The 56,343-nt window shown below is 73.5% G+C and carries 49 protein-coding genes and 1 pseudogene (1 of these 50 only partly in view); 27 read left to right on the top strand and 23 right to left on the bottom strand.

Annotation, left to right across the window (positions count from 1 at the left end; all coding sequences use genetic code 11):
- Both ACIQGV_RS23375 and ACIQGV_RS23370 read left to right on the top strand, forming a co-directional pair.
- Window positions 1–752, top strand: partial view of a methionyl-tRNA formyltransferase gene (locus ACIQGV_RS23375; RefSeq protein ID WP_402497042.1) — the 3' portion only. 289 nt of this gene lie to the left of the window's left edge; 752 of the gene's 1,041 nt are visible here — the last part of the coding sequence; its start codon lies off the left edge, out of view; it ends in the stop codon at window positions 750–752.
- A gap of 94 nt (window positions 753–846) precedes the next feature.
- A complete protein-coding gene (locus ACIQGV_RS23370; protein ID WP_402497040.1) occupies window positions 847–1,593 on the top strand; it encodes a TetR/AcrR family transcriptional regulator in 747 nt (248 codons plus the stop codon).
- Between the two features lie 231 nt (window positions 1,594–1,824).
- Here the strand turns inward: ACIQGV_RS23370 and ACIQGV_RS23365 are convergent, their stop codons facing one another.
- A complete protein-coding gene (locus ACIQGV_RS23365; protein WP_402497038.1) occupies window positions 1,825–4,035 on the bottom strand; it encodes an RICIN domain-containing protein in 2,211 nt (736 codons plus the stop codon).
- A 444-nt stretch (window positions 4,036–4,479) separates the two neighbouring features.
- Here ACIQGV_RS23365 and ACIQGV_RS23360 point away from each other — a divergent pair, with 444 nt between their 5' ends.
- Genes ACIQGV_RS23360 through ACIQGV_RS23340 form a run of 5 tightly spaced genes read left to right on the top strand, consistent with a single transcriptional unit; the run spans window position 4,480 to window position 10,966 of the window.
- Entirely contained in the window at window positions 4,480–6,204 is a 1,725-nt protein-coding gene (locus ACIQGV_RS23360) for a GMC oxidoreductase (protein WP_402497036.1), read from the top strand.
- 2 nt (window positions 6,205–6,206) lie between these two features.
- Window positions 6,207–6,932 (top strand): hypothetical protein, encoded by a 726-nt coding sequence (locus tag ACIQGV_RS23355; RefSeq protein ID WP_402497034.1) that lies wholly within the window; start codon window positions 6,207–6,209, stop codon window positions 6,930–6,932.
- Between the two features lie 4 nt (window positions 6,933–6,936).
- Window positions 6,937–8,895 carry a GMC family oxidoreductase gene (locus ACIQGV_RS23350; RefSeq protein ID WP_402497032.1) on the top strand — a complete coding sequence of 653 codons (1,959 nt, stop codon included), beginning with the start codon at window positions 6,937–6,939 and terminating at the stop codon, window positions 8,893–8,895.
- Complete coding sequence (locus ACIQGV_RS23345; protein ID WP_402497030.1) at window positions 8,892–10,061, top strand: ferritin-like protein; 1,170 nt, start codon at window positions 8,892–8,894, stop codon at window positions 10,059–10,061. Before ACIQGV_RS23350 ends, ACIQGV_RS23345 begins: the two co-directional genes overlap by 4 nt.
- Window positions 10,058–10,966 (top strand): hypothetical protein, encoded by a 909-nt coding sequence (locus ACIQGV_RS23340; RefSeq protein ID WP_402497028.1) that lies wholly within the window; start codon window positions 10,058–10,060, stop codon window positions 10,964–10,966. The genes ACIQGV_RS23345 and ACIQGV_RS23340 overlap by 4 nt, the downstream gene beginning before the upstream one ends.
- 91 nt (window positions 10,967–11,057) lie before the next feature.
- Here the strand turns inward: ACIQGV_RS23340 and ACIQGV_RS23335 are convergent, their stop codons facing one another.
- Complete coding sequence (locus ACIQGV_RS23335) at window positions 11,058–12,599, bottom strand: pectate lyase (RefSeq protein WP_402497026.1); 1,542 nt, start codon at window positions 12,597–12,599, stop codon at window positions 11,058–11,060.
- Between the two features lie 931 nt (window positions 12,600–13,530).
- Window positions 13,531–13,917, bottom strand: a complete 387-nt coding sequence (locus tag ACIQGV_RS23330) for a hypothetical protein (protein ID WP_402497024.1) — start codon at window positions 13,915–13,917, stop codon at window positions 13,531–13,533.
- Window positions 13,918–14,086: 169 nt separating this feature from the next.
- Here ACIQGV_RS23330 and ACIQGV_RS23325 point away from each other — a divergent pair, with 169 nt between their 5' ends.
- Both ACIQGV_RS23325 and ACIQGV_RS23320 read left to right on the top strand, forming a co-directional pair.
- Entirely contained in the window at window positions 14,087–14,698 is a 612-nt protein-coding gene (locus tag ACIQGV_RS23325) for a hypothetical protein (RefSeq protein WP_402497022.1), read from the top strand.
- A complete protein-coding gene (locus ACIQGV_RS23320) occupies window positions 14,695–15,306 on the top strand; it encodes a toxin (RefSeq protein ID WP_402497020.1) in 612 nt (203 codons plus the stop codon). Before ACIQGV_RS23325 ends, ACIQGV_RS23320 begins: the two co-directional genes overlap by 4 nt.
- A 12-nt stretch (window positions 15,307–15,318) precedes the next feature.
- Here the strand turns inward: ACIQGV_RS23320 and ACIQGV_RS23315 are convergent, their stop codons facing one another.
- The 6 genes and pseudogenes from ACIQGV_RS23315 to ACIQGV_RS23290 form a co-directional block, all read right to left on the bottom strand.
- Complete coding sequence (locus ACIQGV_RS23315) at window positions 15,319–15,543, bottom strand: hypothetical protein (protein ID WP_402497018.1); 225 nt, start codon at window positions 15,541–15,543, stop codon at window positions 15,319–15,321.
- 112 nt (window positions 15,544–15,655) lie between these two features.
- Window positions 15,656–15,790, bottom strand: a pseudogene (locus ACIQGV_RS23310) (DUF6086 family protein); the annotation flags it as partial.
- 37 nt (window positions 15,791–15,827) lie between these two features.
- Window positions 15,828–17,228, bottom strand: a complete 1,401-nt coding sequence (locus ACIQGV_RS23305; protein ID WP_402497016.1) for an FAD-dependent oxidoreductase — start codon at window positions 17,226–17,228, stop codon at window positions 15,828–15,830.
- Window positions 17,221–18,396 carry an MAB_1171c family putative transporter gene (locus tag ACIQGV_RS23300; RefSeq protein ID WP_402497014.1) on the bottom strand — a complete coding sequence of 392 codons (1,176 nt, stop codon included), beginning with the start codon at window positions 18,394–18,396 and terminating at the stop codon, window positions 17,221–17,223. Before ACIQGV_RS23300 ends, ACIQGV_RS23305 begins: the two co-directional genes overlap by 8 nt.
- A 781-nt stretch (window positions 18,397–19,177) precedes the next feature.
- Window positions 19,178–20,215 carry an NAD(P)-dependent alcohol dehydrogenase gene (locus ACIQGV_RS23295; protein WP_402497012.1) on the bottom strand — a complete coding sequence of 346 codons (1,038 nt, stop codon included), beginning with the start codon at window positions 20,213–20,215 and terminating at the stop codon, window positions 19,178–19,180.
- A gap of 253 nt (window positions 20,216–20,468) precedes the next feature.
- Window positions 20,469–20,849: an HGxxPAAW family protein gene (locus ACIQGV_RS23290; RefSeq protein ID WP_402497010.1), complete on the bottom strand. Its 381-nt coding sequence runs from the start codon at window positions 20,847–20,849 to the stop codon at window positions 20,469–20,471.
- Between the two features lie 99 nt (window positions 20,850–20,948).
- On the opposite strand from ACIQGV_RS23290, the gene ACIQGV_RS23285 reads away from it, so the two are divergent.
- The 7 genes from ACIQGV_RS23285 (at window position 20,949) to ACIQGV_RS23255 (ending at window position 29,014) form a co-directional block, all read left to right on the top strand.
- Window positions 20,949–21,446, top strand: a complete 498-nt coding sequence (locus ACIQGV_RS23285; RefSeq protein WP_402497008.1) for a MarR family transcriptional regulator — start codon at window positions 20,949–20,951, stop codon at window positions 21,444–21,446.
- A gap of 129 nt (window positions 21,447–21,575) precedes the next feature.
- Complete coding sequence (locus tag ACIQGV_RS23280; RefSeq protein WP_402497006.1) at window positions 21,576–22,490, top strand: hypothetical protein; 915 nt, start codon at window positions 21,576–21,578, stop codon at window positions 22,488–22,490.
- 126 nt (window positions 22,491–22,616) lie between these two features.
- Window positions 22,617–23,639, top strand: a complete 1,023-nt coding sequence (locus ACIQGV_RS23275; RefSeq protein ID WP_402497004.1) for a TauD/TfdA family dioxygenase — start codon at window positions 22,617–22,619, stop codon at window positions 23,637–23,639.
- Between the two features lie 44 nt (window positions 23,640–23,683).
- Window positions 23,684–25,258, top strand: coding sequence for a phenylalanine aminomutase (D-beta-phenylalanine forming) (locus ACIQGV_RS23270; RefSeq protein ID WP_402497002.1), 1,575 nt, complete (start codon window positions 23,684–23,686; stop codon window positions 25,256–25,258).
- Window positions 25,255–26,631, top strand: coding sequence for an FAD-binding oxidoreductase (locus tag ACIQGV_RS23265; protein WP_402497000.1), 1,377 nt, complete (start codon window positions 25,255–25,257; stop codon window positions 26,629–26,631). Before ACIQGV_RS23270 ends, ACIQGV_RS23265 begins: the two co-directional genes overlap by 4 nt.
- Complete coding sequence (locus ACIQGV_RS23260) at window positions 26,628–27,851, top strand: acetyl-CoA carboxylase biotin carboxylase subunit family protein (protein WP_402496998.1); 1,224 nt, start codon at window positions 26,628–26,630, stop codon at window positions 27,849–27,851. The genes ACIQGV_RS23265 and ACIQGV_RS23260 overlap by 4 nt, the downstream gene beginning before the upstream one ends.
- A complete protein-coding gene (locus tag ACIQGV_RS23255; RefSeq protein WP_402496997.1) occupies window positions 27,845–29,014 on the top strand; it encodes an MFS transporter in 1,170 nt (389 codons plus the stop codon). Before ACIQGV_RS23260 ends, ACIQGV_RS23255 begins: the two co-directional genes overlap by 7 nt.
- Before the next feature lie 80 nt (window positions 29,015–29,094).
- Here the strand turns inward: ACIQGV_RS23255 and ACIQGV_RS23250 are convergent, their stop codons facing one another.
- The 4 genes from ACIQGV_RS23250 to ACIQGV_RS23235 all read right to left on the bottom strand — a co-directional run bounded on the left by ACIQGV_RS23250 (window position 29,095) and on the right by ACIQGV_RS23235 (window position 33,926).
- Complete coding sequence (locus ACIQGV_RS23250) at window positions 29,095–30,210, bottom strand: hypothetical protein (RefSeq protein ID WP_402496996.1); 1,116 nt, start codon at window positions 30,208–30,210, stop codon at window positions 29,095–29,097.
- Between the two features lie 225 nt (window positions 30,211–30,435).
- On the bottom strand, window positions 30,436–31,977 hold the full coding sequence (locus tag ACIQGV_RS23245; RefSeq protein ID WP_402496995.1) for a hypothetical protein: 1,542 nt from the start codon (window positions 31,975–31,977) through the stop codon (window positions 30,436–30,438).
- Window positions 31,977–33,170 carry an FAD-dependent monooxygenase gene (locus ACIQGV_RS23240; RefSeq protein WP_402496993.1) on the bottom strand — a complete coding sequence of 398 codons (1,194 nt, stop codon included), beginning with the start codon at window positions 33,168–33,170 and terminating at the stop codon, window positions 31,977–31,979. Before ACIQGV_RS23240 ends, ACIQGV_RS23245 begins: the two co-directional genes overlap by 1 nt.
- 363 nt (window positions 33,171–33,533) lie before the next feature.
- Window positions 33,534–33,926, bottom strand: coding sequence for a nuclear transport factor 2 family protein (locus ACIQGV_RS23235; protein ID WP_402496991.1), 393 nt, complete (start codon window positions 33,924–33,926; stop codon window positions 33,534–33,536).
- A 241-nt stretch (window positions 33,927–34,167) separates the two neighbouring features.
- Between ACIQGV_RS23235 and ACIQGV_RS23230 the strand changes: the two genes are divergently transcribed.
- A complete protein-coding gene (locus ACIQGV_RS23230; RefSeq protein WP_402496989.1) occupies window positions 34,168–34,668 on the top strand; it encodes a peptidylprolyl isomerase in 501 nt (166 codons plus the stop codon).
- A gap of 214 nt (window positions 34,669–34,882) precedes the next feature.
- On the opposite strand, the gene ACIQGV_RS23225 is transcribed toward ACIQGV_RS23230, so the two are convergent.
- Window positions 34,883–35,923 (bottom strand): YihY/virulence factor BrkB family protein, encoded by a 1,041-nt coding sequence (locus tag ACIQGV_RS23225; protein WP_402496987.1) that lies wholly within the window; start codon window positions 35,921–35,923, stop codon window positions 34,883–34,885.
- 135 nt (window positions 35,924–36,058) lie between these two features.
- Window positions 36,059–37,243, bottom strand: a complete 1,185-nt coding sequence (locus ACIQGV_RS23220; protein ID WP_402496986.1) for a cytochrome P450 — start codon at window positions 37,241–37,243, stop codon at window positions 36,059–36,061.
- A 180-nt stretch (window positions 37,244–37,423) separates the two neighbouring features.
- Between ACIQGV_RS23220 and ACIQGV_RS23215 the strand changes: the two genes are divergently transcribed.
- The 3 genes from ACIQGV_RS23215 to ACIQGV_RS23205 all read left to right on the top strand — a co-directional run bounded on the left by ACIQGV_RS23215 (window position 37,424) and on the right by ACIQGV_RS23205 (window position 40,441).
- On the top strand, window positions 37,424–38,311 hold the full coding sequence (locus ACIQGV_RS23215; RefSeq protein ID WP_402496984.1) for a TIGR03619 family F420-dependent LLM class oxidoreductase: 888 nt from the start codon (window positions 37,424–37,426) through the stop codon (window positions 38,309–38,311).
- Between the two features lie 333 nt (window positions 38,312–38,644).
- Complete coding sequence (locus tag ACIQGV_RS23210) at window positions 38,645–39,577, top strand: AraC family transcriptional regulator (protein WP_402496982.1); 933 nt, start codon at window positions 38,645–38,647, stop codon at window positions 39,575–39,577.
- Between the two features lie 39 nt (window positions 39,578–39,616).
- Window positions 39,617–40,441: a carbohydrate-binding protein gene (locus tag ACIQGV_RS23205; RefSeq protein ID WP_402496981.1), complete on the top strand. Its 825-nt coding sequence runs from the start codon at window positions 39,617–39,619 to the stop codon at window positions 40,439–40,441.
- A 264-nt stretch (window positions 40,442–40,705) separates the two neighbouring features.
- On the opposite strand, the gene ACIQGV_RS23200 is transcribed toward ACIQGV_RS23205, so the two are convergent.
- The 5 genes from ACIQGV_RS23200 to ACIQGV_RS23180 form a co-directional block, all read right to left on the bottom strand.
- Complete coding sequence (locus tag ACIQGV_RS23200; RefSeq protein ID WP_402496980.1) at window positions 40,706–41,110, bottom strand: gas vesicle protein K; 405 nt, start codon at window positions 41,108–41,110, stop codon at window positions 40,706–40,708.
- The gene (locus tag ACIQGV_RS23195) at window positions 41,082–41,438 is read right to left on the bottom strand and encodes a gas vesicle protein (RefSeq protein ID WP_402496979.1); all 357 of its coding nucleotides are present in this window, start codon (window positions 41,436–41,438) and stop codon (window positions 41,082–41,084) included. Before ACIQGV_RS23195 ends, ACIQGV_RS23200 begins: the two co-directional genes overlap by 29 nt.
- Window positions 41,435–41,593: a hypothetical protein gene (locus tag ACIQGV_RS23190; protein ID WP_402496978.1), complete on the bottom strand. Its 159-nt coding sequence runs from the start codon at window positions 41,591–41,593 to the stop codon at window positions 41,435–41,437. Before ACIQGV_RS23190 ends, ACIQGV_RS23195 begins: the two co-directional genes overlap by 4 nt.
- Window positions 41,590–42,126, bottom strand: a complete 537-nt coding sequence (locus ACIQGV_RS23185; RefSeq protein WP_402496977.1) for a gas vesicle protein — start codon at window positions 42,124–42,126, stop codon at window positions 41,590–41,592. Before ACIQGV_RS23185 ends, ACIQGV_RS23190 begins: the two co-directional genes overlap by 4 nt.
- 578 nt (window positions 42,127–42,704) lie before the next feature.
- A complete protein-coding gene (locus ACIQGV_RS23180; RefSeq protein WP_402496976.1) occupies window positions 42,705–43,085 on the bottom strand; it encodes an ANTAR domain-containing protein in 381 nt (126 codons plus the stop codon).
- A 243-nt stretch (window positions 43,086–43,328) separates the two neighbouring features.
- Between ACIQGV_RS23180 and ACIQGV_RS23175 the strand changes: the two genes are divergently transcribed.
- Window positions 43,329–44,288 (top strand): helix-turn-helix transcriptional regulator, encoded by a 960-nt coding sequence (locus ACIQGV_RS23175; RefSeq protein WP_402496974.1) that lies wholly within the window; start codon window positions 43,329–43,331, stop codon window positions 44,286–44,288.
- Between the two features lie 51 nt (window positions 44,289–44,339).
- Here ACIQGV_RS23175 and ACIQGV_RS23170 read toward each other — a convergent pair whose 3' ends face one another.
- On the bottom strand, window positions 44,340–44,744 hold the full coding sequence (locus ACIQGV_RS23170; protein ID WP_402496973.1) for a hypothetical protein: 405 nt from the start codon (window positions 44,742–44,744) through the stop codon (window positions 44,340–44,342).
- Between the two features lie 466 nt (window positions 44,745–45,210).
- Between ACIQGV_RS23170 and ACIQGV_RS23165 the strand changes: the two genes are divergently transcribed.
- The 3 genes from ACIQGV_RS23165 to ACIQGV_RS23155 all read left to right on the top strand — a co-directional run bounded on the left by ACIQGV_RS23165 (window position 45,211) and on the right by ACIQGV_RS23155 (window position 47,960).
- Window positions 45,211–45,981 (top strand): SDR family oxidoreductase, encoded by a 771-nt coding sequence (locus ACIQGV_RS23165; RefSeq protein WP_402496972.1) that lies wholly within the window; start codon window positions 45,211–45,213, stop codon window positions 45,979–45,981.
- Window positions 45,982–46,157: 176 nt separating this feature from the next.
- The gene (locus tag ACIQGV_RS23160; protein ID WP_402496971.1) at window positions 46,158–47,219 is read left to right on the top strand and encodes a zinc-dependent alcohol dehydrogenase family protein; all 1,062 of its coding nucleotides are present in this window, start codon (window positions 46,158–46,160) and stop codon (window positions 47,217–47,219) included.
- Between the two features lie 48 nt (window positions 47,220–47,267).
- Entirely contained in the window at window positions 47,268–47,960 is a 693-nt protein-coding gene (locus ACIQGV_RS23155) for a helix-turn-helix domain-containing protein (RefSeq protein WP_402496970.1), read from the top strand.
- Here the strand turns inward: ACIQGV_RS23155 and ACIQGV_RS23150 are convergent.
- Window positions 47,941–48,468 (bottom strand): pyridoxamine 5'-phosphate oxidase family protein, encoded by a 528-nt coding sequence (locus ACIQGV_RS23150; RefSeq protein WP_402496969.1) that lies wholly within the window; start codon window positions 48,466–48,468, stop codon window positions 47,941–47,943. The genes ACIQGV_RS23155 and ACIQGV_RS23150 overlap by 20 nt on opposite strands.
- 236 nt (window positions 48,469–48,704) lie before the next feature.
- Between ACIQGV_RS23150 and ACIQGV_RS23145 the strand changes: the two genes are divergently transcribed.
- Window positions 48,705–49,394 carry a response regulator gene (locus ACIQGV_RS23145; RefSeq protein ID WP_402496968.1) on the top strand — a complete coding sequence of 230 codons (690 nt, stop codon included), beginning with the start codon at window positions 48,705–48,707 and terminating at the stop codon, window positions 49,392–49,394.
- A 175-nt stretch (window positions 49,395–49,569) separates the two neighbouring features.
- Here the strand turns inward: ACIQGV_RS23145 and ACIQGV_RS23140 are convergent, their stop codons facing one another.
- The gene (locus ACIQGV_RS23140; RefSeq protein WP_402496967.1) at window positions 49,570–50,784 is read right to left on the bottom strand and encodes a globin domain-containing protein; all 1,215 of its coding nucleotides are present in this window, start codon (window positions 50,782–50,784) and stop codon (window positions 49,570–49,572) included.
- A 518-nt stretch (window positions 50,785–51,302) separates the two neighbouring features.
- Here ACIQGV_RS23140 and ACIQGV_RS23135 point away from each other — a divergent pair.
- Complete coding sequence (locus tag ACIQGV_RS23135) at window positions 51,303–53,021, top strand: GAF domain-containing protein (protein ID WP_402496966.1); 1,719 nt, start codon at window positions 51,303–51,305, stop codon at window positions 53,019–53,021.
- An 809-nt stretch (window positions 53,022–53,830) separates the two neighbouring features.
- Window positions 53,831–56,212 (top strand): phosphoketolase, encoded by a 2,382-nt coding sequence (locus ACIQGV_RS23130; protein ID WP_402496965.1) that lies wholly within the window; start codon window positions 53,831–53,833, stop codon window positions 56,210–56,212.
- The last annotated feature ends 131 nt before the right edge of the window (window positions 56,213–56,343 follow it).

The raw sequence follows: 56,343 nt of genomic DNA, 5'->3' as shown, positions 1-56,343 counted from the left end.
TCGTCGGCTGGTCCCTGCCGCTCGGCCGTGAACTGCTGTCCGTGCCCCGCCACGGCTGTGTCGGCTTCCACGCCTCTCTGCTGCCGCACCACCGCGGCCGCGCTCCCGTCAACTGGACGATCCTGCGGGGCGAGACGGTCACCGGCAGCACGATGCTGCTGCTCGAACCCGGCGCGGACACCGGCGACATCGTCGACCAGCGACGGCTGTACATAGGCCCCGAGGACACCTGTGCCACCGTGTGCGACAGGGTCGCCCGGGCGAGCGCCGACATGCTCCTCACCCACCTGCCCGCCCTGCTGGCCGGCACCGCGCCGCGCAGACCGCAGGACCCGGCCGCAGGGGACGTGCTGCCCCGGCGCACGGCCGGCATGGGCGTCATCGACTGGGACCGCCGGCCGCGTGCCGTGCACGACTGGGTGCGTGCTCTGACGCGCCCGTGCCCCGGAGCCTTCGGCATCCTGGACGGCGAGCGCGTGATGGTCTGGCGCACCCGCCCGCCCCGCCGCGACGAACCCGCGGGCCCGCCCGGCACGGTGCTCGCCATGGAGGAGGGCGGCGTACGTGTCGCCACCCGGGCCGGCAGCGTGCTGGTCACCCGGATGGGCGGCCGGGCCGAGCCGCCGCAGCCCGCAGTGGCCTGGTGCCGCAGATTCGGAGTGCTGCCCGGCACCCGGTTCGCGGCCGTTCCGCCCGAGGTGGCGCGCTGGGTCCTCGGTGAGGGTCCCCGTCCCGAAAGGCTCGCGCTCTGAGATGTACGCTGTATGCATACGCTCTGTTCCAAAGGGTGCATAAAGGGTACACGGGGTCAGCAGGAGAGACGGTCGACCTTCCCGGAGGCGAGGCATGGCGAGAGAGCGGGTCGCGACGGACGACGGGAGCGAGCCGGGAGCTCCGGCACGCCGCGCCAGCGACCGCGGCCACTACGGCAGGCTCAGCCGCGAGCGGGTGCTGGCCGCCGCCCTGGAGCTGGTCGACCGCGAGGGCCTGTCCGCGCTCAGCATGCGCCGCCTCGGCGCCGAGCTGGGCGTGGAGGCCATGGCCCTCTACCGCTACGCCGAGGGCAAGGACGCCCTGCTCGACGGCCTCGTCGAGGCGCTGTACCTGGAGCTGGAGCAGCGGCTGGAGGCCGCACCGCAGGAGGACCCGCAGGCCGGGGGACAGGAGCCCTGGCGGGCCGGACTGCACCGGATCGCGCGGACCGCCTACGACGTCTTCCTGGCCCATCCGCAGGCCGTGCCGCTGCTCACCACCCGCATGCTGGCGGTCCCGCTGGCCCGGCGCCCGCTCGCGGTCCTCAGGGAGCACGAGCGGGTCCTGGCCCTGCTGGAGGGTGCGGGCCTCGACGAGACCCGCACCGCCGCCGCCTTCGAGGCCGTCACCGCCTGGCTCCTCGGCTATCTCTCCGCCGAGCTGCGCCCGATGGTCGACAACCCCGACGAGTCCGACCCGGCGTTCCGGCTCGGCCTGCACCGGATGCCTCCGCAGGACTTGCCCACGCTGCGCCGTGTGGCGCCGGCCCTGGCCGACCGCGGCGGCCCCGACGGCCTGGCGGCCGGCCTGGACGCCCTGCTGGACCGCTTCACCCGGTGACCGGCCGGGCGCTCCCCGGCCTCAGGGGTGCGCCGCCAGGAGGACGGGGCCGTCGGACACCGGGACGTCGCCGAGCCACTTGAGCCCGTCGATCAGGAACCGCGGCACCGCCGACGTCGGTGGTGAACGCCGAGACGTGGAAGCCCAGCCGACCGGGGCCGGCGCCGCCCGGGGCCGTGGACAGCCCCAGGAGCAGCGCCAGTCCCGTCAGCAGCCGTGCGGCGGGACGCCTCACGGGTAGTTCACCAGATTGGCCACGTTGGTGGACGAGTCGGAGGGGCCGCCGCGGTCGTTGACGACATGGCGGATGGTCCCCGTGCCGCCGAGGGAGACCGTCACCATGTTCCGGAAGCGGACGTTCGGGTTGTTCGGCGCCTCGAAGGCGTGCTCGGCGGTGACGGACGGGTTCACGTTGAAGTAGCAGTAGCTGCCGAGCCCGTACGCCTGGTGGCTGGTGACCGAGTTCGCCACCTTGTAGGCGGCGTAGCCCTGGGTGGAGCCGTTCATCCAGGCGGCCTGGTTCGGCGGGTCGTAGGGCATCTCGTTCTGGTAGAAGTACGTCCGCCCGCCGTTGCCGTTCCAGATCGTCTGGTGCTTCTGGTAGTGCTCGACGAACAGGCCGTACATGGTGACGTCGTCGCCGTTGACCACGAGCCCGGTGTCGGCGGTGTTGGAGTTCCAGCCGATGCCGCTGCCGTGGTCGCCGCGCCAGATCCACATGTGGTCGCCGATGACGTCGTCGCTGTTGACGACGAGGCTGGTGGTGGCCCGGCCCACGGCCGCGCCGCCGACGCGGAAGTACACGTCGTGCAGGGAGGTCGGGTTGGCGGCGTGGTCGGCGGCGGCGCCCGCCGGACCGATCTCCACGAGCGTCTGCGAGTTGACGGTCCCGGCGTCGAACAGGACACCCGCGATCTTCACGCCGTCCACGTCGGCCACGGTCATGGCGGTGACGCCGTTGTCCGGGACGAAGGTGGCCAGGCCGAGCCCGAGGACGACGGTGTCGGGCCGGGTCACCCGCAGTGTCCGGTCGAGGTGGTAGACCCCGGGCGTCACCAGCAGGTTCTTGCCCGCGGCCAGCGCCGCGTCGATCTGCGCGGCGGTCGCGCCGGGCTTGACGACGTAGAACTGGTCCAGGCCCAGCGAGGTGCCCGCGGCGCTGCCGTTCGCCCAGCTCGTGGCGGCGGAGTTCGCCCGCAGGGCGGGCACGAACACCCGGTAGGCGCCCGCGGAGTCGACGTACAGGAACGGCTTCTCCCGCACGGTCGGGGTCTGTGCCACCGTCGTGTAGGGCGGGCTGGGGAAGGTGTTGCCGGGGACGCCCTGGCTGCCCACGAAGACCATGTTCCAGTTGGAGCCGGTCCAGCTGCCGAGCTGGGAGTTGCGGGTCAGCCACTGCTGCTGGGTGCCGGAGCGCACCTGGCCGTCGATCTTGCTGTCGGCGATGAAGCCGCCGCTGGACCAGCCGCCGTCGCTGAGCTCCAGGTTGCCGCGCACATGCATGCGCCGGTACGCGGACGCCTGCGACACGGCCCAGCGGTCGGTGCCGCCGGTGGGGTTGACCGAGAGGTTCTCCGCTCCGCGCCAGAAGTTCTGGGTGGCGTTCTGCGGCGGGAACCAGTCCGCCTCCACGTGCACGGCGCCGTTGACGGTGACCGCGTCGGGTGACTGGCCGAGGCCCAGCACCTGGGTGTAGAAGCCGACGTTGACGTCGTTGCTGTAGGTGCCGGGCTTGAACAGCACCGCGTAGCGCTGCGAGCCGAACTGGTTGGTCTCCTGCTGCCGGAAGATCTGGTTCAGCCTGCTCTGGATCGTGGCCGACGGCATCGACGGGTCGAAGACCACCACGTTCGGACCGAGGTCGGCGTCGCCCGGCGCGGGCGTCACCGGGGCCACCTGGAAGCGCTGGGCGGCGGTGCCGTTGCAGGTGTACTGCACCAGCTGGACGCTGTCGGCCGTCGAGGCGGACGGCACGTCCAGGCACTTGCCGCTGTGCCGGTTGACGAAGCGATAGGCGCCGCCGCCCTCGTCGACGGGGAGCCATTGCTGGTTCTCGCCGCCGCCGTACGACCACAGGTGCACGGCCGCGTTGTCGGCGCTGGAGACGTCACTGACATCGACCACCTGCCCTGAGTCGTTGCGGTTGCCGATCCGGACGTGGCCGTCGGAGGTGGGGGTGAAGCTCCACTGCTGCGCGGTGGTGCCGTTGCAGGCGTACTGCTGCACGGCCGTGCCGTTGACGGTGGCGGCCGCGCGGGCGTCCAGGCACTTGCCGCTGCCGCTGTTCGCCACGGTGGACCAGCTCGTGGGCAGGGCGGCGGCGGCCGCGGAGACGCCCGCGGCCTGTGCGGGCTGGAGGGCGGTGAGGAGCGGGGCGGCCAGAGCGGCGGCCGCGAAGGTCGCGACCAGCGGGCCGCGGCGGGGTCTCGATGTGGGGGGCATGTCTTCTCCCGTCTTATTTCAGTGCGTGATTTAAGAGGTGACAGAAAGACCGCGTCAAGGGGTTGGTACGAACCAGCTCGCATGCCGGCGCACCCAAGTCCCCTGATCCGCCGCCGAGTCGGGCCCGTTCCGCGCCGGCCGGGCGGCTGTCCCGCGCCGGCCGGACGCCCTGCGCCGAGGAGGCCGCCGCCCGTCGCCTCCGCGCCCCTCTCTCCCGAAGGGAGGAATTCCGGCCGCGGGTTCGGCCGTTCACTCGCACCAGTGAAAAACTGCACTGAAATGAACGAAGGTGTCGGCCGTCCGCCGAAGCGTTTCCCCTTCGGTCGTACCGTTTGCCGAAACCTTTCGCGGGGTCGTGGTCCTTCCTTTGTCGGGCATTGCGCGGGTGAATGCGGATTCCGGAGAATCGCAGGCCGTAACGGAACTTCCGCAGGAGGTACACCCATGCCCGGTTCCGAACCGCCGCCGGTGGTCGCGGAGGGGACGACGCTGCTGGACGTGACGGCGGCCCCGCCGCAGGTGGTCCCGCCCGTCCCGGCCGACCGCGATCCGGTCGCCACCTACTACTGCAAGACGTTGCGGCAGGTCGGCGACGTCGAGTACGACATCGTGATCGTCGGCGGCGGCGCGGTCGGTGCCGCCGTGCTCGACCGTCTCGTCCAGCGGGGAGGGAGCGCCCGGCCCCGCGTCCTCGTGCTGGAGAAAGGCAGTTTTCTCCTTCCGGAACATGTGCAGAATCTGCACCCCCGCTATCAGCGGCTGATGAAGGACGCGGTCGCCCGGCCCTGGCGGCGCGCGGCGGGAACGACCTTCGACCTGGCACCGCAGATCCCCTATCTCGGCGGCCGAGCCCAGTTCTGGAGCACCTGGATCCCCCGCCCGAGCGACCAGCAGATGCCCGGATGGCCGCAGGCGGTGAAGGAATCCCTGGCCCGCTACTGGAATTCCGCCGAGGAATTCCTGGGCGCCGTCCTCCCGGGCCGGATGGGTGAGCAGTTCACCACCTTCCAGCCGCGGCTGCGCGAGCAGCTCCAGGCGAAACTCGGCGGCCTCGGACACTTCCCGGACGGCATCCAGGCCCCGCAGCTGGAGGTGCCCCTGGCCTCCCGGGCGACCACCTCCACCCTCGGCTACCGCAAGTTCAGCCCCGTCCCGGTGCTGATCGAACTGGCCGAGACCCATCCCGGAGAGGTGGACGTCGTCACCGGCTGCGAGGTGCTGGAGATCCGCCACGGCGAACCCGCGGCCGGCCCCCACGGCCCAGAGTGCCGCGCCACCGAACTGTCCACCACCCAAGGGGTGCTGAAGCTCGGCCCGCACACCGATCTGGTCCTGGCCAACGGCATCGTCGAACCCACCGGTCTGCTGCTGGACTCCTTCACCGACATGCTCCCGCCCTTCACCGGCACCAACCTCGGCGGCCACGTGGCCTCCTGGTTCTCCGCCCGCGTGCCGCGCGCGGCCTGGCCGGGCCTGGACGACGAGGGACTCCAGGTCGCCTGCATGTATCTGCGCGGCCGCGTCGAGGCGTCCCGGCCCGAGGACACCCGCGACTTCCACATCCACCTCATGGGCGCCTCCAACCCGTCGCCCGACACCGCCGTCCCGGACCTGTACCGGCTGATCCCCGACTCCTTCGACCAGGAGTTCCTCCAGCAGCTCAGCGACCGCGACCACATCGGTTTCCTCGTCCACTGCCTCGGCGAATGGCGCAGCCGGCCGGACGACGCCGACGGCAGCCGTGTGTACTCCGAGAAGGGCGAGACGGTCCTCGACCTCAGGCCCGGCAGCACGGACCTCGCCCTGCGCACGACCATGGACCAGCAGGCCCGGCTCCTGGTGGAGCGGATCCTCGCGGGCGGCCTCGACACCTCGCTGATCCAGTACTGGAACCCCGGCGAGAACGGCCGCCCCGGCGCCTGGCAGGCGGACATCCCCGCGGGCCGGCTCAAGGACGCCCTGGTCCACGAGTCCGGAACCCTGTGGATGGGCACGAGCCGCGACACCTCCGTCACCACCACCGACGGCCGCCTCCACCAGGTCGCCAACCTCTATGTCGGCGGCGCGGCCACCTTCCCCACCTCGGGCTCCTGGAACCCCACCCTGACCGCCGTCGCCCTGGCCCAGCGCCTGGCCGACCACCTCCTCTCACGCCGTACGAAGGGGTGAACGTGCTCACCGACGACCCCACCGACGACCCCGCCGGCGAGGCCGGCCGCGCCGCCGCCACGACCGACGACGAACCCGAACTGCGCCGTTTCGTCGAGCAGTCGACGACCATGACCGGCTTCACCGCCTACGACCTGTACGGCACCGGCATGGCCCGGCTGTACCTCGACACCGCACGCCGCCAGGTGGGCGCACCCCGCCTCACCCGGTTCCTCGACATCTGGCAGCGGGCCCACGACAGCGGCCCTCCCGCGCAACTGCCGCCGCTGGACCGGGAGATCGCCCGCGCGGTGACCTACCTCTGGTACACCGGAGCCTGGCCCCGGCTCGCCCCTGCCGCCCACGCGGCGCTGCGCCGCGAGGTGCCCAACACCGAGTTCGTCGCCTCCGCGAGCAGCTATCCCGAGGGGCTCGTCTGGCGTGCCTTCGCCGGACACCCCTCCGGGGCCAAACCCCCGGGCTTCGGCACCTGGGCGCTCAGGCCGCCGGAGCTGCCCACCGAGGAGGAGATCCGCGGGGAACTGCGCGCCGCGGCCGAGGACCCGTCGACGGAAGCCGCGTACGCACCCGCCGCGGACACCGCCGTCGCCCCGGCCCACGACGTCCCGGCCGACGGCGTCCCCGCCCATCTGCTGCCAGGCCCGCGCCCGTCCAGGGCCGTGCCCCCGTCCGCCGTACCGTCCGCCGCCCCTCCGCCGGACGCACAGCCCCAGAAAGCGGGTGAGTGAACCGATGACCGTGACCACGACGGGTTCCGCCGTCGACGGACGCCGCTACGACGCCATCGTCGTCGGCAGCGGCTGGTCCGGCAGCCTCGTCGCCCGCCACCTCGGCCGACAGGGCTGGCGGGTGCTCGTGCTGGAGGCCGGCAACGGCGGCACCGACACCTGGGAGGGCTACCAGGACTCCCTCGCCACCTTCTCCGGCGCGGTGATCAAGGTGCCCAACGCCGCCTACCGGCGCAACGCCGCGGCCCCCTTCCCCGACGTCCTCGACCTGAGCCCCACCGCCGCCCCGCCCGGCTACACGGCGTACGGTCACTTCGTCCAGACCGGCCCCCTGCCCTACGGCACCGACTACGTCCGCGCGCTCGGCGGGGCCGGCATGCACTGGCTGGGCGCCACACCTCGGATGCACCCCGAGGACTACGCGACCCGCGACCACTACCGCTACGGCCGCAACTGGCCCGTCACCGCGGCCGACCTCGAACCCCACGTCCGCTCCGCGGAGCGGCTCATCGGCACCGCGGGCGACGCGCACGCGCAGCGGCACCTCGGCGTCGTGCCGGACGGCGACTACGAGTACCCGATGCAGGAGATCCCCTGGACCCACCAGGACTGGCTGTTCCAGGAGAAGCTCGACGGCCGTGCCGTGCACGACGACGTGGCCGGCGCGGACTACGCGCTCAAGGTGTACGGACTGCCGCAGGGCCGCAACAGCACCCCCAACCCGCTGTACGACCACGGCCGCGGCTACCGCCCGCGCGGCGCGGTCGGACTGCCCAACTACGGCGAGCGGTGCGTGGGGAACTCCAGCTGCACCCCCATCTGCCCCGTACAGGCCAAGTCCTCACCGCTCAGGATCCAGCAGGACTTCACCGACTCCGTCCACCTCGCCACCCGCTGTGTCGTCAGCCGCGTCCTGCCCGGCCGCGGCGCCTCCGTGCGCGGGGTGGAGTTCCGTGAGTACGGCGACCCGGCCACCCCGGTGAGCACGCCGTACACCGCCGAGGCCGACATCGTGGTCCTCGCGGCGCACGCCATCGAGAACGCGGTCCTGCTGCTGGCGTCGGACATGGCCAACAGCAGCGGATACGTCGGCCGCCATCTGATGGACCACCCCACCATGCTGGCCTGGGCCAGGATGCCGCAGGGCGAGCCGGTCGGACCCTTCCGCGGCCCCGGCCACACCAGCGGTCTGGAGTGCTTCCGCTTCGGTGCCGGACGTGCCCGGCGCGCCCCGTTCCGCATCGAGATCAGCAACTGGGGCTGGGGCTGGGCCACCGGCGCGCCCTTCAGCAACGTCGGCGCGATGCTGGGCCTCGGCGGGGACACCGACGGCGAGATCAAGGGCGAGGGCCTCTTCGGCCCGGCACTGCGCCACCGCCTCGGCGACGAGATCAACCGCCAGGTGCAGCTCCAGATCGCCGTCGAACAGCACGCGAGCCCCGCCAACCGGGTCACCATCGACCCGCGCCGCCACCGCGACGGTGTCGGCAACCCCAAGCCGATCCTCCACTACGACCTCGACCAGCGGGTCCGCGACGGTGTGTTCGCCGCCCGCAAGGTGTCCCGGCAGATCTTCGCCGCGCTCGGTGCCGAGGACTTCACCGACCACGGCCCGCACGACGGGATCGCCCCGCTCGGCCACTTCCGGCACCGCGTCGGCGGCGAGGAGCTCGACCTCACCTACCACGGCGCAGGACACGGCGCGGGCACCCACATCATGGGCGACCGGCCCGCGGCGTCCGTCGTCGACTCCTACCAGCGCACCCACGACCACCCCAATCTCTTCGCCGTGGGCTGCGGCAGCATGCCGTCCATCGGCACCAGCAACCCGACCCTCACCATGGCCGCGCTCGCCCTGCGCAGCGCCGAGGAGATCCACCGCGACCTCGCCCGGCTCCACCAGCCGGTCACCTCCGCCACCCGGCCGCCCGCCCAGAACCCGGCGATGGAGGGCACCCGATGATCACCGCCTACGCCCTCACCCGTGAGGCCGCCCGGCCGCCCCGGACCGTCGAGGAACTGCGCGGCTACCTCCAGGCCGCCCTGGAGGTCGAACACCTCACGATCCCCGTCTACATGACCGGGATGTACACCATCAGGCCCGGCACCAACCGCCCCGCCCAGGACACCATCCGCAGCGTCGTCCTGGAGGAGATGCTGCACCTCACCCTCGCCGCCAACCTGCTCAACGCCGTCGGCGGCACCCCCGACGTCGCCCACCCCGGCTTCGTCGCCGGCTACCCGGCCCGGCTGCCGTTCAGCGACCCCAGCCTGCCGCCCATCCCGCTGCGGCACTTCTCGCCCCGGGCGCTGGACACCTTCATGCTCATCGAGCGCCCGCGCTCGTTCGTCCCGCCCGACCCGGGGGCGACCGGCTGGACCTCCATCGGACAGTTCTACGACTTCATCCGCCAGGGCCTGATCGACCTGGAACACGCCCGGCGCGAGGACCACCGGCAGGGCCGGGCCGACACCTCCACCCTCTTCACCGGACCCCCCGAACGCCAGGTCGGCCCGGAGGACTTCTACAACTCCGGCGGCGAGGTGTTCGCCGTCACCGACCTCAAGAGCGCCCTGCTCGCGGTCGAGGTGATCAGCGACCAGGGCGAGGGCGTCGCCGACACCATCTGGGACAGCGACGACCTCCACTTCGGCGAGGAGCGCCAGGTCGCCCACTACTTCCGCTTCAAGGAGATCCGCGCCGGCCGCCGGTACGGCCGGCACGATCTGCCCCGCACCGAACCCAGCGGCCCCCTCGTCGACGTCACCTGGGACGACGCCTACCCCATTCTCGGCGACACCAAGGTGTCCCAGTACCCGCCGCGGTCCCAGGTGCGCCGCCAGGCGGAGGTCTTCAACGAGCGGTACGCCTACCTGCTGACCCTGCTCGACATGGCCTTCACCGGTGTCCCGGCCGCCATGCACCACGCCGTCCCGGTGATGCTGGAACTGCGCGACCTCGCCCAGCGGCTGTACCGCAACCCGCACCCCGACCCCGACCGGGCACGTGAGGGCTACCACGCGAGCCCCACCTTCGAACTCGTCGGGGACCACTTCGAGGCGGCCCGGACCCGGGCCGCCGAGACCCTCCAGGCACCCCCCGCCGCCACCCAGGAGAGCACCCCATGAGCGACCCGTCCGCCGGCAACGGCCTTCCCCCGATCCCGGCAGGCTTCGGCCTCCCCTTCTTCTACGGCACCTTCACCAACATCGGCTTCGACTTCCTGCTGCGGGACCCCGCCGAGAAGAAGGCCGTGACGGACCTGCTGCGCCAGGACGCGGCCGGGCGGCATCTGACCCCGGCCCTCTTCGACGACAGTGTCTGTCTGTCCTTCAACTACCAGCTGTACTTCGGCCAGTTCGGCTCGGGCTTCGGCGTCACCCAGGAGACCGAGCTCAATGTGATCGCCCGGCCCGCCGCCGACGCCGGCCACGGGCCGAGGCTCACCTACGCGCAGTACGCGCACGGCGAGGACCAGACACGCCGTCTCGGCAACTGCCGTGTCCATGTGGCCTGCGACAACGACCTCGCCATCGACGCGGGCGTCAAGCTCTTCAACGAGCCCAAGCACAAGGCCGGCTTCCAGCACACCCTGCCCGTCCCCAACGCCACCACCCTGGACCCGAAGGCCGCCGACCGCTGGAAGGTGGTCTGCGGAAAGGACGGCACGGCCTCCTCCGACGGCACCTTCACCCATGAGAACACCTACTTCTCCTTCGACGCCGACCTCGGCGGACTGACCGGACAGCCCGTCAGCGCCGCCCCGTTCACCGAGTACGGCAGCCGGACGGAGAGCGACAGCACGCACACCCGGCCGCTGGGCGCGCCCCTCAACGTCTTCTCTCCGTACACCTGGTACGACCTCGGCGACGGCGAGGACCCGATGGACCTCACCGTGGGCGGGGCCGAACCCCAGGGCCGCAGCAAGGCGTTCCTGGACCTCGTCGCGGACCGGCGTCCGGCCGGTGCCTGGACGTACCAGTCCCCGCCGGTCGCGGCCCAGAACCGGCCGTACTGGGTGCGGACGGCCTGAGGCCGGGCCGGCGCCGCGGGCGCCGGGTCCGAAGGGTGGCCGGGTCGGCGCGGGCGGAGGTGTCCCGCCCGCGCCGGCGCCGTAGGTGCCCCTACCCGGCGTAGGTCTCGAACTCGGCGACCTGGGGTGTGCCGGTGGAGCCGGTGATCTCGAAGGTGATCTTCTTCAGGGAGGTGGAGGGGACGCGGACGGCGCCCGCACCGCTCCCGGAGGCGAGGACCGCGCCGGTGTCGCCGTTGAGCACCCGCCAGGAACCGATGCGCCCGGTGGCACCGGAGGTCTCCCGGATGACGGCCTGCGACACGGTGGTGGCGGAGCCCCACTTGATCGAGACGGATCCCGTGGAGCCGTTCGGCGACCAGTACGTGCTCATGCTGCCGTCACGGACGTTGCCGTAGCTGGTCCCGTCCGCCTTGCTCGACCCGTCGGAGCCGGCCCCGATGCTGAGGTTGGTGCCGGTCGGCTGCGTCGGGGTCGGGGTCGGCTCCGTCGGGGCGGGTGTGGTCGGGGTGGGCGTCGGCGTCTGCGGCGTGCAGTTGCCGTCCGACACCCGCAGCCCCTTGTTCGCTCCCGCGGTCTGGCTCACGACACCGGGCACGCAGCTCGCGGCGTCGAGGCTGTAGGAGTAGGGGACGCTCACCGTGGTGTTGGAGCGGGGATCGGGCCCGGCCGGGTTGTTCTCGCTGCCCGGCGCGGACCAGGTCACGTTGTCGAAGATGTTGCCGCTGACCTGCCAGTAGCCGGCGGCGCTCGTGTAGAAGGTGCCCAGGACGTCCTTGGAGTCCTCGAAGTAGTTGTTGTCGACCCTGGCGCGGGCGCCCGCCCGGGAGTTGATGCCGGACTCGTTCAGGCTGACGTAGTGGTTGTTGTAGATGTGCGCGACACCGCCGCGCAGCAGCGGGACGCGTGAGTCCAGGTTCTGGTAGAGGTTGTGGTGGAACGTGACGTAGCCGTTCGACACGTCGCTCTCGCTGGAGCCGATCAGTCCGCCGCGGCCCGAGTTGCGCAGGATGCTGTAACTCAGGGTCACGTACTGGGTGTTGTCCTTCATGTCGAAGAGACCGTCGTAGCCCTCCGACTCACCGCCCGACGCCTCCAGGGTGACGTGGTCCACCCAGACGTTGCGGACGTCGCTCTCCATGCCGATGGCGTCGCCGCCGTTGGAGGTGGGCGAACCCGACTTCTTCACGTTCCGCACGGTGACGTTCTGGATGACGATGTTGCTGGACTGCCGTATGTGGATGCCCAGTTGGTCGAACACCGCGCCGCTGCCCACGCCGACGAGGGTCACATTGCTGATCTGCTTGAGCTCGATCACCCCGTCCGCGGTGTTGCAGCCGGTGCCGGACACCTTGCTGGTGTTGGCGTGGTTGATGGTCCCCTCGACCTGGATGGTGATCGGGGTGCTGGTGCTCGCGCGGGCGCACAGGGCGGCGTGGATCGCGGTGCCGGTGGTGGCCCGGACCGTCTGCCCGCCCGCGCCGCCGGTGGTTCCGCCGTTCTGGGTCGCGTAGCCCGTGGCGCCGGTGGTCGCCGCCGATGCCTCGGGCATCGACATCACCACGCCCGTGGCGGCCGCGAGCGCCAGTGTGGCCAGTCCTGCGTGGAGTCGTGCCGCTGCGCGTCGTCTCATCTTCGCCTCCGCGTTCGTCGTCGCATGCCGGTGGTGCCGTGCATGCCGGGTGCTGCTGTGTGCCGTGGTGCTCCTCGGCGGGCCGTCGCTGTGCGGACCCGCCGCCCGGCAGGTCGTCGGCCTGCGCATGGACAGGGCCCTCCCCGGTGCGGACCGGTTCGGTGGCTCCCCGCGGCGTTGCATGACGTGCCGGACACCCGGGCGAGGACGCCGCGCCGGGTCGGTGGCTCCCGCTCTCCCCGCTGCGTCCCGTGCAGTGATGGAAAGCGCTTTCAGTGCGGCGAGAATAGGGCGCCGTCCGCCGCACTGGCAAGGCTCCGCGCGCAATGCGGAGGTGACGGGGCCGGCTGTGCGGGAACGGTGCGGTGCGTGGAGCGGGGGAGCGGCGAGGGCGTGCCGGACACGGGAGTGGCGCGGGCGCAGGGCGCGGGAGCGGGGCGGGCGGGTGACCGGGCGGGCGGTGCCGGACCGGGGGCGGCCGGGCCGGGGGGCGGCCGGCGGCGCCGGGCCCGCCGAAGCCCGGGGTGCCCCGTCGGGCAGTGCGGATCGCGCCAGAAGAGGCTCGATCACCATGCTGATCCGGCCACGTGTCCGGGGGGCCGCGCGCACACCATGGCCGAATCGATGCAGCAGGGGGAGGGCGGCGGGGAGCGGCGTGCTCAGACCGTGCCGCGGGCCGGCGCGGGCGGCCGGGCCGTGGCCGGTGAGGTGCTCGCGTTCCCGGCCGAACCGGTCGCCCGGCCGAACCGGCCCGGTGGGGGCGCCGGTTCGGCGGCGGTGCCGTGGACGTCCTCACCGGCGTGGCCGTGCCCGGTGCGGCGAAGTCCGCTCGGTGCCGGGCTGAAGCGGTTTCTGACGGGAGGCCGGGCCGAGTGCGTCCTCGGGAGGGTTCCGCGGCGAACGGAGGTTCCGCGGTGAACGGCGGTCACCGTCAGCGGACGACGGTGATCCGCGGAAGAGGCTGCTGCCGGTCGCCCGGCTCCGTGACGAGGACCCGCCGGGCCAGGTGCCTCGCCCGGGCCCACCCGTCGTCGTCGAACAGCACCTGTTCCGTCCACCGTTCGGCGCTCTCGCCGCCGCTCGTCCCGCCGGGGACCATGTCGATCTCCCGCAGCCCGTCCATGACCTCGGGGACGAGCGGACCCTCCGCCACCAGGCGGCCGGCCATGCGGAAGGCGTGATCGAAGTCCAGCGCGGTCTCCTCCGCCGGGACACCGTGCTCCACGAGCCATGCCCGCTGGACCGCGGCCTCGGCGGCGAGAACGGCCGGAGACGCCGGCGGCAGACGTCGGCGGAACGGGGAACCGGGTGTCTCCACCGCGTGATCGTGGCACACCGGACGCCCGGTCGCCGGACCTCGGGGCAGGACACCACGTGTCAACGATCGTTTTCGGCTGGGAAACGATCGTTGAGAGATGGAGGCCGTGAGCGTAGGGTGCGGTGCGCGCCGGCAATCCGGCCGACTGCCGACCCGCGGGAGCACCTCGGTGGAGCCACCCAGACAACTCGAAGAGACGCTGCGACGACTGGACATGCTCGTCGACGAGCAGGGGCTGGACCGGTCCGAACTGCTCGACACGGGGAAGCTCGCGGCGAGGACCGCGCTGCCCGAGCGGGACGTCCGGGCGCTGCTGGCGGGCGAGTGCCTCCCCGCGGACTCGGTCAACGACCGGGTGCGCGCGCGGATCAAGGCCCTCGCGGACGCCAACCTTGCGCGTACGGGCCGGAAGATGGCGGCCCTGGCCGCGGAGGTGGCCGCACAGCTCGGTGTCTCCGAGCTGTGGGCCCGGCGGATCTGCGACGGCTCGAAGGTGCCCAACGTCGAACTCCTGCACGGGATCGTCGACTTCTTCGGCGTGGAGGACGGCGAGGCGTTCTTCACCGTCCCGGCCGCCACGGCCCTGGACCGCGCACTGCGACGCGACCTCGCGAGACTGGAACGGCCCGCCCTCGACCCCGTACAGGCACTGATGACGAAGTACGGTGTGGTGGCCGCGGACCTGCGGCGGCACGGGGCCCTGTCCGCGCAGGCCCTGGAACGACTCCTCGCGGGCGTCATCCAGTCCGTGATGCCCCCGAAGGAGGAGGCGGACCGGTGAGCAGCAAAGCGATGAAGGCCCTCCTCGCCGGCTTAGGGAGGGACGCCGCACGCGACCTCGTCCGGCCCGCGGAGCCGACGGCGGTCATGGAGGCGTTCTGCCGGGCCATGAGCAGGCGCCGCGGCCGGCCGATCCTGCTCGTCTTCCGGGCCTTCCCCGACGACATCCCGGTCTCCGGCATGCGCCTGGACTGCGGTGACAGGTCCATCATCGTGGTGGAGGAGCGTGCCGTGCCCGAGGCGCAGCTCGTCATCCTCGGCCATGAGCTGTGGCACGAGGAGCAGGGCGACTGCACGGATCACGTCGGCGGACTGCCGGCCGCCGCCCGTGCCCTCGCCGACGAGGGGGCCCCGGAGGCCCTGCACCGCGCCGCCGCGCAGCTCCTCGCCGAGGAGGAGATTCCCCGCGAGGCACTGCCGGGCATCGACGCACGGGCCGCGTCGAGCGAGGACCACGAAGCGGAGGCGGAGACCTTCGGCCTGCTCTTCGGCCGTGAGGTCCGCACCTGGATGAAGGGTCCCTACGGCAGGGGTCCGGTGCTCGCGTCCACCGTGGAGGGCCGTATCGACCTGTCCCTGAGCAGTCGCTCCGGGCAGATCCTGGAATGACCCGGGAGACGGTCAGCGGGCCATGAACCGGTCCGGTTCCGCCGCCCGCCGCCGCGGTTCCGCGTTCCAGGCGTCACCGTGCGGCGGTGCGGACATCCCCGTGGCGGCAGAGACCTGGACGTCGTGCAGCGGACCGTCCGTCCCCGCGGCGAGGCGGTCCCGGTCCACGTCGACGCCGGCGCGCCCGGCGAGCGCCGGCACGGTGGCGACGAAGCCCTCCGCGAGTGCCAGGATCACCCCGTGGCCCGTGGCCCGTGCGGCGGTGCGGCGGTGCGGCGGTGCGGCGGTGCCGGGTCAGCAGGGCGTCGACGAAGGCCGCGAGGACGGCCCGGTCGATCCGGGGCTCGTCGTTCGCCATGGGGCCGATGCCCGACGGCAGGCCCGGCTCCGCCTCGAACACCTCCACCTGACGCAGGAACATCCGCGAAGCGCCGTTGGACGGGTTCCACAGGGTCTCGTCGTCCGGCTCGAAGTACTGGCTCATCGTCGTGCCGCTCGTGGGTCCGGGACGGCGGCCGCCGTCAGGACCGGGTGCTCTTCCGTTCCTCGGCGCTCAGGGGCGCCGCCGGGAGCCGGGGCCGGCGTGGACCGACGAGCATCGGCCAGAGCATGTCGGCCGAGAACAGCCGGGTCGGTGGCTCGCTGAGGCTCATGACGTCCAGGAGGGCGCCCAGGGCACGCGGGTTGCCGGCGGCGGTCTCCACGCAGCGGTCGACGTACCGCGCGAGGAGCTTCTCCGCGGCGGTGGGCGGGACGTCGCTGGCGCCGGGGTAGAAGATGTCCTGCCCGACGGCCAGGTCCCAGGCGGCACCGACCGGCCGGGCCGCCGCCCGCTGCACGCGCCGTGCCGTGCCGGGCGCGGTGAGGCCGTGGGAGCGCAGAGTGTCGCGCAGCGCCAGGGCGCACTGGGCCGCGACGCTCAGGCCGTGACCGTAGACGGGGTTGTAGCCGGCGACGGCGTCGCCGAGGACGACGAAGCCGTCGGGCCAGGTTTGCATCTTCTCGTAGTAGCGGCGCTGGTTGGCCGTGCTGCGGCTGGTGACGACGCCGCCGAGGGGTTCGGCGTCGCTCAGCAGGGATCCGATGACCGGATCGTCGAGGCCGAGGGCGAACTCGACGAACTCGTCCGCGTCGCCGGTGGGTTCGCCGCCGCGGCTGCCGGACAGGGTGACGATCCACCGGCCGTCCTCGACGGGCACGACGATACCCGCCCGGCCGGGCGCCTTCGCGGGGTTGGGCTGGACGTTGACCAGCGGAAAGCCGGTCTCCGTGGTGCGGCCGGGCGCCCGGTACAGCCGTGTGGCGTAGCGGACCCCGGCGTTGACCTCGCGTTCGGCGACGGCGGGCAGCCCCAGCCGCGTCAGCCAGCGGGGGGTGCGCGAGCCGCGGCCCGAGGCGTCCACCACCAGGTCGGCGCGGAGCGTCTCCTCGTCGCCCCCGGACCGTACGCGCAGGCCGGTGACGGCCGCGGCCGTGCCGTCCAGTCCGAGGGCCGTGGTGTCCTCCCGCAGCGAGACGCGCGGATCGGCGAGGACACGGGTGGCCAGGACATGGTCGAGCAGGGGCCGGGAGCACACCAGGTTGCGGTGGCGGGTGGCGGTGAACCGCCGGAACCACACCTCGTTGGGGGCGCGGCTGACCATGTCCCCCATGATGTGCACCAGACGTGCGCCGCGGGCCACGGCGTCGTCGACGACGCCGGGGAGCAGTTCGTCGAAGGCCGTGACGCCGCCGCTCCACAGCAGGTGCGCGTGCAGCGCCTGCGGCACACCGCGGCGGGGCCGCGGGCCCTCGGGGAGCCGGTCGCGTTCGACGAGGGTGACGTCGGCGAACTCGGCGAGAGCCGTGGCCGCGAAGAGTCCCGTGGCGCCGGCGCCCAGGACGACGGCGGTGGGCCGGCGGGGCGCGGATCTGTCAGGCATGTGAGGAAAGGCTTTCTGTGGTCGCCCGCCGGCGGACGCTCTCGACGAGACGGCGGCGGTACAGGGCTCCGGCGATCGCGGTCAGGTGGTCGGTGACCTCCCGCCCGATCTGCGGCGGGTGGGTGCCGCCGGCACGGGGGGTGCCGTCGGTGTAGGCGGTCATCGCGCCGTGCAGGGCGATCACACCGGCCACGCCTCGAGCGGTCGTCTCGCCGTGCTCGGCCGCCGCGACACGGTAGACCCGCTCGTACAGGGCGTGGTCGAAGAACGGGGCGAGGCGCAGCAGCCCGTCGTGGATCTGCTGCTGGCGCCGTACGAGCCGCAGGTCGAGGGGCGCGAAGCGGCTGACGCGGGCCTTCGCCGCCGAGGGCGTCACCCGGCGGATCGCGTTCTTCAGCGGTCCGAGGAGCCAGTAGGTGGCCTGCTCGCGCGGCCATGTCTGGAGGAAGGGGCCGAGGACGGGCAGGATGAAACCGGTCGCGACGAGCGTGGCGCCGAGGAGCGCGAAGGGCGGGGCCACCCGTGTGCTCAGGAAGTCCCAGTCCCGTCCCGCCCAACGGGCGCCCACGGCAAGGAGTTTGCTGATGTCGAAGCCGATCCCGAAGGCGTAGCCGGCCTGGAGGAAGACCAGGCCCGCCTTCAGCCAGCGGGCGTGGACCCGGTCGAGCCAGGTCCAGATCATCCACGCGGACACGAGCGTCGAGACCAGGTAGCCCAGCAGGTACAGCACGATGTGCTCGCGCATCCACGGGGTGCCGGCGTAGTACGTGTCCAGGTCGTAGACCCGCTCGACGGGCACGTCGGCCATCAGGAAAGTGCCCCACAGGCCGACGACGGCGGCGAGGTAGATCGCCCACACCAGCCGGATCCGGCGCCGCCGGGCGGCGGTCGGCTCCTCGCGCCAGGTGATGATCATGTTGAGGCAGGCGGCGCAGAACAGCGTGAGGAGCGAGTACGCCCACGGAGCCGCGAAGTTCGCCACCCCGGTCACCGTGTTGATCCGGTGGATGCTGGCCGGTGACACGCTCAGGAACACGGCCGAGGCGAACAGCAGGACCAGCCAGGTCGCCCGCGCGTTGGGATCACGCCAGGAACGCACGATCGTGGGCGACTTGAGGGCGAGTCCGGCCATCAGCAGGACGGTGGGGACGGCGTAGGCCAGTTGCACTTCGCTGAGGCGTATCACCGGCCGTGCCCGCCCCGCCCGGACCGCCACGAGGACCGCGCCGGGACTGCGGTGGCCGGATCCCGGAACTGGCTTAATTCCTCGGGCGGTTGCGGATACACCTGCATCGCTCCTGTGGGTGACGGGGCATGGCGTCTCGCACCCTACGCGCCCCTCGACCGGCCCTCAATGATCGTTCGCCGACGGAAAACGATCATTTGGGACGACAGGGTCTCCCGCCCCGGTTCCGCGACCGGTACCCGGTTCCGCGACCGGACGGACGTCCGGCTCCGGGCCCGGCGGGCATCCGCCCGCCCGTCGGCGCGCGCCGTTCGCGGGCACACCGACTGCACGGGCCGTGCGGAGGCACTGCTCGTCGGAGGGCACGCCGGTGCCGGCAGGACCACGGTGGGACAGGAGGTCTCCGCGCTGCCGCGCACCGCCGGGCTCTCCCGCGCGGTCGTCGACGGCGACTTCCTGGGGTGGGCGCGTCCCGCTCCGCAGGAGGATCCGGACCGCACGGGGATCGTGGGCGTCCTGCTCACCGCGTTCGGTGCCACGGCGCACCGGCGTCCGGCGGGCGGCGAACGCGGGTCGGAGCCGAGGCCGGCGGGCGGTGTCCGGGGTGCACGGCTCCCGGACCGGCGGACCGGCGGACCGGCGGACCGGCGGACCGGCGGACCGTGCGTCCGTCCCGGACGTCGCCCGGGAGGCACCGGCCGTCACCGGCCGGACCGGGCCCCGCTTCACCGGCAGAACCTGATGTCGGCACGGGGCCGGACCGTCACCGGACCTCGATGACCACCTTCCCGAAGGGCCGGGCCGACTCGTAGTGGCGGTAGGCCGCGGGGGCCTCCTCGAACGGGAACACCCGGTCCACGACCGGGCGGAGCCGGTGCCGGCCGATGAACTCGTTCATACGGACGAACTGGGCCCGGCTCCCGACGGCCGGGGTCCGGACCGTGGCGGCGGCACCGAGCAGCAGCCGGGGGTCGAGCGGGGCCCATGCGCCGGTGACGTCCCCGACGAGGGCCACGTGTCCGCCCAGGGCGAGGGACTTCAGCGACTGCTCCAGCGCCCCGGCGGTGTCGACGACCCGGTCGACGCCGCGCCCGGAGGTCAGCGCACGGGCGGCGGTGTGCCAGTCGGGGACGTCACGGTAGTTGATCACCTCGTCGGCACCCAGTGCGCGCAGACGGTCCTCCCTGGCCGCCCGGCCGGTCGTGGCGAGGACCCGCGCCCCCAGCAGCCGGGCGAACTGCACCGTGAACAGCGACACGCCGCCGGACCCTGTGGTCAGCACGGTCTGTCCGGGCCGCACGCCGGTCCCGTCACCGGTCAGCGCGTTCCACGCCGTGACCGCCGCACAGGGCAGCGTCGCCGCCTCGGCGTGGGAGAGATGGCCGGGGACGGGCACCAGGGCGTCCTCGGGGAGGACGGCCAGCTCCGTGAGCATGCCGTCCAGCGAACCGCCCAGCTGCGGCAGGTGGTCGGCCTCCAGCGGGCCGTCCTGCCACCGCGGGAACAACGTGGCCGTGACCCGGTCGCCCACGGCGGTGCGCCGTACCCCCGGCCCGACGGCGACGACCTCACCGGACCCGTCGGAGACGGGGACGACGTCCGGCTCGACCGGCAGCACGTACGTCCCCCGTACGACGAGGAGTTCCCGGAAACTCAGCGAGACGGCACGCACCGCGACCGCCACCTCGCCCTCGCCCGGGACACGGGGTTCCCCCGTCCGCAGGGACAGGCCGTCGATGCCGAGGCCGGGGGAGGCGTGGTAACTGCGCACGGTGGTGGCGGGGTCGGCGGTGCGGGTCATGGTCGTCTCCCTTGCCGGTGGCTGTCGCGGTGCGGGAACGACCCTGCTGCGGCGCAGGCCGCGCGGCAATTCCCGGCGGGGAATCACCGGGCCCCCGCGCGAGTGTCGGCCGGGAGCCGGGAGCCGGGAGCCGGGAGCCGGGAGCCGGGAGCCGGGAGCCGGGAGCCGGGAGCCGGGAGCCGGGAGCCGGAAGCCGGTCACCGGGAGCCGGGAGCCGGGAGCCGGGAGCCGGTCACCGGGAGCCGGAAGCCGGTCACCGGGGCGACAGCACCCGGTCCGGCTCCGCCGAGGGCACCGGCGGCGTCGGCCGGGCGAGGGCGGGGGCGTGCCCGCGCCGCCCGGCGAGGCGGCAGCCCAGGCAGCCGGGGTGGCCGCCCCGGGCGATGGGGTCCTTGACGCGCCAGTGCCGCTGTCCGGCGGGGCGCGGTCCGGGGGGCTTGCCCCAGCCGGCCAGATGGAGCGCCCAGGTGACGAGGAGGGCGAGCAGCAGGACGGCCGTGCCCGTGAGCACCAGGGGGCCCGAGACGGCGACCACGCCGAGTCCGCACAGGGCGGACCCGGCCGAGGCGACGGCCACCCCGGTCCAGCCCGCGAGCGTATGGCCCATGTCGTGCTCGTCGTCGTGCGTGAACATGGGGTCTCCTCGGGGTGGGATGCTGAGAGGGCAGGCCGGAGGCAGCCCGCGAAACGTTTTATCTCGCGAGCTAAGATACTTAGATGCTAAGGGGATTTCGTGGGGCAAGGCAAGACGCGCCCGGCCGCGACGCCGGACCAGGCGATGTACGCCATGGACCGGATGATCGCGACGGCACACTTCGGGCAGCAGGACATCGCCCGCGCCCTCGGCCTCAACGCCACCGACCTCACCTGCCTCGGCTTCCTCATCGAGGCGTCCCTGGCCGGTGAGTCCCTCGTGGCCGGCGACCTCGCCGAACGGGCCCGGCTGACCACCGGCGCGGTCACCGGGGTCGTCAACCGCCTGGAGAAGGCCGGCTATGTCCGCCGCCTCCCCGACCCCCGGGACCGCCGCCGCGTCCACGTCGTCATGGAGGACGGCGCCCAGGCGCGCATCCTGGAGGTCTACGGCCCCGTCTACGAGCGGATCGGCGCCCTGTTCGCCGACTACGACGCCGCCGAACTCGCCGTGCTGACCGACTGGTTCACCCGTGCGCGCACGCTCTTCCAGGAGGCGCTGGAGACGCTCCGCGAGGACCTCGACTCCTCGCGCTAGACGCCGTCCGCGAGGCCCCACCGGGCTGTTCTTCTGTGAAAAGAGCAGTACCGCCGCTGGTTGCACGTGCTCCGAGTCGCCGCTAAGTTCCTGGCAATTGTGCGTGAACGGCGGGATTCCGGGGGTGGCATGACCGACGGCACGGTCTTCGGGTCGTATCTGTACCGGCTGCGCATCGAGCGCGGCCGGGAGACGGTGTCCGACTTCCTGCGCGACCGCACGATCCCCTTCACCGCGAACTACTACCGGGACGTGGAGGCCGGACGGAAGGTCCTCAGCGTCGAGGCGGCCGTCACGCTGCACGACGCCCTCGGGGTGGACGGGCCGGAGACGGCCGAGTACTTCTGGCACTACTTCCACGACGTGCTGCCGCCGGAGATCCACCAGGCGCTGTTCGGGCGGCGGGTACGGGTCACCGAGGGCACCCTGGCCCAGATCAACGACCGGCGCTCCCGCGACGGGGAACTGCACCGCCGGGCGCTCGCGCTTGCCAGGTACGCACGGGAGTTCGTGGCGGACGAGGCCATCACCCGTTCGTTCCAGGACGACTTCGACCTGCTGCCGGTGATGACGTACGTCTACATGGTCGAACGCGCGGCCGAGGCCGAGGTCGTCCGGGTGTGCGAGCAGATCGGCGTGGCGTACGGCTCCCGGGTGCGCGGTTTCCTCGCCGGGGTCGCCGAGGTCGTCGAGGAGGACGGCAAGCGCTGGTTCGCCCGGCGGGCCCCGGTGCTGCGGATGCCGCGCAACGAGACGGGCGTCGCGCTGAAGGATCGTTTCGCGCTGCACGAGACGGCGCTGTCGGTGGACCGGCCGGCCGCGGGCGAGATGTTCCCGCCCGGGGGAACGTTCCGGCACTCGGCCATGGTGGCGGTCCCGGAGTCCGCGCTGCCCCGCATCCAGGAGCGGCTCGCCGATCTCGTCACCGAGGTGGAGGTGGCCGCCGACGCCTCCGGCCAGCTCGACAACCCCGCCTGCGCCCCGTACTTCTTCGCCGTCGTCTTCTCCGGGCGGCCCGAGTACGACGGCCGCGGCGCCGGCTGAGGCCGCCCTGCGGGCCCGGCTGCGCGGTTGTCTTGTTCCCGCCGGTCCCCTTCTTCTGGCGGTTGAATGGTTCTTCCCCCGGTTGTAACTTCTGGCCCGACCGTGGGCTGCAAGGGGGAATGGCGTATGGCTCCTACGACCACGCGGATTCCGGTGACGGCCGAGGAGGGCCTGCCGACCTGGACCGTGGACCCGGAGCGACTGTCCGTACCGCAACAGACCGAGGAACTGATCGACGCGCACGCCGAGGCGATCAGGGAGCGGGTGCACGAGCACGGCCTGCTCCGCGTGCGCGGCCTGCACACCGTGCGCACCGCCGCCGACTTCTCGTCGGTGGCCGCGCGCCTGACACCCGCCCTGCGCGACTACGTCGGCGGCACCTCGCCGCGCGAGCAGGTGCACGAGAAGGTCATGACGGCCACGTACGTCCCGCCGTCCTGGTCGATCGTCCTGCACCAGGAGATGGCCTACACGAACGCGATGCCCGCGTTCCTGTCCTTCTGGTGCGAACGGCCCGCCGACCGCGGCGGGCTGTCCACCTACGGCGACATGCGGCGGGCGCTGGAGCGCATCGACCCCGCCGTGCGCGACCGGCTGGAGCGGCACGGCCTGCGGCTGGCCCGCACCCTGCTGGGACCCGGCACCGTCCACCTCAAACCCGGCGTCAAGAAGCCCTGGACCGAGGTGTTCGGCACCACCGACCGCGCGGAGGTGGACCGCGTGGCCGCCGCACGCGGCTGGGAGAGCGAGTGGCTCGGCGACGACGCCGTACGCCTCCACCAGGACCTCGTCCCCGCCGTGCGCACCCACCCCGTCTCGGGTGACTCCGTCTGGTGCAACCAGGCGCACTTCTTCAACCCGGTGTGCATGATGCGCTGGGCCCTGGAGGACGGCCGGCGCGAGGAGTACGAGGAGCAGGCCCGCGCCGCGCAGGAACATCCCGAACTGCTGGACCGGATGTACCTGGGCTCGGGAGAGCCCGTCGCCGACGACGACGCCCTGCACGTCCACCAGGTGCTGCGCGACCTGGAGCGCGGCGTGCGCCTTCGTCCCACCGACCTGCTCGTGGTCGACAACCTCCTCGTCGCCCACGGCCGCACCGCCTACGAGGGCGAACGCCGGATCCTCGTCGCCCTCGCCGACCGCTGACCCGCGCCGGACGAACACCGGCGCACCGACCGGGGGAAAAACACGTGTCCTTCGTACTGCGGCCGGGCGTCAGCGTCCGGCTCGACCAGCTCTTCGACGTCGCCACCGACCGGACGCCGGTCGCACTGGACCCGGCCGTGCGCGACCGGGTCCGCCGCTCCCGCGACCTGCTCCAGCAGTTCGTCGACGACGGCCGGGTGATCTACGGCGTCAACACCAGCATGGGCGGGTTCGTCGACCATCTCGTCCCGGTGTCGCTGGCCCGGCGGCTCCAGGAGAACCTCATCAACGCCGTCGCCACCAACGTCGGCCCCTACCTCGACGAGACGACCGTGCGCGCCGTCATGCTCGCCCGGACCGTCTCGCTCGCCCGCGGCAACTCGGCGATCTCGCCCGTCAACCTCGACAAGCTGATCGCCGTCCTCAACTCCGGCGTGGTGCCCTGCGTCCCGGAGAAGGGATCGCTCGGCACCAGCGGGGACCTCGGCCCCCTCGCCGCCGTCGCCCTGGTCTGCGCCGGGCAGTGGAAGGCGTTCGTGGACGGCGAACTGCTCCCCGGCGACAAGGCGCTCGCCCGGGCCGGCGTCGAACCGATGGAGCTGAGCTACAAGGAGGGCCTCGCCCTCATCAACGGCACCTCCGGCATGGTCGGCCTCGGCGCCCTGGTGTACGAGCGGGCCCGCCGCCTGGTGGACGTCTACCAGCTGGTGTCCGCCCTGTCGGTCGAGGGCCTGGCCGGCATGACCAAGCCGTTCGACCCGCGGGTGCACCGGGTCAAACCGCACCGCGGCCAGCAGGCCGTGGCCGCCCGGCTGTGGGAGATCCTCTCCCTGTCCGGCCTCGCCCGCAACGAACGCGACACCGAGCGGGTCCTCGCCGACGAGATGGGCGACTCGGCCAAGGCGGCCTCCTTGCCCATCGAGGACGCCTACTCCATCCGCTGCACCCCGCAGATCCTCGGCCCCGTCGTGGACTGCCTCGAAACCGTCGGCCGGACCCTCACCGACGAACTGAACTCCTCCAACGACAACCCCGTCGTCGTGCCCGAGGAGAACGAGGTGTTCCACAACGGGCACTTCCACGGCCAGTACGTCGCCATGGCCATGGACCACCTCACCATCGCGCTGACCACGCTCACCAACCTCGCCAACCGCCGCGTGGACCGCTTCCTGGACAAGAGCAACAGCAACGGCCTGCCCGCGTTCCTGTGCCAGGAGGACGCCGGACTGCGCCTCGGCCTGATGGGCGGCCAGTTCATGACCGCCTCCGTCACCGCGGAGACCCGCGCCCTGACCGTGCCCATGTCGGTCCAGTCGCTGACCAGCACCGCCGACTTCCAGGACATCGTCTCCTTCGGCTTCGTCGCCGCCCGCCGCGCGCGGGAGGTGCTCGTCAACGCCTCCTACGTCGTGGCCTTCGAGCTGCTGTGCGCCTGCCAGGCGGCGGACATCCGCGGCGCCGACCGGCTCGCCCCCGCCACCCGCCGGCTGTACGAACGGACCCGGCGGATCGTGCCGTTCCTCGACCGGGACGAGACGATCACCGACTACGTCGAGGCCCTGGCCGCCCACCTCCTCGACCGGCCCGCAGGCGACGACGACCTGGCGCTCGCCGGATGAGCCGCCCGGACCTCGCCGCCGCGCTGAAAGGGCTGGCCGAGCGCTTCGGGGACCGCCTCGCCACGGGGGAGCCGGTCCGCGAGGCCCACTGCCAGGCGCCCGCGTGGCTGCCCCGGCACCCGCCGGACGCGGTCGTGTTCGCGCACAGCCGCGACGACGTGATCGCGGCCGTACGGCTGTGCGCCGAGCACTCCGTGCCCGTCGTCCCCTACGGCACGGGCACCTCCCTGGAGGGCCATGTCAACGCCCCGCACGGCGGGATCTGCCTGGACGTGTCCGGGATGGACCGGGTGCTCGCCGTGGACGCCGACGACGGCACCGCCACCGTGCAGCCCGGTGTCACCCGGGAGGCACTCAACCGGCGGGTGCGCGACCTCGGCCTGTTCTTCTCCGTCGACCCCGGCGCCGACGCCAGCCTCGGCGGCATGGCCTCCACCCGGGCCTCCGGCACCAACACCGTCCGCTACGGCACCATGCGCGAGAACACCCTCGCGCTGGAGGTCGTGCTCGCCGACGGGCGCGTCGTCCGCACCGGCGGACGGGCCCGCAAGTCGGCGTCCGGCTACGACCTGACCCGGCTGTTCGTCGGCGCGGAAGGCACCCTCGGGGTGATCACCGAGCTGACGGTACGGCTGTGGCCGACCCCGGAGTGCACCGGCAGCGGCGTGTGCTCGTTCCCCACCCTGGACGCCGCCGTGCGCACGGTCGTCGACGCCGGGCACCTCGGGCTCGCCCTGGCCCGTATCGAACTGCTGGACCCGACGACCGTACGGGCCTGCAACGCGTACTCCGCACTCGACCTGCCCGAGACGGTGCACCTGTTCATCGAGCTGCACGGCGACGAGGCGGTGGTCAAGGACCACGCCGCCCGCTTCGGCGAACTCGCCCTCGACCACGGCGGCCTCCAGTTCGCCTGGAGCACGGTGGCCGCCGAACGAGCCCGGCTGTGGCAGGCCCGGCACGACGCCTGGTGGGCCGTCCACGCCCTGTTCCCCGGCCGCAGCGGCATCCCCACCGATGTGTGCGTGCCGGTCTCCGGGCTGGCGGAGATCGTCGCGGCCACCGAGGAGGACGTGGCCGCGAGCGGCCTCGACGCGGCTCTGGTCGGCCATGTCGGCGACGGCAACTTCCATCTGCTGATCATGATCGATCCGGACGACCCGGCGGCGGTCCGGCGGGCCGCACAGCTCACCGAGCGGCTGAACCTGCGCGCGATAGCCATGGGCGGCACCTGCACCGGAGAACACGGCATCGGCCAGGGCAAGGCCGCCGTGCTGCCCGCCGAACACGGCGAGGCCGTCCACACGATGCGCGCGATCAAGCAGGCGCTCGATCCCGCGGGCATCATGAACCCAGGAAAGATCATCCCATGAAGATCATCATCGTCGGGGTCGGCTGCGTCAGCGCCAAGTACCTTCCCGAAGCGCTGCGTTCGGCCGGTCACGAGCCGGTCTTCGTCGCCGACCCGGCCGCCTTCACCGGCGCCGCCCGGGCCGCGCTGGAGACCTGCGTGTGCGTGCCCGCCGACATCACGGACGCCAAGGACGTGCTGCGGGCCCTCACCGGACGCCCGGACGTCCTGTCCGGCGCGAGCGCGCTCACCAGCCCCTTCGACGAGGTGTTCCCGGTGAGCCGGCAGGTCGCCGGGGAACTCGGACTCGCCCATCCGCCCGCCGTGTTCGCCGAGCTGGCCGACAAGGCGCGTGTCGCCGAGCTCGTCCCGGAGCACAGCCCCTGGACGGTCACCTTCGACCCACGCGACATCCCGGCCGGACTCGCCGCGCGGGCGCCCGGCCCGGTGCTGCTGAAACCCTCCCTGGGCACCGGAGCCCTCGGCGTCCGCATGCTCGCCGCCGCCGCCGACGACGACCTGGCCGGCGCCGTGCGCGACTCGGGCGTGCCCGGCGCCCTGGACCAGCCCTGGCTGCTCCAGCAGGTCGTCACCGGTGACCTGGTGAGCCTGGAGGGCATGGTCCACGACGGCGCCCTGTCCGTCGTGGGCTTCTCCCGCCGCACCCGCATCGGTGCCACCGAGGTCGCCAACCTCTTCCCGGCCGACGACACCCTCCCGGCACCGGTCCGCGACAGGTGCGTGACGGCCGTGGCCACGCTCGTCGACCGCAGCGGCCTGAGTCACGGGTATGTGCACTGCGAGTTCCTCACCACCGCCGGCCGTGCCCTCCTCATCGACGCGAACGCGGGCCGCGTCGGCGGCGCCGCCGTCGTGGAGCAGATCGCGCTGGCGCACGGCCTCCTGCCGGGTGAGGTGGCCCGGCACGCCCTGCTGCTGCCGCTCGCCCCGCAGACCCCCGCCCCGCGCTATCTGCCGCCGCAGCGCACCCGCTCCACCACCAGCTACTGGTACGGCCTGAAGGACGGCGGCGTGGTCCGCTCCGTGTCGGCGCCGCTCGACACGCCCTGCCTGCACACCCGGTTCGCCGTCGACGGGCAGCGGGTCCCCCCGGTCGGCGCGTCCGACTACGCCTGGGTCGGCATGCTCACCGGCCCGACCGCCGACGCCGACCGGGACGTCGACCGGATCGTCGTCACCACCGACGACGGCGACCGCCCGGCCTTCTGCCACCCGTGCTGATCTACGTCGTCCGCTTCACCAGCTGGTGCTCCTGGGGCGTCCTGTACCCGTTCCTCGCGGTGTGGCTGCTGCGCGAGGACGTCCTGGACGAGACGGCCGTCGGCATGGTGGCGGGTGCGGCCGTCATCGCCAACCGGGTGGGCTCGCTGCTGTTCGCGCCGCTGGTGCACCGGGCCGACAAACGGACCGTGGTCATCGCCTCCCAGCTCGCGGTGGTCGTGTTCTCCTGCGCCCTGTGGCTGCTCGGCGGCGCCGCGGCCGGCTCGGTCCTGCCCTGGCTGGCGTTCGCCGCCCTGTTCGGGCTGGCCAACTCCGTGGCCACGCTCGCCCAGGTCACCTTCATCGCCGTGCAGTTCCCGCCCGGCGAGACCAGACGGGCCTTCTCCCACGAGAACGTGGCCCTGAACATCGGGGCAGGCGTGGGGCCCGTGCTCTCCTCGCTGGCGCTCGCCCGGACCCCGGACGGCTACGCGCTCGCACCGGTGCCGTTCGCCGTGCTGAGCGCCGTACTGGCCGCGTTCCTGCCGAGGGACCGGCCGCGCACCGCCGAGGACGAGGAGCCGGCCGCGGGCGACGCTCCGGCGCCGCGGGTCCTGCCGGTGTTCCTGGCGATGAACTTCCTGACCCTGCTGGCGTACGCGCAGTTCTACAGCGTGTTCCCCACCGAGGCCGAGCCCGCCCTCGGCTCCACCGCGATCGGGCTGCTCTTCGCCTTCAGCAGCGCGGTGATCGTCGTCAGCCAGGTGCCGCTGACCCGGCTCGTCGCCCGCTTCGGCGAGCGCACCCAGGCGGCCGCCGCCAATCTCGCCACCGCCGCGGGGATCGCCCTGCTGCTGCGGGCCGACACGGGGCCGGGCCCCGCCTTGGCGGCCGTCCTGCTCCTCACCCTCGGCGAAATGGTGTACGGCCCGCTGTACCAGGCCGTCGCCGTCCGTCTGATGCCCGGCCGGCCCACCTACGCGATGGGCGTGGTCACCTTCGTCTGGGGTCTCGCGGAGTCGCTGGCCGGGGCCGTCGGCCTCGTCCTCGTCGGTGCCGGCCTGGGCTCCGCCGCGTTCCTCGGCGCGGCCGCGGGCTGTGTCGCCGTGGCGGGGCTCGCGGCGGTCGCGCCGGGCGTCTGGGAGGGGCGGCGGGAGGCCCCGCAGGAGGTGACGCGCTCGTAGAGGGCGGCTTGGGGGCGTGCCCACGAGCGGCGCGTCCGCGGGACGGCGTGCCCGCGGGGCGCGGCCGCCGGGCGCCGGCCTCAGCCGACGCGGCGTACGGCGCGGGCCGTGGCGCGTTCCACGGTGCCGCGGCCGTGGGTGTGGACCAGGGCCAGGTGGAACAGGGCCGGGGTGACCGGGGCCCAGCGGTGGATGCGGTCGGGGCGCAGGAGGTGGCCGACGACGTCCGCGGGGCGGAACGGCACGAACTCGACTCCGTCGTGCTCCCAGCGGTCGGCGACGCCGCGCGAGACGCGGGAGCGCAGGGCGTCGCCGGTGAGGTCCGTCAGACGGGCGACGAAGTGGGCGCTCCACTGGCGGCGCTCCACGTCCAGGACGAAGGCCAGCATGTCGAGGCCGTACTCGTGCGGCTCCAGCGAGAGTTCCTCGCGCATGCCGCGTCGCGCGACCTCGTGCAGATCGGGCGCGCTGCGGCCGGCCGAGTCGATGTGCCGGGACAGGCCCTCGTTGACGGACGAGCCCCACAGGCCCGCCCCGGAGCGCACGGCGTCGGCGCGGTGGCTGACGACCAGAAGGTGGTCGGCGGTCACCACGGCCACGTTCGTGCCGAAGCTGCACTGGAGGAAGTCGGGGGACACCAGGGGGCGTTCGGGGTCCAGGTAGCGCTCGCGCGGGGTCGTCCCGTCGGGCAGCCTGCGGTCCAGCTGCTGCGCCGCGAGGAAGGTGAAGTAGTCGGTGGGGCGCAGTTTCAGCCGTACCTCGGGGTGCTCCTCCAGCGCGGTGCGGGATATCTCCAGGCCGTCCACGGCGTAGCGGGGGCCGTTCCAGGTCCGCACCCCGGTGCCCGAGGTCTCCGCCCGTGACTCCTCGGCCTCGATCTCGGCCCGCCAGGGCACCATCTCGGCGGGCAGGACGACCACGCCGTCCAGCACCTGGACGCGGACGGACTCCGGCGCGATGACCTGCTCGCCGTCGCCCTCGACGATGAGCGCGGAGGTGTGCAGGGGGCCGATCGAGAACGTCGACCAGGTGGACGGCGACGTGCCGTCCCGGCGGTACCTCATGCTGCGGACCCTGGAAGCGGAACGGCGCCGGAGCCTGAACCAGGCGTCCTGGAGCGGCTGTTGGAACAGCGTCGCGAAGACGATGCCGAGAACGGCGCCGACTGTCCCGTTCACAAGATCGATTCCAGTCACGGGGCCGCAGCGTACCGCTTGTCGCGGCCGGGTGGAGAGGGAGTGAACGATCTGTGGACCACCTGGTGGCGGGGCGGGCGGAGGCGGAACCGGACGCCCGGGTGCCGTGGTCCGGTCACAGGACGCGGAGCGTGGCCGGGTGCGGGTGCGGGTGCGGGTGCGGGTGCGGCGCCGGCCGGGACCCTCGACGCGACCGGCGCCGCACCGCTGCCGTGGGCGCCGGGCTCACCGCGGGGGTTCCGCCGGCGTCCTGGCGCACAGGTACGGACGGGCGAGCAGCAGGCCCGTGGCGGTCAGGACGATGCCGAGGTAGACCGGCGCGAGGTGGAGGAAGTCGGTGTAGCGGATCGCGCCGTGCACCACGACCGCGGGCAGGAACCCGGCGCCCGCCGCCACGGCCAGGGTCCACAGCACCCACGCCTCGCCCCGGCGCCAGCCCCACGCGCTGAGCAGCGTGATCGCCACCGCCGCGGACATCAGCGCACCGCCGAAACCCGCCCGGTCGTGGGCGACGAAAGGCACCAGCCGGGCGTTGACCGCCTCCAGCGCGTGCGCGTCGGTGCCGAGGAAGGCCAGGTCCGTCGGTACGAACACACCGGTCAGGCCCACGACCGAGATGACCGCGCCGCCGGCGAACAGCCCCAGGCCGGTGACGATCAGCAGCAGCTGGCCCACCAGCGCCCGCCGCCGCTCCCGCTCCGGTCCGTCGGGCGCCAGGCGCCACCGGGGCATGTGCGGGGCGCGGCGGACGCCCGCCACGAACATGGGGAACAGCACGAGGGCGGTCGCCGTGTGCAGGGGCTCCACGAAGCCGGTGGCGAGGAAGTAGAAGAGGGTGGGGAACCCGATGGCCCCGGAGAGCAGATACACCTCACGGGCCCACGGCCAGCCGCGTCTGATCCCGCCCAGGGCGAGGCCCGTGTACAGCGCGCCGATCGCCACCATCGTGCCGGCCATGGTGATCCGGTCGTGCTGGAGGAAATGCACGAGATGGTGGTTGGCGGCGTGCAGCTCGTGCAGCGACATGCCCAGGTAGTCGCGGTCGTACCAGAGCAGCACCGGTCCGAGGGTGATCGCCGCGGCGCCGAGTCCGGCTCCCGTCATGCCGAGCCCCACCAGCAGCGCCCACCACCAGGCGGGCCAGCGGCGCGGGTCCCGGCCGACGTCCCGCAGGCCCGGGGCGGGCGGCGCGGTGGGCGTGGCCGCCTCGGTGACCCGGGCGAACCAGCCGGGCCCGGCGTCGACGAGCACCCCGGGCCGGGCCAGCACGACGGTGCCGGGGTCCCCGAGCGCCGCGGCCGCGTCGGCGACCGACGCGTCGGTGACACGGACGAGGCGCGGGTCGTCGTCGCGGGTGAACCCGTCGACATGGGGTTCCAGCGCGGCCTCGGCCTCCGTGTCGCGGGTGCGGACGACCAGCGGGACCGAACGGCCGCCGGCCGCCCGCCGTACGGTCTCCACGTCCGCCGCCGTGACGGGGCCGACCTCGACCACACCGGCACCCAGCGGAGGCATGGCGCGCAGCGCTTCACGGGCGAGCGACGGTGGCACCGACAGGCCCAGACGCACGGTCACGGGCACACCCGCGACGTCCCCGGCGAGCCGTCGCGGCGGATGCCGGTGGCCGAAGCCCCGGGCGATCAGGCGTGCCCCGGCGGGACGCCCGCCGATGCGGGCCAGCAGCCGCAGCGCGGTGAGCCGCGAACGGCGCTCGCCGAGCACGGCGGCGGCCGCCCCGCGCATCGGGTGGTACGTCCAGTCCGGCATCAGAGGCTCTCGCTCTCCGTCTCGGTCCGCGGGGCTGTCCGCGGGGCGCCGGGCGGGGTCCAGCCGAGCACCGGTGTCATCGAACGCAGTGTCGCCCGTACCGGCGTCAGCCGGGCGGCCGTGTCCCGCAGCAGCACCGCGGGCGGCCAGGCCAGCTGGCCGACGCGGCCCAGCCGGGCGGCACGCCGTGCCACGGCCCGGGTCCTCGGGCGGCGCAGCCGGTCGTACGAGCCGAGGGCCGCGGCCGTGTCGTCGGTGCGGTCGAGACAGTGGGCGAGCGTGACCGCGTCCTCCAGGGCCTGGCACGCGCCCTGGCCCAGATCAGGGGTCATGGCGTGGGCCGCGTCGCCCAGCAGCGCGACCCGGCCGCGGACGAAGGTGTCCAGGGGCGGCAGACGGTACAGGTCGTGCCGCAGCACCGCGTCGGCGGGGACGGCGGCCAGCAGGGCGGGGACGGGGTCGGGCCAGGAGCCGAACCGGCGCAGCAGTTCGGCGTGCTCGGTCGAGCCGGAGGGCGTGCCCTCGGGCAGCGAGGCGGTGGCGAAGCAGTACATGCGCCCGCCCGGCAGCGCCGTGTAGCCGAAGCGCTCCCCGCGGCCCCAGGTGGCGGCGCCCTCGGCGGGCGGCTGCGCGAGGGGCTCCGTGACCATGCGCCAGGCGGTGTACCCGGCGTAGCGGGGGCCGGCCGCGTCCGGCCACAGGGCCCGGCGGACCGCGCTGCGCAGCCCGTCGGCGCCGATCACGAGGTCGGGCCGCGACGCGCCGCCCGGGTGGATGACGACGGGGCCGTGCCCGTCGTCGTGGACGGCGGACACCTCGCTGTCCGGGCGCAGGCAGTCGGCGGGGAGGGCCTCGGTGAGCACCCGCAGCAGCTCGGCGCGGTGCAGGACGACCAGGGGGTGACCGAAGCGGCGCGTCAGCTCCGCGTTGTCGGTGCGCGACAGCCAGCGGCCCCGGCGGTCGCGGGCGCCGCCGCCGGCCTCCTCGGCGCTCCGGGCCCGGACGGCGTCGCCCAGACCGAGCTCGTCGAGCGCGCGCAGCGCGTTCGGCCACAGCGAGATGCCGGCGCCGATCTCGGTGAACTCCGGCGCGCGTTCCAGGACCCGGACGTCCCAGCCCGTCCGGTGCAGGGCGATGGCCGCCGCCAGCCCGCCTATCCCGCCGCCGACGACGGTCGCGGTGCGCTGCGGCATGAATCCTCGCTCGGTGTACGGGGCGGCGCCCCGGTCGGACACGCGTTCCCTCGGATGCCCGAGCGGCACACGGCACGAGGCAGGACCGGCTGAGCAACGATCATCGCAACATGTCCGCCCACCCCTGTCAACGCGCCCGGGGACCACGGCGTTCTCCGGAAGCGGTCCCCGTCGGACCACCGGCACCCGTCATCGGTTTCTCCCCGGGGCATGCCTCCGGTCCCGGTCCGCGTCCAGGGCCCGCCGAGGCCGCGGACATCTCCCTCGCCCCGGTGACCGACGGCGGAGCGGTCCTCCCCGGCCGCCGGTGCGCTGCCGGCCGGTCCGCCGCCCCGCCGCCCGCGGCCGCCGGTGGGGCGGGCCTCATGTGCCGGCCGCCTCCTGGGCGATCTGCTCGAACTGGGCCCCCATGGCCTCGGACAGCGCCTTGGCCGCGGAGAGCGGGCGGACCATGACGGTGAAGTCGTCGATCCTGCCCTCCTCGTCGAAGTGGAGGAAGTCGCAGCCCTGGATCCGCCTGCCGTCGACGGTGGCCGTGAACACGAAGGCGTGGTCGCGGCCCCCCGCGTCGGCGATCTCGCGCACATAGGTGAAGTCCTCGAAGACACGCAGCACACCGCGCAGGATCGCCGCGGTGATCGCCTTGCCCGGGTACGGCTTGAAGGCGACGGGGCTGGTGAAGACGACGTCGTCGGCGAGCAGCGCCTCGATGGCGGCGGTGTCGCGGTCCTCGACGGCCTTGCGGAACGGGTGCATGACCGTTCACTCCCTCGGTTATTCAAAAAATTGAGTAGGTGTCGTGGAGGCTACGCCTCGCCGCGCGGCATCGCCAGACCTCTCGTGAGGTGACCTGGGTGGCTCGTCCGCTTCCGGAGGGACCGCACGGCCGTGGCCGACGACCGGTCGGCTTCCGCCGGAGACGAAGCGGCCGTGGCACAGGCGCCGGTCGTGTGCGTGACAAGATGTTCCGGTTGTCCCCGCGAGAAAGGCGCTCTTCATGTCCAGGGTCGAGCTGACCACCAACTTCGGCCGTATCGTCCTCGAACTCGCCGACGCCGAGGCACCCAAGACCGTCGAGAACTTCCTGACGTACGTGCGCAACGGGCACTACGACGGAACGATCTTTCACCGTGTGATCGAGACCTTCATGATCCAGGGAGGTGGCTTCACCGCGGAGATGGCGCAGAAGCCGACCCTGGCCCCGGTCCAGAACGAGGCCGACAACGGTCTGAAGAACACGGAGTACACCGTGGCGATGGCGCGCACCGGTGACCCGCACTCGGCGACGGCCCAGTTCTTCGTCAACGTCTCGGACAACGACTTCCTGGACTTCAAGGCCAAGAACCCGAACGGCTGGGGCTACGCCGTCTTCGGCAAGGTCACCGAGGGCCAGGAGGTCGTCGACCAGATCAAGGCCGTCCGCACCGCCAGCAGCCGCGGCCACCAGGACGTGCCCACGCAGCCCGTCGTCATCGAGTCCGCCAAGATCGTCGCCTGACGGCCCTGACGGCCCTGACGGCCCTGACGGCCCTGACGGCCCCGGCGGCCCCGGCGGCCCGGGTGACCGGGCGCTCCTGACGACCCGGCGGCCCGGCCGACCGGCACCGAGGACCGCGCGCCGGGGCCGTGCCCTCGCGCGGTGGTCCTCGTACGGCGGTCCTCGTACGGCATCCCCCCGGTACGGCGGCCCTGCGAGGGCGGACGCCCGCGCGTCACCCGCCCTCGGTGAGCCTGCGCCGGTCCTGCTCGTCCCACGCGCGGGTGTCGCGCGGCTCGGCGTAGGGCTCCCGGTCCGGCGGGAGGCCGCCCGCGATCGCCCGTTGCCGCACCGTCTCGGCGTCGAACTCCAGGCCGAGCAGGATCGCCAGATTGCCGACCCACAGCCAGGCCAGGAACACGATCGCGCCCGCCATCGTGCCGTACGTCTTGTTGTACGAGGCGAAGTTCGAGACGTAGAACGCGAAGCCGGCCGAGGCGATCAGCCAGATCGCCAGGGCGAGGAAACTGCCGGGCGTGACCCAGCGGAAGCCGCGCACCTTGGCGTTCGGCGTGGCCCAGTACAGGAGCGCGATCATGACGACGACCAGGGCCACGAGGACGGGCCACTTGACGACGGCCCACACCGTCAGGGCCGTGTCGCCGATGCCCAGCGCGGAACCCGCCCGGCGGGCCAGCGTTCCGGTGAAGACCACGATCAGCGCGCTGAGCACGGCCAGCACCAGCAGGGCGACGGTCACGCCCAGCCTGACCGGCAGCACCTTCCAGATCGGACGGCCCTCCGGCATGTCGTAGACGGCGTTCGCGGTGCGGATGAACGCCCCGACGTACCCCGACGCCGACCACACCGCCAGCACCAGGCCGGCGACCGCCATGAGCGAACCCAGGCCCGCGTTGTCCTGCAACTGCTCGACGGCTCGCGTGAGGATGTCCCGGGCGGAGCCGGGGGCGAGCTGTCTGACGTTGTCCAGCAGTCTGTCCGTGGTGGAGCGGCCGGTCATGCCGAGCACCGACACCAGCACCAGCAGGGCGGGGAACAGCGCCAGGATCCCGTAGTACGTCAGGGCCGCCGCCCGGTCGCTCAGCTCGTCGTCGCGGAACTCGCGCAGCGTGCCCCTGAGCACGGCGCCCCAGGAGTGCGCCGACATCTCGGCGGGTGAGTCGGGAGCCCGTTCCTCGACCTCGGGGGCCGGGCCGAACCGGCCCTCGTCACGCGCTTCGTGTTCCTTGCGTCCGGGTCTCGGCAGTCGCGTCATACGGGGCCGGGTTCCCGGCCCGGGCCCACGCACGCGTCACGCCCGGGCCGGGACGCGCGCAGGCCCACGCGCATCCCGGACGCCCGTACCGCCGGACACGGGGTCCGGGCCGGCCGGGACGGGGCCCGCGCCGGGTCAGAAGCGCACCGGCAGCGCCAGCAGCCCCCGGGCCCGCAGGGAGGGCCGCCACCGCAGCTCCTCGCGGGGCACGTCCAGCTTCAGCGACGGGAACCGGGACACCAGCGCCCCCACGGCGATCTGCGTCTCCAGACGGGCCAGCGGGGCGCCCACGCAGTAGTGGATGCCGTGGCCGAGGGCCAGGTGCCCGCCGTCCCGCCGGCGCAGGTCCAGGTGGTCGGGGCGGGGGAACCGGTCCGGATCACGGTCGGCGGAGGCGAGCGACAGCATGACGGTCTCCCCGGCCGGTACGGTCACCCCGCCGATCTCGACGTCCTCGACCGGGAAACGCCGGATCGCCAGCAGCGCCGGCCCGTCGTAGCGTGCGAGCTCCTCCACCGCGTCCTCGATCCCGCCCGGGTCCCGGCGCAGCGCGGCCAGCTCCCGAGGGTGGTCCAGCAGGGCCAGCACGGAGCTGCCGATGAGCTGCACCGCGTTCTCGTAGCCGGCGACCAGCACGAGGAACGCCAGGGACGTCAGCTCGTCCTCGGTGAGCCGGTCGCCGCCGTCGCGCACCCGGACCAGATCCGACAGCAGATCGTCGCCGGGCACACGCCGCTTGGCGGCGATCAGCGCCGGGAAGAACGCCAGCATCGAGGCCACCGCCCGCTTCGCCGCGCCCGGGTCCGCGGGGTCCGGGGCGACCAGCGCGTCGGTCCACTCCCTAAAGTCCCGGCGGGATTCGTCCGGCACACCCAGCAGATCGCAGATGACGGTGATCGGCAGCGGGGCCGCGTACTCCGCGACGAGATCGGCGCGTCCCCGCTCCGCCATCCGCTCCAGCAGCCGGTCGGCCAGCGCCTGGATGCCCGGCCGCATCCGCTCCACCCGGCCGGGGGTGAAGGCCCGGGAGACCAGCCCCCGGATGCGGGTGTGGTCCGGCGGATCCATGTTCAGCAGATTGGCGTCCAGGGCCGGCGGCAGCGTGAAGCCCCGGTAGTGGCCGGGGAGCCGGTGGGCCTTGTCCAGGGACAGCCGGGGATCGGCCAGCAGCCGCCGTACGTCGGCGTAGCGGGTGACGATCCACACGGGCAGTCCGTCGGGTCCGGTGACCCGGTGCACGGGCCCCGCCTCGCGGAGGCGGGCGTACGCCGGGTGGGGGTCGTCGACCAGGTCGGTCGGGTCGGGGAACACAGCAGCCATGAGGGCCAGCCTAGGCCGACCGCGAGGCGCCGGAGCCCGTGAAGTCCCTCCGTGCGGGGCGGGGTTGGCGCACAAAGGCGGCGGACGGGCCGAACCCGTCGTTAAGTTGGAGTCGTTGACAGGGCGGCCGGTGAGCACACCGGCCTGTCACCCCATGACCGCGATCGAAAGGCAGCTCCCATGCCTCAGTTACGCCTAGGTGTCTCCCTCCAGCCGCGCTGGCCGGTCGACGACGGAAGGGCCGTGCTCCGTGCGGCGGTCCACGCCGAGGAGCTGGGCTTCGACCATGTGGCGGTCGGCAACCGGCTGCTGGACAGCGGGTTCGGCCTCGACACCGACCCGTTCGTCCTGCTGTCGGCCGTCGCGGGCGCCACGACCCGGCTGCGGCTGCTGACGTCGGTGCTCGTCGCGCCGCACTATCCGGCGCTGCTGCTCGCCAACCAGGCGTCCACCCTGGATGTCGTGTCCGGCGGACGGCTGGTGCTGGGCGTCGGCACCGGCTGGAACCCGGACGAGTTCGCCGCCGCCGGTGTGCCGGTCCGTGAGCGCGGGTCCCGCACCGACGACCACCTCGCCGCCGCGCAGGCCCTGTGGACGCACCGCCCCGCCGACTTCGAGGGCCGTCACACGACCCTGCGGGGCGCCCGCCTCGGCGTTCCCCCGGTCACCCCCGGCGGCCCGCCCGTGTGGGTCGGCGGTCACAGCGACGTGGCCCTGCGGCGCGCGCTGCGGTTCGGCGCCGGCTGGTACGGCAGCGGCGTCGACGCCGCGACGGTCACCGGCGTGCGCCGGCGGCTGGGCGAACTCGCCGAGGGCGCCCAGGACGCCGGGCGTCTCACCCTCGCCTCGATGGTGTTCCTCGTGCCGCCCGGTGTCCCCGCGCTCATCCAGCCGCCGGGGCGGCCGGCCGGCGGCTCCTCGCCCAGCGCGGCGAGCATCGTGGACGACCTCGGCCGGCTTGCCGAAGCGGGTCTGAGCGCCGTCACGCTGTGGCTGCCCGTCGCGGCCGAGCACGTGGAGAAGGCGACGGAGTGGATCGCGGCCGAGGTCGCGCCGCAGCTCGCCTGACGCGCCCGGACCACCGCGGCCGCGCCGCGGCCCGTCCGGCGCCCTGACGCTCCGACCGCCCGTTCCCGGGGCGGGGGCGACGTGCCGCGAGGCCGCCGCCCCCGCCCCGGTGCGGCGCACCGCGCCGGACGGGCCGTCGCGCAGGATGGGCCGCCGTGCCGGACGGACCCCCGTGCCGGACGGACCCCCGTGCCGGACGGACCCCCGTGCCGGACGGGCCTTCGCCCCGGACGGGCCTTCGCCGCGGGTCTGTAGCGGCCGTTCCCGTGACCGCACGGACATGGGAAGGTGACTCCTGCCCATTGGTCTGTACCTACTGGAGCGGGGGAGCGGATGCGCAGCACGACCGTCCTGCCGGGAACACCCTGTCTCGCGCCCCCGTCCGGGGACGTGCCCCTGCACCGCCTGGAGGTCGCCGGGCCGACGGCGGTCCCCTTCGCGGCCGGGTCCTTCGAGGAACTGGGGCCGTTGTCCCGCGCGGACCGGCCGCACCGGCACACCTTCCACGAGATCGTCCATGTGACGGCCGGCTCCGGCACCCATGTCGTCGATCTCGCCCGCTGGCCGTTGCGCCCGCCGCACCTGGCCGTGATCGGGCCCGGACAGGTGCACCACTGGGCGGACGGCCAGGGGATCGACGGCACGCTCGTGCTCTTCACCGACGACTTCCTGGTCGACCACCCCGACGACCGCGAGGTGCTCCGGCGGCTCGGGGAACGCTGCTGGTTCGGGCTGGACCCCGGGGACGACGACCGGATGCGGCACCTCATGGCCGAACTGGTCACGGAACACCGGCGGCAGGCTCCGGGCTTCGAGAGCGTGCTGCGTTCCCTGCTGCACGTGCTCGTCGTGCGCGCGGCCCGGCTGTCCGGCCGCACCGGCTCCGCCGCCGGACCCGGCGGCCGGCCGGCGGCTCTGGCCGAGTCCTTCGCCCGGCTGATCGCCCGGCACGACGCGACCGCCTGGACGGTACGGGACTGCGCCGGGCAACTCGGTGTCACCCCCGGCTATCTCACCCAGGCCGTCCGCGCCGCGACCGGCCGCAGCCCGGGGCGGCTGCTCATCGAGGCCCGCGCCTACCAGGCCCAGCGGCTGCTCGCCCACACGCAGCTGACCGTACGGCAGGTCGCCGCGCGCACCGGGTTCGCCGACCCCGCCTATTTCAGCCGCTTCTTCCGCCGGGAGACCGGCACCAGCCCCGGCGCCTTCCGAAAACACCACAGCCACCGTCATCCGTCCCTCGAAGCCCGGCGGCCGCCCGCCTAGGTTCGTTGCCGATCCCGATGCCCCCCACAAGGAGCACGCATGGACAACGAGACGAACCCTCCACGGCGCATCCGCCGCAAGACGGTGCTGCGTGCGGCGCTCGGCGCGACCGCGGCCGTGCCCGTCGCCCTGCTCGGCGGCCCGGCACTGGCCCGCACCTTCATCTCGACCGACACCGCGCCCCCGCTCACCCCTCCCTGCGACGACGGTGACGACCTCACCCCGCCGCAGACCGAGGGCCCGTACTTCAAGCCCCGTTCGCCCCAGCGCACCAGCCTGCTGGAACCCGGACTGCCGGGAACCCGGCTGACGGTCACCGGCTATGTCTTCGGCCGTGCCTGCCGCCCCGTGGCCGGGGTGCTGATGGACTTCTGGCAGGCCGACGCCTCCGGTGCCTACGACAACACCGGCTTCCGGCTGCGCGGGCACCAGTTCACCGACTCGCGCGGTTCGTTCGCGCTCACCACGATCGTGCCGGGCCTGTACCCGGGCCGCACGCGGCACATCCACGTCAAGCTCCAGGCCCCGAACCGGCCCGTGCTGACGACGCAGCTGTACTTCCCGAACGAGCCCCGCAACAACACCGACACGATCTTCGACCCGCGCCTGGTGATGACGGTCCGGGACGCGGACGGCGGACGCCAGGCGTCCTTCGACTTCGTCCTCGACGTGCCCCAGACCCCCGGTCCGGACCCGACGCCGACCACCACCCCGCCGCCGGGCGGCACCTGGGCCGTCGGCACCACCTACAGCGCGGGCGACCGTGTCACGTACGCGGCCCGCGCCTACGTCTGCCTCCAGACCCACACCGCCGGGCCGGGCTGGGAGCCCCCGAACGTCCCCGCCCTGTGGCGGGCCGTCTGAGCCGGGAGCGATGCCGCCGCCCTCCCGCGGGCGGCGCGTCCACCGGGGAGAAGGCCGGGGCCTCCCGTACGGCACCCGGCGCATGACCCGGACCCGGGCGTCGGCTGCGTCGAGCAGGGGGGACGTCCGGGTCCGGCTCGTTCCGGGGCAGCGGGACGGGCCCGGCGAGGGGCAGCGGGACGGGCCCGGCGAAGGGCTCGCCGGACCACCGCACACGGCGACCGTCCCTCCGGCGTCCCCCGTGTTCCCGTCGGCTCCCGCATCTCACGGCGGAAGCAGCGGTCCCAGGGGCCCCAGGTCGATGTTGAGGTCCTCCATCCGCAGGCCGTAGCGGTCGCACAGCTCGGTCATCCGGTCGTGGAGGACCATCAGGGTCAGTCCGAGCCGCTCCTCCTGCTCCTCGGTCAGATCACCCTCGTCGACCCGGTGCAGCGCCTGCCGCTCCATCAGCTGGCGCAGCAGCTCGACGATCGTCAGCACGAGCCTCATCAGGTCCCGCTCCACGGTGTCCGGATCGGTGCGCAGCCGCCACAGGGCGTCCCGCCCGGAGGACGAGGGGAGGTCGTCCGGGCGCGCGGGCAGCAGCGCGAAGGCCCGGGCCGCGGCCTCGGCCACCTCCCTGATCCGGTCAGCCCGGGGGTCATCCGGGGAGGTCACGGTACTCGTCACCCGGTGCGGCCGGTGTCCGCGGGAAGGGCGTCCACGGTGCGTCGGCAGGCCCGCGCACGGGGGACACCAGCGCGCGCAGCGACACCCGGACCAGGTCGATGTCGGCGATCGAGACGACCAGGTCGCCGGTGAGCACGACGCCTCCGGTCAGCAGCCGGTCGAGGAGGTCGATCAACGCCACCTGCCGCTGGGCGAGCGGCCTGTCGTCGTACCCGTCGTACCCGTCGTACCCGTCGTACCCGTCGTACCCGTCGTACCCGTCGTGGTCGCCATGGTTGCCGTGGCCGTCGTACCCGCCGTGGTCCTCGTAACCGTCGTGCTCGGTCATCGCCGGACCTCCTCCGGCACCGCGGCGGCCGGCGGGCCCGGGCGGACGAGGACGACCGGGGCACCCGCCACGCCGAGCAGCCCCTGCGGCGCGGCCACGGCCGGGGTGCCGGACGCCCCGGGCACGGCACCGGCGCAGCACAGTGTCCCGTTCACGAGCGGCCCTCCCGGTCCTCGTCGCCCTCCGCGGGCCTGCGGCGCGGGCGCTTGGGCCGGGTCCGGGGTTCTCCCTCCGCAGGCCGTGACCGGCCGCGCTCCCGCTCCTCCCGCGCTTCCGGCTCCTTCCGCGCTTCCGGCTCCTTCCGTGCTTCCCGCTCCTTCCGCGGCGGCAGCTCGGCCGACGGCCGTTCCAGACGGCCGCGCAGCTCCCGCACCTCTTCGCGCAGCCGCTCGTTCTCCTCCCGCAGACCGGGGCGCTGCCGGGCGCGTGAGGACAGCGCGGGGTCGTGCTCCCACCAGTCGATGCCCATCTCCCTGGCCTTGTCCACGGAGGACACCAGCAGCCGGATCTTGACGGTGAGCAGTTCGATGTCGAGCAGGTTGATCCTGATGTCGCCGACGATGACGATGCCCTTGTCGAGCACGCGCTCCAGGATGTCGGCGAGGTTGGCGCCGGACGGTTCCCGGCCGTAGCCGTACGGGGAGAACGGCTGCGAGGGCCTGCGGGCGGCGGGGCGTGACTCAGTCACGGCGGCTCCAGTCTCCGGCCCCCTTCGTGAGCTTCGGCTTCCCGGCCCCGCGCTCCCTCGCGTCCCGGCGCCGTTCCGGCTCGTCCATGTCCTCTCCTCCGGTCCCGCCCCCACGCACCGGCGGGCCCGGCCGTGCCGCGTTCCCGCACCACGACCAGGTCACCCTCCCTCCGTGCTCCCGTGCCGGGCCGGCGGTCCCCGATCTCCTCCGGCCGGCCCCGGGAGCGCGTCCTGCGGCAGGCGCCGCGGTCGCCCGCTCACTCCTTCCGGTCGTGGCGGTCGCCGGAACCCCGTTCGCGCCGGTTCTCACGCGAGGGCTTCCGTTCCCGTATGTCGTCGCGTCCGTACCGTACGGACGCGGTGGCCGTACGGACCCGGGACCGCGCGGGCCGCGCCCGACGGCACGCCCTGGATCCCGCCGCGCGCCGTCCCCGGTGACGCCGGGCAGCCGCGCAGGAACCCTGCGGCCCTCCTCCGGGCCGGGCCGGTCGTCATGCCGGTCTCCCGGCCCTCCCGGCCTCCCTCCGACAACCCCGCAAACCTGATCGGTAAACCTTCGGCCGCGTCGGGTCGTCATGTCACGGGCCGTGCTCCCCCAGGGCCCCGCCGCCGACGGCATCGGCACGCGGCGGGAACGGCCGGCGGACCAGAGGAGTGCCCCGCTGCTCCCGGAACGCCTCGCCCAGGGCGGCGCGCAGGGCCGCACGGACGTCGTCCGGCAGCTCTCCCCGGTCCACCCAGCGCACGATGTGCTCCGCCACCACACGGAGCTTGACATTGGTGCGCTGCGAGACGTCCTTGAGGACCTCCCAGCTCCGTTCCGCACGCAGACCGCCGACCGCCATCAGGACACCGATCGCCTGGTCGACCACCGCGTGGGACACCACGGCCCGCCGCAGCTGTTCGATCTCGCCCTGGAGGGCGGTGATCCTCTCGGCCAGTTCGTCCTGATCGGCCATCTCCGTCCGTCTCTCCCCGGTCCCGTTCCGGCCGTCCCCGCCGGGCGGCGGGCACCGGAGGACGGCGTAGTCCCCCGGTCCACCCTGGGCAACGGCGCCCCGGGAGGCCAGCCACTGAACGAACGGTTCCGCGGCCACCGGCCACAGAACGAAACGAGCCCCCGTCCGGAGCCCGGGAGCAGGGCGCCGCGGACGTAGGGTTGCCGGGAAGGACGGTCAGCAGGCGAAGGAGACACCGCCGCCATGCACACGCTCAGCTTCGACAGCGACGACCTGGAACGGACCGAGGCGTTCCTCAGCGAGGCGTACGCGAGGATGCGCATCGGGAACGGCTCGGCCACGACCAGCCGCGCCCGGATCCGGCGCACCGCGACGGAATCGGTCAGCGTCGACGAGCTCGACCTCGATTTCGACATGAGCTACTCCGTCACCCCGCTCGGCCGGATCTGTCTGTGCCTCGTCCACGAGGGCACCATCCAGGACCACGCGTACCCGGGGCTGCGGGACTCCTTCGGCCCCGGCGACGTGGTGTCCTTCGCCCCGCCCGACCAGGCGTACGCGGGCCGGGTCTGCGCGGCGCGCTACAACATCACCATGCTGGACCCGGCCCTGCTCGCCGACGTGGCCGCCGCCCGGCCGGGCCGCCGTCCGGAGCCGGTCCGGCTGACCGGCCACCGGCCCCGGTCGGCCGCCGCGGCCGACCGGCTGAGGGCCACCGTCGGCTACCTGCGCGACCATGTCCTCGCCGACGGGACGCTCGCCGACCAGCCGCTGGTCGTCTCCACCGCGACCCAGCACCTCGCGGCGACCGTGCTCGCCGCGTTCCCCAGCACCGCGCTCACCGAACCCACTTCGGGCGACCGCCTGGACGCCCACCCGGCCGCCCTGCGCCGCGCCCTCGCCCACATCGACGACCACGCGGCCGAGCCCGTCACCGTCGCGGAGATCGCGGCCGCCGCGCACATCACGGTGCGCGCCCTGCAGTACGCCTTCCGCAAGCACCTGGACACCACACCGCTGGCCCATCTGCGCCGGGTGCGCCTGGCCCATGCCCACCAGGACCTGCGGACGGCCGATGCGGGTGACGGGGTCACGGTCACCGCGATCGCGGCCCGCTGGGGTTTCCACCACCCGGGCCGCTTCGCCGCCGTCTACCGTGCGGCCTACCACCGGTCGCCGCAGCGGACCCTCACGGAGACCTGAGGGCCGGCTGCCGGGCGGCCGCCCGATGCGACGCCCGCCGAGGCGTCCGCCTCACGGGGTGGCGAGGGGAGGATCGCCCACGGTGGTCCCGCCGGAAGGGGACCCGTCGTTCCGGAGAGCGTCCTCCAGGACGTCTTCCGCCGCCTTCTCGTTCATCGCCGGCGCGCTTCGGTAGCCGTAGCCGTAGTCGGTGGCGGACAGCGACTCGCAGCCGGACGGCCGTGGTTCCACCGGGGTCTGCGACCGGTCCCCGGTGGCGACCGCGGCCACGGCCGCCACGCGGACACCGATCGCCTCGGCGTCCGCCGAGGGCGCAGTGGCGGCTGCCGCCGCCGACGCCGTACCGGAAGCCGTGGCGCCGCCTCCCGGATCGCCCGAGTCCCCTGATCCGCCCGAACAGGCGACGAGTGTCAGCAGCAGAGCCGCCGTCGATGTGAGTGCTGCCGCAGTGCGCATGGCCCCTGCCCCCCGGCGAGGTCGAGAACGACGACACATGACGGCACGCGGGCCGTCGGCGGGCAGCCGGTTCCCGGATCCACGGGCGCCCGGTCCGGGCCCGGGGCGTCGCCGGCGGCCGTTCCTGCGATCGCCGCATGCCCGGCGCCGAGCACGTTCCTGCTGGTCTCCTTCCGGCGCACACCGCTCTGGAAGGCCGTCGCACGGGGCCGGACGAGGGCGGGCGGCCGCAGGCCCTGGCTCGCCCCGCGGCTGGGCCGGCCGGTCACCCCTCCCTGACCTGCGGGACCAGGCCGGACGAGGCCGCGGGGCCCTGCGCGGAGAGTGCCGCGGCACCTCGGCGAAGGCCCGCGGAACCGGTACCCGAGGAACCTCCCAAAGTAATCAGGCCACTGTTGTCCACCCCTTCCGCCCCGTGACCTAATCGGCAGTGCCGGGTGCCGAGAACCTTGAGAGGCGGCAAACGATGAGCAGTGAGCGGACCACTCCGCTGGCGGGCAAGACCGCGATCGTGACCGGGGGGTCACGCGGCATCGGCCGCGCGATCGTGCGGAGACTGGCCGCCGACGGCGCGTCGGTGGTGTTCTCCTACGGCCACGACGCCGCCGCCGCGCAGGAGACGGTCGACGAGATCACCGCCGAGGGCGGCACGGTCCGGGCGGAACACGCCGAACTGACCGACCTCGACCGGATAGAGCAGCTGTTCCTGGCCGCCGACAAGCACTTCGGCACCCGCCTGGACATCCTGGTCAACAACGCGGGCACTTTCGTACGGACCCCCATCGGCTCCACCAGACCGGAGGACTTCGACCGGCAGATCGCGGTCAACGCCAAGGCCCCGTTCTTCGCCATCCAGCACGCCGCGGAACGGATGACGGAGGGCGGACGGATCGTCAACATGTCGACCGTCACCACCCGCTGGCCCCGGCAGCAGGAGGCCGTCTACGCCGCCAGCAAGGCCGCCCTGGAGCAGTTCACCTGGATCGCCACCCGCGAGCTGGGCCCCCGGGGCATCACCGTCAACGCCGTCTCGCCCGGTCCGACGGACAGCGGCGAGAACGGGATGCTGCGCCGGGCCACGACGGCCGAGATCCGTGAGGAGGTCAGCAGGCAGACCCCGCTCGGCGCCCTCGGCGGCACGACCGACATCGCGAACGTGGTCGCCTTCCTGGTCGGCCCGGACGGCGGCTGGGTGACCGGCCAGAACATCCGCGTCGACGGCGGTCTCGTCTGGTAGAGGGCCCCGTCCCCCTCGTTCCACGCGGTCCCGGCCTGCTGCCCGCCCGGCACACCGGGGCCGCGCCGTGCGCCACCGGGACCCGCTCGGCGCACGACGAGGGCCGAACGGCCCAAGCGCACCGTGCCCGGCGCGGCCGAAGCTGACATGGGGGTCACTCCGAAGGAGGAACCGTCATGAAGGGCTTCGTCTTCCACGGCCCCGGACAGTCCGCCTGGGAGCAGGTCCCCGACCCGAGGATCGACGAACCCACCGACGCCGTCGTACGCGTCGACGCGGTCACCATATGCGGCACCGATCTGCACATCCTCAAGGGCGACGTCCCCGAGGTGCGTCCCGGCACCGTCCTGGGACACGAAGCCGTCGGGGAGATCGTCACGACCGGCGGCGACGTACGCACGGTCCGGCCCGGCGACCGGGTCCTGGTCTCCTGCATCACCGCCTGCGGCCGCTGCCGCTTCTGCCGGGACCGCGCCTACGGACAGTGCCGGGGCGGCGGAGGCTGGATCCTCGGCCACCGCATCGACGGCACCCAGGCCGAGTACGTCCGTGTGCCCTACGCCGACCTGTCCGTGCATCCGCTGCCGGGCGGGCTGACGGACCAGGACGCCGTGCTGTTCGCGGACATCTTCCCGACCGCGTACGAAGTGGGCGTGGTCAGCGGCGACGTGCGGCCCGGCGACACCGTGGCCGTCGTGGGCGCCGGTCCCGTCGGCCTCGCCTCGATCCTCACCGCACGGCTCTACTCGCCCGAACGGGTCGTCGCGGTGGACCTCAGCGCCGCCCGCCTCGACGCCGCCCGCCGGCTCGGCGCCGACGTCGTCGTCCAGGCCGGGGACGCTCCCGAGGAACTCGTCGCCGACCTCACCGACGGACTCGGCGCCGACGTGGTGATCGAGGCCGTGGGCGTGCCGGAGAGCTTCGAGATGTGCACCCGCCTGGTGCGGCCCGGCGGCCGCGTGGCCAACGTGGGCGTGCACGGCAGACCGGTGACCCTGCACCTCGAAGACCTGTGGATCAAGAACGTGACGATCACCACCGGCCTGGTCGACACCTGGTCCACCCCGACCCTGCTGAGGATGGCGGCCTCCGGAGGGCTGCCCGTGGGATCCCTGGTCACGCACACCTTCCCGTCGGCGCGGATGGAGGAGGCGTACGAGGTCTTCGCGCACGCCGCCGACTCGGGAGCCCTCAAGGTGGTGCTCTCCGGCGGACAGGGGGCGGCCGGAGAGGTCTGAGCGGAAAGCCGGCTCCGCCGGCCCGAACGGAAAGAGGAGGCGAGTGCCGTGCGGAACCGGACGGCATCCGATGCCACGCACACCACGACCGGCCATGGCCGCGGCGACCTCGGACGCCGGCTCGCCTCGCGCCGCGCCGCGCTCGGCCTGACACGGCGGGAGGCGGCCGAACGCGCGGGCATGGCCGTCGCCTACCTGGAGTACCTGGAGGAGACGCCCGGCTCCGCGCCCGGCCGCAGCACGCTGCTCCGGCTCGCGGGAGCCCTGGAGACCACCGTGTCTGCCCTCGCCGGAGGCGACGTGGACGCGCCGCCCGGCCGCGGCCCCGCCGGACGGGACCGTGAGCTGGCGGCACTCACCGCCCCGGAGTGCTGGGAGCGGCTCGGCACGCACGGTGTGGGCCGGCTCGCGGTGACCGGCGCCGAGGGGCCGACGGTCCTCCCCGTCAACTACAGCGTCGTCGACGGCACGATCGCGTTCCGGACCGCCGCCGGCTCCGTGCCCTCCCAGACCCCCGGCCGGCGTGTCGCGTTCGAGGTCGACCACATCGACGAGGCGCTCAGCACGGGCTGGAGCGTCCTGGTACGCGGCCGCGCCCGGGGCGTGACGGACCCGGCGCTCCTGCGACGCCTGCGGAACCGGTCCTTCAGCACGCCCTGGGCGGGAGGCCGGCGCGAGATGTGGATCTGCGTCGACGCGGTGAGCATCAGCGGCCGCACGATCAGGCAGAACCCGTCGTAGGGTCCGTGACCGGGGTCCGGTCGGCCGCGTCCCGGTCGGCCTGGCCGCCGCCGTCCCGGTCGTCCGTGCCAGGCAGCCGCAGCCCGGTCACCAGTTCCGGGTGGATCCGTACGGCGTACTCCATGGCCCGGTCCACCCACGGCCGCAGCATCGTCCGGTAACGGGCCAGCTCGTCCGGCTCGGTGACCAGACGGGCGTAGCCGGTCACGACGACGCTCCACCCGGCATGGCTGTCGGGGTCGATGGAATCGGCCTCGTAGGCGACGACGACCCCCTGGCCGTCGGCCAGACTGGTCTGCAGGGTGAGGGCGGCGCCGGCGTGCGTGCGGATGACGATGTCCTCCCCGTCGAGCACATGGTTCACGGGGCGGATCTGCGGCAGCGCACGGTCGGTGAAGACGATGCGCCCCAGCGAGACACCGCCGAGCAGCCGCAGCGCCTCGAACCGGTCCAGCTCGTGGCTCTGCCGGGACGGGCCGGGGACCGGCGGGGAGTTGTCGATGGTCATGAGGGTTTCCACCTGGGCGTCTGGAGGGCTCGCTCGGCCGTGGGCCGGCGCCACACGTCGATGGAACGCCGGGTACCCGCGAAAGGCCAGGGCCGTTCGGCCCTGTTCGGTCCTCTCCACGCCGATCAGGGCCGAACGGCCCTGGCCGTCCGGCCCCGCAACGGCGAAGATCGAGGCAGGACAGTCGGCCGGTCCATCCGCGGGCCCCGGCGAGCACGGACGAGGAGCACTCGAACATGGCCAGCGAGCGGTCCGGCACCGACCCTGAGATCCGGGTGTTCCTGCTGGACGACCACGAGGTCGTACGGCGCGGAGTGCGGGATCTGCTGGACGACGAACCCGACATCACCGTGATCGGGGAGGCCGCCACCGCCGAGCAGGCGCTGGCCCGGGTGCCCGCGCTGCGCCCGCAGGTGGCCGTGCTGGACGTGCGGCTGCCCGACGGCGACGGGGTGAGCGTGTGCCGTGAACTGCGCTCGCGCATGCCGGAGCTGGCCTGTCTGATGCTGACCTCGTTCGACGACGAGGAAGCCCTGCTGGACTCGATCATGGCCGGCGCGTCGGGTTACGTCCTCAAGCAGATCCAGGGATCCGACCTGGTCAACGCCGTACGGACGCTCGCCGCAGGCCAGTCGCTGCTGGATCCGGCCGCCACCGCGAAGGTCATGGCCCGGCTGCGCGGGGCCGGGGAACAGCCCCAGGAACCCGAGGCGCTCGCGGGCCTGACCGCGCGTGAGCGGGAGATCCTCGCCCTCATCGGGGAGGGTCTCACCAACCGGCAGATCGGCCAGCGGCTGTACCTCGCGGAGAAGACGGTGAAGAACCACATCTCCCGCCTCCTGGCCAAGCTCGGCGTCGAACGCCGCATCCAGGCCGCGGTCATCGCCACCCAGGCCGAGGACAGACTCCACCTCCACGACAACTGACCCCGGCCCCGGCGCCTCGCCCCGGGCCCGGACTCCCGCCTTCTGTCTTCCGCCTTCCGCCTCCCGGTCCGGGCCCCAGGCCCCGGGCCGGGTTCCGGCCTGTCCGCAGGCACCCGAACGGCGACGGCACCCACCTGGTGAGGCGGGTGCCGTCCGAGGGGCTCGACGGTGCGGGTCAGGCCGTCGGGCCCGGGAGCCAGAGGTCGGGGCCGAAGACCTCGTAGCGGATGTGACGGGCCGGGACGCCGGCGCGGAGCAGCTGCCCGCGCACCTCGCGCATGAACGGCAGCGGGCCGCACAGGAACACCGTGGCGTCCTCGGGCAGTTCGATCCCGGCGAGGTCCATCAGACCGGCCCGGGCGCCGGGCTCCTCCGCGCCCGGCCGCTCGTACCAGAACTCGGCACGACCGCCCGGCAGCCGCCCGACGAGGTCGCGGGTCTCGGTGCGCAGGGCGTGGTCGGCGGGGGAGCGGTCGGCGTGCAGGACCAGCACCGGGCGGGCCGTGCCGAGCGCGGCGAGGTGGGCCAGGATGCCCGTCATCGGGGTGCAGCCGATGCCCGCGGAGACCAGGACGACGGGCTTCCCGGCGTCGGCCGCGTCGTCGAGGAAGACGTCACCGAACGGCGCCGACAGGGTCAGCTCGTCGCCCGCGCGGACCTGTGCGTGCAGCAGGCCGGAGACCTCGCCGTCGGGGTCGCCCGCCACTCCCGCGACCCGCTTCACGGTGATGCGCCGCAGGTCACCGCCGGGGTCGGAGGAGAGGGTGTACTGCCGCAGCTGGTGCACACCGTCGGACAGCCGCACCCGCACGCTCACGTACTGGCCCGCCCGGGCCCGCGGCGCGGGCTCCCCGTCGGCGGGGCGCACCAGGAAGGACACCACGTCCGGGGTCTCCTCCCGGCGCTCCACGACCGTCCAGGTCCGCCACACCTCGCCGGGCACGACGCCCGCGTCCTGGTAGAGCCGCGCCTCCCGCCCGATCAGTGCCCCGGCCATCAGCCAGTAGACCTCGTCCCAGGCGCCCGCCACCTCCGGCGTGACGGCGTCGCCGAGCACCTCGGCTATCGCGCCGAACAGGTACTTGTGGACGATCGTGTACTGGTCGTCCGTGACGCCGACGGCGGCGTGCTTGTGCGCGATCCGGTCCAGGATCGCGTCGGGCCGGGCGTCCGGGTCGGCCAGCAGTGCCGTCGCGAACCCGGCGATCGAGCCGGCCAGGGCACGCCGCTGGGCGCCGCTGGCCTGGTTGCCGCGGTTGAACATCCCGTCGAGCAGCTCCGGCCGGTCGCGGAACATCGTGGCGTAGAAACGGGTCGTGATCTCGTCGAGCGCTCCGGCGACCGCGGGCAGGGTGGCCCGGATCAGCGCGGCGGATTCCTCGGACAGCATGAAGTCTCCCGGCAAGGGGCTGAGTACAGGTGGGGCGCCGCTTCGTGAAGGAGCGGCGGCCTCTTGTGTACCAGCCGCGGAGGCCGTCTCCGGCGCGGTCGGGGCCGCAGGGGCGAACCGGGGTCCATCGGCCTGACGACTCGGGACCATCGGCCCCATGGCCGGCCCCGTCCCGGGGCCGTTCGGCGCCGCCCGCACCGCCTGCCGGCCCCGTTCCCGCCGCGCGGGCGCGGCGTCGTCCGCCGGTTTCGGCGCGCGGTGTCCTCGACGCGCGCCGGTCTTCGCGTACGGCTCTCGCCCGCGGGCACCGCGGCATGGGCGGAGCGACACCGCGGGGGATCGGTGCCGCTCCTGATTCGAGCGTCCCACAGTTCCCGCCCGCGGCACAGGCGCCGATCGGCCCACTCCCGCCCCGTTGGCCGAGACCCCTGCCGTGGAAGGGCAGGCGGGGGCATTACCGTGTCATCTGACCGGACCGGTGAGTGTCCGGTCCGAGCACGGGAGCCGGAGGAGCGCAGGTGTCGGGTGCCGAGGAGGCGCGGATACGGCTGCCGCAGCTGAGACTGGACGAGCTGCTGGAGGAGCTCCAGGCCCGCCTGGACGCGGCCCGCGGCACCCGGGACCGGGTGCACAGCCTGCTGGAGGCGGTGCTCTCGGTCGGCAGGGAGCTGGATCTCCAGCAGGTGCTCCACAGCATCGTGGAGGCCGCGGCCGCGCTGGTCGACGCGGAGTACGCCGCGCTCGGCGTGATCGGCCCCGACGGCAGGAGCCTGTCGGACTTCCACGCCGTGGGACTCACCGACGAGCAGATCGCGGGCATCGGCCACTACCCCGAGGGCCACGGCCTCCTCGGTGAACTGATCCGCCACCCCGAGCCGCTGCGGCTGGCGAAGCTCTCCGAGCACCCTGCCTCCTACGGCTTCCCGGCCCACCACCCGCCGATGAACACCTTCCTCGGTGTCCCGATCCGGGTGCGCGACCAGGTCTTCGGCAACCTGTACCTGACCGAGAAGCGCGGCGGGGCGCAGTTCGACGAGGAGGACGAGGCGGTCCTGGCGACCCTGGCGGTCGCGGCGGGCGTGGCGATCGACAACGCCCGTCTGTACGAGGAGTCCCGGCAGCGTGAGCGCTGGCTGCGCGCGAACACCGAGATCACCCACAGCCTGATGTCCGGCAGTGAGCGGGCCGAGGTCCTCGGCCTGGTCGCCGACCGGGCCAGGGAGATCACCGGCGCGGCGCTGGCGGTGGTCGCGATGCCGATGGAGGAGACGGGCTCGCTCGCCGTGGAGCTGGCCCTGGGGCGCGGGGCGGAGGTCTTCCGGGGTCTGGTCCTGCCCACCGAGGGCTCCCTGATCGGCGACGCGTTCACCGCGGCGATCGCGGTCACCAGCGCGGACGTCACCGAGGACGAGCGGATGCCGCCGGGTTCGCGGAGCCTGAGCGGGCTCGGCCCGGCGGTGGCCGTTCCCGTCGGGACGGGGGGCGGCGGCGTAAGGGGTGTCGTCCTGCTGGTCCGGGAGGCGGGGCGGACTTTGTTCGCCGGCAAGGACATCGAGGCCCTGGAGGTCTTCGCGGCGCAGGCGGCCATCGCGATGGAGCTGGCGCAGCGCCGCCGGGACGCCGAGCAGATCGCCGTGCTGCGGGACCGCGACCGCATCGCCCGGGATCTGCACGACCTGGCGATCCAGCGGCTGTTCGCCACCGGCATGACCCTGCAGAGCGCCGGTCGTTTCATCGACCATCCCCAGGCCGCCGAACGCGTCGCGCGGGCGGTGGACGACCTCGACGAGACGATCAAGATCATCCGCTCGACGATCTTCGGCCTGAGGGCCCGCGAGGACGCCGCCGGGTCCGGGCTGCGGGGCCGTGTCGTACGCCTCCTGGGCGAGACCGCGCCGGTGCTGGGCTTCGCCCCCAGCCTCCGCATGGAGGGCCTGCTGGACACGGAGGTCCCCAAGGAGGCCGCCGACCATCTCGTGGCCGTCCTGTCCGAGGCCCTGACCAACATCGCCCGCCACGCCCACGCGGACCGGGCGGAGGTGGCCCTGGTGACCGACGGCCGGGAGGTCCGGCTGTCGGTCACGGACAACGGCGTCGGCGTCCCGGCGGACGGCCGCCGCAGCGGACTGCGCAACATGGCGGAGCGGGCGGAACAGCTGGGCGGCACCTTCGAACTCACCCGCCCCGCCACCGGAGGCACCGCGCTGACCTGGCGGGTCCCGGTGGATCAGCCCTGAGCGTCCCTGGTCCGGTGGATCAGCCCTGAGCGTCCTGGTCCCGGTGGATCAACCCTGGGTCTCCGGGCCCCGGTTGACGGACTTCTGCCTCTCATCGGCCCGGGCCCGCACTCCACCGGTCCACGGCCCGGGTGTCCGGCTGCGGCCGCCGGTGACCGGCCGGCGGGCCACCGGCCGGCCCATGGCGAGGGCCCTTGCTGTCGCCTGTCGCCTGTCGGCCTGCGGTGCTCGTGGGCACGGTCCACCGCCTGTCGGGTGGGTGTGCGGGGGCGAAAGCCGGTCGTCCGGGCATCGGTTGACGGGCCGTTGTCTTCGGTCACCGGCTGCCGGTGCGGGCTCCTTGCCGTCGCCTGTCGCCCGCCGGCCTGCGGTGCTCGTGGGCACGGTCCACCGCCTGTCGGGGGGTGTGCGGGGGCGAAAGCCGGTCGTCCGGGCATCGGTTGACGGGCCGTCGTCTTCGGTCACCGGCTGCCGGTGCGGGCTCCTTGCCGTCACCTGTCGCCTGTCGGCTTGCGGTGCTCGTGGGCACGGTCCACCGCCTGTCGGGCGGGTGTGCGGGGATGAAAGCCGGTCGTCCGGGTACCGGTTGACGGACCGTTGCCGCCGGCCGTCGGCCCTCGGTGACCGGCCGTCGGCCCGCGCCCTCCGGGGCCGCCGAACGGGTGTCGTCCCGGAAGGTTGGCCCACTCGGCCCTGTCGCCCCGACGGGCGTCCGGCAGAGGGTGGTGGGACCAGGCGGGTCCACCGGGCCCGCCGGGCCGACCGAGCCCGCAGAAGTCTCCGCCCCGCCCGACCCGGGAAGGAACCCGATGTCCGTCGACGCCCGACAGACTGCCGAACTCACCGACGAGGAGCTCCAGGCGCTGGACGCCCACTGGCGTGCCGCGAACTATCTGGCCGCCGGCCAGATCTACCTCATGGCCAACCCGCTGCTCGCCGAGCCGCTGCGCCCGGAGCACATCAAGCCCCGTCTGCTGGGTCACTGGGGCACCTCGCCGGGCCTGAACCTCGTGCACACCCACCTCAACCGGGTGATCAAGGCCCGCGGCCTGGACGCGCTGTGCGTCTGGGGTCCCGGACACGGCGGCCCGGCCGTCCTCGCCAACAGCTGGCTGGAGGGCTCCTACACGGAGACCTACCCGGACGTCACCCGGGACAGGGACGGGATGTCCCGGCTGTTCCGGCAGTTCTCGTTCCCCGGCGGCGTCCCCAGCCATGTCGCGCCCGAGACACCCGGCTCCATCCACGAGGGCGGCGAGCTCGGATACTCGCTGTCCCACGCCTACGGTGCCGCGCTGGACAACCCCGGCCTGCTGGTGGCCTGCGTGATCGGCGACGGCGAGGCCGAGACCGGCCCGCTGGCGACGTCCTGGCACTCCAACAAGTTCCTCGACCCCGTCCACGACGGTGCCGTCCTGCCGATCCTCCACCTCAACGGCTACAAGATCGCCAACCCGGCCGTCCTCGCCCGGCTGGAGCCGGCCGAACTCGACGACCTCCTGCGCGGATACGGACACGACCCGATCCATGTCACCGGCGACGACCCCGCCGTCGTCCACCGCGCCATGGCCGCGGCCATGGACACCGCGCTGGACCGCATCGCCGAGGCCCAGCGCGCCGCCCGCGAGGACGGCGCGGCCGGACGCCCCCGCTGGCCGGTGATCGTGCTGCGCACCCCGAAGGGCTGGACCGGCCCGGCCGAGGTCGACGGCGTGCCGGTGGAGGGCACGTGGCGCTCCCACCAGGTCCCCCTCTCCGGAGTGCGCTCCAACCCCGGCCACCTGCGCGAGCTGGAGGCATGGCTGCGCTCCTACCGCCCGGAGGAACTCTTCGACGAACAGGGCCGCCCCCGCCCGCAGGTCCTCTCCTGCGTCCCCGAGGGCCCGCGCAGGCTCGGCGCGAACCCGCACGCCAACGGCGGCCTGCTGCTGCGCGAACTGCCCCTGCCGCCGCTCGACCGCCACGCCGTCCCCGTGGACAAGCCCGGCGCGACCCTGCACGAACCGACCAGGGTGCTGGGCGATCTGCTCACCGATGTCATGCAGGGCACCGCAGAGCGCCGCGACTTCCGCCTCGTCGGCCCCGACGAGACCGCCTCGAACCGGCTCGACGCCGTGTACGGCGTCAGCGGCAAGGCATGGCAGGCCGGCACCCTGACCACGGACGAACACCTCGACCGGCAGGGCCGGGTGATGGAGATCCTCTCCGAACACACCTGCCAGGGCTGGCTGGAGGGCTACCTCCTGACCGGCCGGCACGGACTGTTCTCCTGCTACGAGGCGTTCGTGCACATCGTCGACTCGATGGTGAACCAGCACATCAAATGGCTGCGCGTGACCCGGCGCCTGCCCTGGCGCGCGCCCGTCGCCTCCCTCAACTACCTCCTCACCTCCCATGTGTGGCGGCAGGACCACAACGGCTTCTCCCACCAGGATCCCGGCTTCGTCGACCACATCCTCAGCAAGAGCCCCGAAGCCGTACGGGTCTATCTGCCGCCGGACGCCAACACCCTGCTGTCCGTGGCCGACCACGCCCTGCGCAGCCGCGACTACGTGAACGTGATCGTGGCGGGCAAACAGCCCTGCTACGACTGGCTGTCCATGGAGCAGGCCCAGGTGCACTGCGCACGCGGCGCGGGCGTCTGGGACTGGGCCGGCACCGAGGACGGCACACGCGAACCGGACGTGGTCCTCGCCTGCGCGGGCGACGTCCCCACCCAGGAGGTGCTGGCCGCGGCCCAGCTGCTGCGCCGCCATCTGCCGCAGCTCACCGTCCGTGTCGTCAACGTCGTCGACATCGCGCGGCTGATGCCGAGCGAGGAACATCCGCACGGCATGAGCGACTTCGAGTTCGACGGGCTGTTCACCGCCGACAAGCCCGTGGTCTTCGCGTACCACGGCTATCCGTGGCTGATCCACCGGCTGGCCTACCGCCGCACCGGCCACCGCAATCTGCATGTGCGCGGCTACAAGGAGATCGGCACCACGACCACGCCGTTCGACATGGTCGTCCGCAACGACCTCGACCGCTACCGCCTCGTGATGGACGTCATCGACCGCGTCCCCGGGCTCGCGGTGCGCGCCGCCGGCGTACGCCAGCGCATGGAGGACGCCCGGCTGCGTCACCACGACTGGATCCGCGCCCACGGCACCGATCTGCCGGAGGTCGCCGACTGGTCCTGGGACGGCTGAGCTCCCCGGGCCGGGGGGGGGGGGGGGGGGGGGGGCCGCCCCCCCCCCCCCCCCCCGGGGGGGGGGGGGGGCCCCCCGGGGGGGGCGGGCGGGGGGGGGGGGGGGGCCCCCCCCCGCCCGGGGGGGGCGGG

Source organism: Streptomyces sp. NPDC093094, from assembly GCF_044754345.1.
Classification (GTDB): Bacteria; Actinomycetota; Actinomycetes; order Streptomycetales; family Streptomycetaceae; genus Streptomyces.
The sequence above is the reverse complement of the archived record's forward strand: the minus strand, read 5'-3'. Positions and strand labels throughout refer to the sequence as shown.

Bases quoted from the DNA above. Each gene is read 5' to 3' on its own strand.
- ACIQGV_RS23170 (WP_402496973.1), bottom strand. From the start codon at position 44,744: ATGCGCACTGCGGCAGCACTCACATCGACGGCGGCTCTGCTGCTGACA.
- ACIQGV_RS23160 (WP_402496971.1), top strand. From the start codon at position 46,158: ATGAAGGGCTTCGTCTTCCACGGCCCCGGACAGTCCGCCTGGGAGCAG.
- ACIQGV_RS23150 (WP_402496969.1), bottom strand. From the start codon at position 48,468: ATGACCATCGACAACTCCCCGCCGGTCCCCGGCCCGTCCCGGCAGAGC.
- ACIQGV_RS23130 (WP_402496965.1), top strand. From the start codon at position 53,831: ATGTCCGTCGACGCCCGACAGACTGCCGAACTCACCGACGAGGAGCTC.
- ACIQGV_RS23305 (WP_402497016.1), bottom strand. From the start codon at position 17,228: ATGCCTGACAGATCCGCGCCCCGCCGGCCCACCGCCGTCGTCCTGGGC.
- ACIQGV_RS23205 (WP_402496981.1), top strand. From the start codon at position 39,617: ATGGACAACGAGACGAACCCTCCACGGCGCATCCGCCGCAAGACGGTG.
- ACIQGV_RS23220 (WP_402496986.1), bottom strand. From the start codon at position 37,243: ATGGCTGCTGTGTTCCCCGACCCGACCGACCTGGTCGACGACCCCCAC.
- ACIQGV_RS23335 (WP_402497026.1), bottom strand. From the start codon at position 12,599: ATGAGACGACGCGCAGCGGCACGACTCCACGCAGGACTGGCCACACTG.
- ACIQGV_RS23295 (WP_402497012.1), bottom strand. From the start codon at position 20,215: ATGACCCGCACCGCCGACCCCGCCACCACCGTGCGCAGTTACCACGCC.
- ACIQGV_RS23225 (WP_402496987.1), bottom strand. From the start codon at position 35,923: ATGACGCGACTGCCGAGACCCGGACGCAAGGAACACGAAGCGCGTGAC.
- ACIQGV_RS23275 (WP_402497004.1), top strand. From the start codon at position 22,617: ATGGCTCCTACGACCACGCGGATTCCGGTGACGGCCGAGGAGGGCCTG.
- ACIQGV_RS23215 (WP_402496984.1), top strand. From the start codon at position 37,424: ATGCCTCAGTTACGCCTAGGTGTCTCCCTCCAGCCGCGCTGGCCGGTC.
- ACIQGV_RS23365 (WP_402497038.1), bottom strand. From the start codon at position 4,035: ATGCCCCCCACATCGAGACCCCGCCGCGGCCCGCTGGTCGCGACCTTC.
- ACIQGV_RS23195 (WP_402496979.1), bottom strand. From the start codon at position 41,438: ATGACCGAGCACGACGGTTACGAGGACCACGGCGGGTACGACGGCCAC.
- ACIQGV_RS23240 (WP_402496993.1), bottom strand. From the start codon at position 33,170: ATGCCGCAGCGCACCGCGACCGTCGTCGGCGGCGGGATAGGCGGGCTG.
- ACIQGV_RS23340 (WP_402497028.1), top strand. From the start codon at position 10,058: ATGAGCGACCCGTCCGCCGGCAACGGCCTTCCCCCGATCCCGGCAGGC.
- ACIQGV_RS23280 (WP_402497006.1), top strand. From the start codon at position 21,576: ATGACCGACGGCACGGTCTTCGGGTCGTATCTGTACCGGCTGCGCATC.
- ACIQGV_RS23235 (WP_402496991.1), bottom strand. From the start codon at position 33,926: ATGCACCCGTTCCGCAAGGCCGTCGAGGACCGCGACACCGCCGCCATC.
- ACIQGV_RS23345 (WP_402497030.1), top strand. From the start codon at position 8,892: ATGATCACCGCCTACGCCCTCACCCGTGAGGCCGCCCGGCCGCCCCGG.
- ACIQGV_RS23210 (WP_402496982.1), top strand. From the start codon at position 38,645: ATGCGCAGCACGACCGTCCTGCCGGGAACACCCTGTCTCGCGCCCCCG.
- ACIQGV_RS23260 (WP_402496998.1), top strand. From the start codon at position 26,628: ATGAAGATCATCATCGTCGGGGTCGGCTGCGTCAGCGCCAAGTACCTT.
- ACIQGV_RS23230 (WP_402496989.1), top strand. From the start codon at position 34,168: ATGTCCAGGGTCGAGCTGACCACCAACTTCGGCCGTATCGTCCTCGAA.
- ACIQGV_RS23245 (WP_402496995.1), bottom strand. From the start codon at position 31,977: ATGCCGGACTGGACGTACCACCCGATGCGCGGGGCGGCCGCCGCCGTG.
- ACIQGV_RS23290 (WP_402497010.1), bottom strand. From the start codon at position 20,849: ATGTTCACGCACGACGACGAGCACGACATGGGCCATACGCTCGCGGGC.
- ACIQGV_RS23140 (WP_402496967.1), bottom strand. From the start codon at position 50,784: ATGCTGTCCGAGGAATCCGCCGCGCTGATCCGGGCCACCCTGCCCGCG.
- ACIQGV_RS23165 (WP_402496972.1), top strand. From the start codon at position 45,211: ATGAGCAGTGAGCGGACCACTCCGCTGGCGGGCAAGACCGCGATCGTG.
- ACIQGV_RS23265 (WP_402497000.1), top strand. From the start codon at position 25,255: ATGAGCCGCCCGGACCTCGCCGCCGCGCTGAAAGGGCTGGCCGAGCGC.
- ACIQGV_RS23175 (WP_402496974.1), top strand. From the start codon at position 43,329: ATGCACACGCTCAGCTTCGACAGCGACGACCTGGAACGGACCGAGGCG.
- ACIQGV_RS23145 (WP_402496968.1), top strand. From the start codon at position 48,705: ATGGCCAGCGAGCGGTCCGGCACCGACCCTGAGATCCGGGTGTTCCTG.
- ACIQGV_RS23350 (WP_402497032.1), top strand. From the start codon at position 6,937: ATGACCGTGACCACGACGGGTTCCGCCGTCGACGGACGCCGCTACGAC.
- ACIQGV_RS23360 (WP_402497036.1), top strand. From the start codon at position 4,480: ATGCCCGGTTCCGAACCGCCGCCGGTGGTCGCGGAGGGGACGACGCTG.
- ACIQGV_RS23180 (WP_402496976.1), bottom strand. From the start codon at position 43,085: ATGGCCGATCAGGACGAACTGGCCGAGAGGATCACCGCCCTCCAGGGC.
- ACIQGV_RS23370 (WP_402497040.1), top strand. From the start codon at position 847: ATGGCGAGAGAGCGGGTCGCGACGGACGACGGGAGCGAGCCGGGAGCT.